General features: G+C 38.0%; 48 protein-coding genes, 59 tRNA genes, 2 rRNA genes and 1 other annotated feature (1 of these 110 running past the window's edge). Of the genes, 4 read left to right on the top strand and 105 right to left on the bottom strand.

Annotation, left to right across the window (positions count from 1 at the left end):
* From AC6I0I_RS03655 to AC6I0I_RS03625, 7 genes are all read right to left on the bottom strand, one after another.
* A protein-coding gene (locus tag AC6I0I_RS03655) for a hypothetical protein (protein WP_262953527.1) crosses the window boundary here: on the bottom strand, positions 1-378 show its start. The gene continues 708 nt to the left of window position 1, outside the view; only the first 378 of its 1,086 coding nucleotides appear in the window; its start codon is at positions 376-378; the stop codon falls past the left edge of the window.
* A gap of 18 nt (positions 379-396) precedes the next feature.
* Positions 397-687 carry a hypothetical protein gene (locus tag AC6I0I_RS03650; RefSeq protein ID WP_161830775.1) on the bottom strand — a complete coding sequence of 97 codons (291 nt, stop codon included), beginning with the start codon at positions 685-687 and terminating at the stop codon, positions 397-399.
* A 167-nt stretch (positions 688-854) separates the two neighbouring features.
* A complete protein-coding gene (locus AC6I0I_RS03645) occupies positions 855-1,802 on the bottom strand; it encodes a carbohydrate kinase family protein (protein ID WP_161830774.1) in 948 nt (315 codons plus the stop codon).
* Between the two features lie 14 nt (positions 1,803-1,816).
* Entirely contained in the window at positions 1,817-3,289 is a 1,473-nt protein-coding gene (locus AC6I0I_RS03640) for a glycoside hydrolase family 32 protein (protein ID WP_262953528.1), read from the bottom strand.
* A gap of 20 nt (positions 3,290-3,309) precedes the next feature.
* On the bottom strand, positions 3,310-4,749 hold the full coding sequence (locus AC6I0I_RS03635; protein WP_262953529.1) for a sucrose-specific PTS transporter subunit IIBC: 1,440 nt from the start codon (positions 4,747-4,749) through the stop codon (positions 3,310-3,312).
* 178 nt (positions 4,750-4,927) lie between these two features.
* Positions 4,928-5,908, bottom strand: a complete 981-nt coding sequence (locus AC6I0I_RS03630) for a LacI family DNA-binding transcriptional regulator (RefSeq protein ID WP_161830771.1) — start codon at positions 5,906-5,908, stop codon at positions 4,928-4,930.
* A 126-nt stretch (positions 5,909-6,034) separates the two neighbouring features.
* A complete protein-coding gene (locus AC6I0I_RS03625; RefSeq protein WP_161830770.1) occupies positions 6,035-7,186 on the bottom strand; it encodes a YecA family protein in 1,152 nt (383 codons plus the stop codon).
* Positions 7,187-7,768: 582 nt separating this feature from the next.
* On the opposite strand from AC6I0I_RS03625, the gene AC6I0I_RS03620 reads away from it, so the two are divergent.
* Positions 7,769-8,593, top strand: a complete 825-nt coding sequence (locus tag AC6I0I_RS03620; protein WP_161830769.1) for a site-2 protease family protein — start codon at positions 7,769-7,771, stop codon at positions 8,591-8,593.
* A gap of 9 nt (positions 8,594-8,602) precedes the next feature.
* Here AC6I0I_RS03620 and AC6I0I_RS03615 read toward each other — a convergent pair whose 3' ends face one another.
* The 7 genes from AC6I0I_RS03615 to AC6I0I_RS03585 form a co-directional block, all read right to left on the bottom strand.
* Positions 8,603-9,091: a hypothetical protein gene (locus AC6I0I_RS03615; RefSeq protein WP_161830768.1), complete on the bottom strand. Its 489-nt coding sequence runs from the start codon at positions 9,089-9,091 to the stop codon at positions 8,603-8,605.
* Complete coding sequence (locus AC6I0I_RS03610) at positions 9,081-9,530, bottom strand: DUF4430 domain-containing protein (RefSeq protein ID WP_161830767.1); 450 nt, start codon at positions 9,528-9,530, stop codon at positions 9,081-9,083. The genes AC6I0I_RS03615 and AC6I0I_RS03610 overlap by 11 nt, the downstream gene beginning before the upstream one ends.
* Before the next feature lie 245 nt (positions 9,531-9,775).
* Positions 9,776-10,579, bottom strand: a complete 804-nt coding sequence (locus tag AC6I0I_RS03605) for a hypothetical protein (RefSeq protein WP_161830766.1) — start codon at positions 10,577-10,579, stop codon at positions 9,776-9,778.
* A 102-nt stretch (positions 10,580-10,681) separates the two neighbouring features.
* Complete coding sequence (locus AC6I0I_RS03600) at positions 10,682-11,656, bottom strand: aldo/keto reductase (protein ID WP_161830765.1); 975 nt, start codon at positions 11,654-11,656, stop codon at positions 10,682-10,684.
* Between the two features lie 49 nt (positions 11,657-11,705).
* On the bottom strand, positions 11,706-12,686 hold the full coding sequence (locus tag AC6I0I_RS03595; RefSeq protein WP_161830764.1) for a 5'-nucleotidase: 981 nt from the start codon (positions 12,684-12,686) through the stop codon (positions 11,706-11,708).
* Positions 12,687-12,766: 80 nt separating this feature from the next.
* Positions 12,767-13,465 carry a 5'-nucleotidase gene (locus AC6I0I_RS03590; protein WP_161830763.1) on the bottom strand — a complete coding sequence of 233 codons (699 nt, stop codon included), beginning with the start codon at positions 13,463-13,465 and terminating at the stop codon, positions 12,767-12,769.
* A 240-nt stretch (positions 13,466-13,705) separates the two neighbouring features.
* Positions 13,706-14,017, bottom strand: coding sequence for a DUF1540 domain-containing protein (locus tag AC6I0I_RS03585; protein WP_161830762.1), 312 nt, complete (start codon positions 14,015-14,017; stop codon positions 13,706-13,708).
* A gap of 276 nt (positions 14,018-14,293) precedes the next feature.
* On the opposite strand from AC6I0I_RS03585, the gene AC6I0I_RS03580 reads away from it, so the two are divergent.
* Positions 14,294-15,652, top strand: coding sequence for a sodium-dependent transporter (locus tag AC6I0I_RS03580; RefSeq protein ID WP_161830761.1), 1,359 nt, complete (start codon positions 14,294-14,296; stop codon positions 15,650-15,652).
* 220 nt (positions 15,653-15,872) lie between these two features.
* On the opposite strand, the gene AC6I0I_RS03575 is transcribed toward AC6I0I_RS03580, so the two are convergent.
* The 73 genes from AC6I0I_RS03575 to AC6I0I_RS03215 form a co-directional block, all read right to left on the bottom strand.
* Complete coding sequence (locus tag AC6I0I_RS03575) at positions 15,873-16,058, bottom strand: hypothetical protein (protein ID WP_161830760.1); 186 nt, start codon at positions 16,056-16,058, stop codon at positions 15,873-15,875.
* 500 nt (positions 16,059-16,558) lie between these two features.
* Positions 16,559-17,596: a patatin-like phospholipase family protein gene (locus tag AC6I0I_RS03570; RefSeq protein ID WP_161830759.1), complete on the bottom strand. Its 1,038-nt coding sequence runs from the start codon at positions 17,594-17,596 to the stop codon at positions 16,559-16,561.
* Between the two features lie 249 nt (positions 17,597-17,845).
* Entirely contained in the window at positions 17,846-18,745 is a 900-nt protein-coding gene (locus tag AC6I0I_RS03565; RefSeq protein ID WP_161830902.1) for a cation diffusion facilitator family transporter, read from the bottom strand.
* Between the two features lie 234 nt (positions 18,746-18,979).
* Positions 18,980-19,063 (bottom strand) — tRNA-Leu (locus tag AC6I0I_RS03560).
* Between the two features lie 104 nt (positions 19,064-19,167).
* Positions 19,168-23,568, bottom strand: a complete 4,401-nt coding sequence (locus tag AC6I0I_RS03555; RefSeq protein WP_262953530.1) for a PDDEXK-like endonuclease domain-containing protein — start codon at positions 23,566-23,568, stop codon at positions 19,168-19,170.
* 114 nt (positions 23,569-23,682) lie between these two features.
* Positions 23,683-23,970, bottom strand: a complete 288-nt coding sequence (locus AC6I0I_RS03550; RefSeq protein ID WP_161830757.1) for a hypothetical protein — start codon at positions 23,968-23,970, stop codon at positions 23,683-23,685.
* A 113-nt stretch (positions 23,971-24,083) separates the two neighbouring features.
* Positions 24,084-25,418 (bottom strand): CoA-disulfide reductase, encoded by a 1,335-nt coding sequence (locus tag AC6I0I_RS03545; protein WP_202618671.1) that lies wholly within the window; start codon positions 25,416-25,418, stop codon positions 24,084-24,086.
* A 92-nt stretch (positions 25,419-25,510) separates the two neighbouring features.
* Positions 25,511-25,584 (bottom strand) — tRNA-Gly (locus AC6I0I_RS03540).
* 4 nt (positions 25,585-25,588) lie between these two features.
* A tRNA-His gene (locus AC6I0I_RS03535) sits at positions 25,589-25,664 on the bottom strand.
* Between the two features lie 2 nt (positions 25,665-25,666).
* A tRNA-Trp gene (locus tag AC6I0I_RS03530) sits at positions 25,667-25,740 on the bottom strand.
* Positions 25,741-25,752: 12 nt separating this feature from the next.
* Positions 25,753-25,828, bottom strand: a tRNA-Thr gene (locus AC6I0I_RS03525).
* Between the two features lie 6 nt (positions 25,829-25,834).
* A tRNA-Asn gene (locus tag AC6I0I_RS03520) sits at positions 25,835-25,911 on the bottom strand.
* A 9-nt stretch (positions 25,912-25,920) separates the two neighbouring features.
* A 5S ribosomal RNA gene (gene rrf / locus AC6I0I_RS03515) occupies positions 25,921-26,029 on the bottom strand.
* Positions 26,030-26,036: 7 nt separating this feature from the next.
* Positions 26,037-26,125, bottom strand: a tRNA-Leu gene (locus AC6I0I_RS03510).
* Positions 26,126-26,160: 35 nt separating this feature from the next.
* Positions 26,161-26,236, bottom strand: a tRNA-Lys gene (locus AC6I0I_RS03505).
* A 5-nt stretch (positions 26,237-26,241) separates the two neighbouring features.
* Positions 26,242-26,316: transfer RNA gene (locus tag AC6I0I_RS03500), tRNA-Gln, on the bottom strand.
* 8 nt (positions 26,317-26,324) lie between these two features.
* A tRNA-Phe gene (locus AC6I0I_RS03495) sits at positions 26,325-26,400 on the bottom strand.
* A gap of 11 nt (positions 26,401-26,411) precedes the next feature.
* Positions 26,412-26,487, bottom strand: a tRNA-Asp gene (locus AC6I0I_RS03490).
* A 3-nt stretch (positions 26,488-26,490) separates the two neighbouring features.
* Positions 26,491-26,566 (bottom strand) — tRNA-Met (locus AC6I0I_RS03485).
* A 19-nt stretch (positions 26,567-26,585) separates the two neighbouring features.
* A tRNA-Ser gene (locus AC6I0I_RS03480) sits at positions 26,586-26,678 on the bottom strand.
* A gap of 18 nt (positions 26,679-26,696) precedes the next feature.
* Positions 26,697-26,773: transfer RNA gene (locus AC6I0I_RS03475), tRNA-Met, on the bottom strand.
* A gap of 52 nt (positions 26,774-26,825) precedes the next feature.
* Positions 26,826-26,902 (bottom strand) — tRNA-Asn (locus AC6I0I_RS03470).
* A 10-nt stretch (positions 26,903-26,912) separates the two neighbouring features.
* Positions 26,913-27,021 (bottom strand): 5S ribosomal RNA (rrf, locus tag AC6I0I_RS03465).
* A 6-nt stretch (positions 27,022-27,027) separates the two neighbouring features.
* Positions 27,028-27,116: transfer RNA gene (locus AC6I0I_RS03460), tRNA-Leu, on the bottom strand.
* 35 nt (positions 27,117-27,151) lie between these two features.
* Positions 27,152-27,227 (bottom strand) — tRNA-Lys (locus AC6I0I_RS03455).
* Between the two features lie 5 nt (positions 27,228-27,232).
* Positions 27,233-27,307 (bottom strand) — tRNA-Gln (locus AC6I0I_RS03450).
* 8 nt (positions 27,308-27,315) lie between these two features.
* Positions 27,316-27,400, bottom strand: a tRNA-Tyr gene (locus AC6I0I_RS03445).
* Between the two features lie 16 nt (positions 27,401-27,416).
* Positions 27,417-27,492, bottom strand: a tRNA-Thr gene (locus AC6I0I_RS03440).
* Between the two features lie 6 nt (positions 27,493-27,498).
* A tRNA-Val gene (locus tag AC6I0I_RS03435) sits at positions 27,499-27,574 on the bottom strand.
* Positions 27,575-27,588: 14 nt separating this feature from the next.
* Positions 27,589-27,665, bottom strand: a tRNA-Glu gene (locus AC6I0I_RS03430).
* Positions 27,666-28,561: 896 nt separating this feature from the next.
* Positions 28,562-28,635 (bottom strand) — tRNA-Gly (locus AC6I0I_RS03425).
* A gap of 4 nt (positions 28,636-28,639) precedes the next feature.
* Positions 28,640-28,715 (bottom strand) — tRNA-His (locus AC6I0I_RS03420).
* Between the two features lie 4 nt (positions 28,716-28,719).
* Positions 28,720-28,795 (bottom strand) — tRNA-Thr (locus AC6I0I_RS03415).
* Between the two features lie 6 nt (positions 28,796-28,801).
* Positions 28,802-28,877, bottom strand: a tRNA-Val gene (locus AC6I0I_RS03410).
* A 14-nt stretch (positions 28,878-28,891) separates the two neighbouring features.
* Positions 28,892-28,968, bottom strand: a tRNA-Glu gene (locus AC6I0I_RS03405).
* Between the two features lie 16 nt (positions 28,969-28,984).
* A tRNA-Arg gene (locus tag AC6I0I_RS03400) sits at positions 28,985-29,061 on the bottom strand.
* Between the two features lie 8 nt (positions 29,062-29,069).
* Positions 29,070-29,158 (bottom strand) — tRNA-Leu (locus tag AC6I0I_RS03395).
* Positions 29,159-29,193: 35 nt separating this feature from the next.
* Positions 29,194-29,269: transfer RNA gene (locus AC6I0I_RS03390), tRNA-Lys, on the bottom strand.
* Positions 29,270-29,274: 5 nt separating this feature from the next.
* Positions 29,275-29,349: transfer RNA gene (locus AC6I0I_RS03385), tRNA-Gln, on the bottom strand.
* Positions 29,350-29,357: 8 nt separating this feature from the next.
* Positions 29,358-29,433 (bottom strand) — tRNA-Val (locus AC6I0I_RS03380).
* Positions 29,434-29,447: 14 nt separating this feature from the next.
* Positions 29,448-29,524, bottom strand: a tRNA-Glu gene (locus tag AC6I0I_RS03375).
* 15 nt (positions 29,525-29,539) lie between these two features.
* Positions 29,540-29,616 (bottom strand) — tRNA-Arg (locus AC6I0I_RS03370).
* Between the two features lie 7 nt (positions 29,617-29,623).
* Positions 29,624-29,699: transfer RNA gene (locus AC6I0I_RS03365), tRNA-Lys, on the bottom strand.
* An 18-nt stretch (positions 29,700-29,717) separates the two neighbouring features.
* Positions 29,718-29,793, bottom strand: a tRNA-Asp gene (locus AC6I0I_RS03360).
* 3 nt (positions 29,794-29,796) lie between these two features.
* A tRNA-Met gene (locus AC6I0I_RS03355) sits at positions 29,797-29,872 on the bottom strand.
* A gap of 19 nt (positions 29,873-29,891) precedes the next feature.
* Positions 29,892-29,984 (bottom strand) — tRNA-Ser (locus tag AC6I0I_RS03350).
* An 18-nt stretch (positions 29,985-30,002) separates the two neighbouring features.
* Positions 30,003-30,079 (bottom strand) — tRNA-Met (locus tag AC6I0I_RS03345).
* A gap of 9 nt (positions 30,080-30,088) precedes the next feature.
* A tRNA-Pro gene (locus AC6I0I_RS03340) sits at positions 30,089-30,165 on the bottom strand.
* Positions 30,166-30,179: 14 nt separating this feature from the next.
* Positions 30,180-30,256, bottom strand: a tRNA-Glu gene (locus AC6I0I_RS03335).
* Between the two features lie 320 nt (positions 30,257-30,576).
* Positions 30,577-31,683 carry a DegT/DnrJ/EryC1/StrS aminotransferase family protein gene (locus AC6I0I_RS03330; RefSeq protein WP_262953962.1) on the bottom strand — a complete coding sequence of 369 codons (1,107 nt, stop codon included), beginning with the start codon at positions 31,681-31,683 and terminating at the stop codon, positions 30,577-30,579.
* Between the two features lie 133 nt (positions 31,684-31,816).
* Positions 31,817-31,890 (bottom strand) — tRNA-Gly (locus tag AC6I0I_RS03325).
* Between the two features lie 4 nt (positions 31,891-31,894).
* Positions 31,895-31,970, bottom strand: a tRNA-His gene (locus tag AC6I0I_RS03320).
* 4 nt (positions 31,971-31,974) lie between these two features.
* A tRNA-Thr gene (locus AC6I0I_RS03315) sits at positions 31,975-32,050 on the bottom strand.
* Between the two features lie 6 nt (positions 32,051-32,056).
* A tRNA-Val gene (locus AC6I0I_RS03310) sits at positions 32,057-32,132 on the bottom strand.
* Between the two features lie 14 nt (positions 32,133-32,146).
* A tRNA-Glu gene (locus AC6I0I_RS03305) sits at positions 32,147-32,223 on the bottom strand.
* Positions 32,224-32,239: 16 nt separating this feature from the next.
* Positions 32,240-32,316: transfer RNA gene (locus tag AC6I0I_RS03300), tRNA-Arg, on the bottom strand.
* Positions 32,317-32,324: 8 nt separating this feature from the next.
* A tRNA-Leu gene (locus AC6I0I_RS03295) sits at positions 32,325-32,413 on the bottom strand.
* A 35-nt stretch (positions 32,414-32,448) separates the two neighbouring features.
* Positions 32,449-32,524: transfer RNA gene (locus AC6I0I_RS03290), tRNA-Lys, on the bottom strand.
* A gap of 18 nt (positions 32,525-32,542) precedes the next feature.
* A tRNA-Asp gene (locus AC6I0I_RS03285) sits at positions 32,543-32,618 on the bottom strand.
* Positions 32,619-32,623: 5 nt separating this feature from the next.
* Positions 32,624-32,699: transfer RNA gene (locus AC6I0I_RS03280), tRNA-Phe, on the bottom strand.
* 11 nt (positions 32,700-32,710) lie between these two features.
* A tRNA-Asp gene (locus AC6I0I_RS03275) sits at positions 32,711-32,786 on the bottom strand.
* A 5-nt stretch (positions 32,787-32,791) separates the two neighbouring features.
* Positions 32,792-32,867, bottom strand: a tRNA-Phe gene (locus AC6I0I_RS03270).
* Between the two features lie 11 nt (positions 32,868-32,878).
* Positions 32,879-32,954: transfer RNA gene (locus AC6I0I_RS03265), tRNA-Asp, on the bottom strand.
* Positions 32,955-32,957: 3 nt separating this feature from the next.
* Positions 32,958-33,033, bottom strand: a tRNA-Met gene (locus AC6I0I_RS03260).
* A 19-nt stretch (positions 33,034-33,052) separates the two neighbouring features.
* Positions 33,053-33,145: transfer RNA gene (locus AC6I0I_RS03255), tRNA-Ser, on the bottom strand.
* A gap of 18 nt (positions 33,146-33,163) precedes the next feature.
* Positions 33,164-33,240 (bottom strand) — tRNA-Met (locus tag AC6I0I_RS03250).
* Positions 33,241-33,249: 9 nt separating this feature from the next.
* Positions 33,250-33,326: transfer RNA gene (locus AC6I0I_RS03245), tRNA-Pro, on the bottom strand.
* Positions 33,327-33,341: 15 nt separating this feature from the next.
* A tRNA-Glu gene (locus tag AC6I0I_RS03240) sits at positions 33,342-33,418 on the bottom strand.
* 166 nt (positions 33,419-33,584) lie between these two features.
* Entirely contained in the window at positions 33,585-34,421 is an 837-nt protein-coding gene (locus tag AC6I0I_RS03235) for a phosphatase PAP2 family protein (protein ID WP_262953455.1), read from the bottom strand.
* A 210-nt stretch (positions 34,422-34,631) separates the two neighbouring features.
* Positions 34,632-34,928 (bottom strand): rhodanese-like domain-containing protein, encoded by a 297-nt coding sequence (locus tag AC6I0I_RS03230; protein ID WP_161831601.1) that lies wholly within the window; start codon positions 34,926-34,928, stop codon positions 34,632-34,634.
* Between the two features lie 183 nt (positions 34,929-35,111).
* Positions 35,112-35,312 (bottom strand): cold-shock protein, encoded by a 201-nt coding sequence (locus AC6I0I_RS03225; protein WP_161831600.1) that lies wholly within the window; start codon positions 35,310-35,312, stop codon positions 35,112-35,114.
* Positions 35,313-35,637: 325 nt separating this feature from the next.
* Positions 35,638-36,807 (bottom strand): THUMP domain-containing class I SAM-dependent RNA methyltransferase, encoded by a 1,170-nt coding sequence (locus AC6I0I_RS03220; RefSeq protein ID WP_161831599.1) that lies wholly within the window; start codon positions 36,805-36,807, stop codon positions 35,638-35,640.
* Between the two features lie 606 nt (positions 36,808-37,413).
* Positions 37,414-38,220, bottom strand: coding sequence for a hypothetical protein (locus AC6I0I_RS03215; protein WP_161831598.1), 807 nt, complete (start codon positions 38,218-38,220; stop codon positions 37,414-37,416).
* A gap of 248 nt (positions 38,221-38,468) precedes the next feature.
* Between AC6I0I_RS03215 and AC6I0I_RS03210 the strand changes: the two genes are divergently transcribed.
* Positions 38,469-39,638: an MFS transporter gene (locus tag AC6I0I_RS03210; protein ID WP_161831597.1), complete on the top strand. Its 1,170-nt coding sequence runs from the start codon at positions 38,469-38,471 to the stop codon at positions 39,636-39,638.
* Between the two features lie 5 nt (positions 39,639-39,643).
* Here AC6I0I_RS03210 and AC6I0I_RS03205 read toward each other — a convergent pair whose 3' ends face one another.
* The 13 genes from AC6I0I_RS03205 to AC6I0I_RS03145 form a co-directional block, all read right to left on the bottom strand.
* Positions 39,644-40,111: a hypothetical protein gene (locus tag AC6I0I_RS03205; RefSeq protein WP_161831596.1), complete on the bottom strand. Its 468-nt coding sequence runs from the start codon at positions 40,109-40,111 to the stop codon at positions 39,644-39,646.
* 213 nt (positions 40,112-40,324) lie between these two features.
* Positions 40,325-41,089 carry a hypothetical protein gene (locus tag AC6I0I_RS03200; protein WP_161831595.1) on the bottom strand — a complete coding sequence of 255 codons (765 nt, stop codon included), beginning with the start codon at positions 41,087-41,089 and terminating at the stop codon, positions 40,325-40,327.
* A 176-nt stretch (positions 41,090-41,265) separates the two neighbouring features.
* Positions 41,266-42,081, bottom strand: a complete 816-nt coding sequence (locus tag AC6I0I_RS03195) for a LysM peptidoglycan-binding domain-containing protein (RefSeq protein WP_161831594.1) — start codon at positions 42,079-42,081, stop codon at positions 41,266-41,268.
* A gap of 717 nt (positions 42,082-42,798) precedes the next feature.
* The gene (gene obgE / locus AC6I0I_RS03190) at positions 42,799-44,082 is read right to left on the bottom strand and encodes a GTPase ObgE (protein ID WP_161831593.1); all 1,284 of its coding nucleotides are present in this window, start codon (positions 44,080-44,082) and stop codon (positions 42,799-42,801) included.
* Between the two features lie 572 nt (positions 44,083-44,654).
* On the bottom strand, positions 44,655-44,939 hold the full coding sequence (gene rpmA / locus AC6I0I_RS03185; RefSeq protein WP_161831592.1) for a 50S ribosomal protein L27: 285 nt from the start codon (positions 44,937-44,939) through the stop codon (positions 44,655-44,657).
* A gap of 11 nt (positions 44,940-44,950) precedes the next feature.
* The gene (locus AC6I0I_RS03180; RefSeq protein WP_161831591.1) at positions 44,951-45,262 is read right to left on the bottom strand and encodes a ribosomal-processing cysteine protease Prp; all 312 of its coding nucleotides are present in this window, start codon (positions 45,260-45,262) and stop codon (positions 44,951-44,953) included.
* Positions 45,263-45,273: 11 nt separating this feature from the next.
* Positions 45,274-45,582, bottom strand: coding sequence for a 50S ribosomal protein L21 (gene rplU / locus AC6I0I_RS03175; RefSeq protein WP_161831590.1), 309 nt, complete (start codon positions 45,580-45,582; stop codon positions 45,274-45,276).
* A 17-nt stretch (positions 45,583-45,599) separates the two neighbouring features.
* Positions 45,600-45,671 (bottom strand) — a sequence feature (ribosomal protein L21 leader region).
* Between the two features lie 246 nt (positions 45,672-45,917).
* On the bottom strand, positions 45,918-46,313 hold the full coding sequence (locus tag AC6I0I_RS03170; RefSeq protein ID WP_161831589.1) for a response regulator: 396 nt from the start codon (positions 46,311-46,313) through the stop codon (positions 45,918-45,920).
* Positions 46,314-46,333: 20 nt separating this feature from the next.
* The gene (locus AC6I0I_RS03165) at positions 46,334-47,152 is read right to left on the bottom strand and encodes a site-2 protease family protein (protein WP_262953456.1); all 819 of its coding nucleotides are present in this window, start codon (positions 47,150-47,152) and stop codon (positions 46,334-46,336) included.
* A gap of 16 nt (positions 47,153-47,168) precedes the next feature.
* Positions 47,169-47,960: a peptidoglycan DD-metalloendopeptidase family protein gene (locus AC6I0I_RS03160; protein WP_262953457.1), complete on the bottom strand. Its 792-nt coding sequence runs from the start codon at positions 47,958-47,960 to the stop codon at positions 47,169-47,171.
* 188 nt (positions 47,961-48,148) lie between these two features.
* Complete coding sequence (mreD, locus tag AC6I0I_RS03155; protein ID WP_262953458.1) at positions 48,149-48,667, bottom strand: rod shape-determining protein MreD; 519 nt, start codon at positions 48,665-48,667, stop codon at positions 48,149-48,151.
* Entirely contained in the window at positions 48,660-49,511 is an 852-nt protein-coding gene (gene mreC / locus AC6I0I_RS03150) for a rod shape-determining protein MreC (protein ID WP_262953459.1), read from the bottom strand. The genes mreD and mreC overlap by 8 nt, the downstream gene beginning before the upstream one ends.
* Positions 49,512-49,674: 163 nt before the next feature.
* The gene (locus tag AC6I0I_RS03145; protein ID WP_161831584.1) at positions 49,675-50,235 is read right to left on the bottom strand and encodes a GNAT family N-acetyltransferase; all 561 of its coding nucleotides are present in this window, start codon (positions 50,233-50,235) and stop codon (positions 49,675-49,677) included.
* A 315-nt stretch (positions 50,236-50,550) separates the two neighbouring features.
* Between AC6I0I_RS03145 and AC6I0I_RS03140 the strand changes: the two genes are divergently transcribed.
* Entirely contained in the window at positions 50,551-50,904 is a 354-nt protein-coding gene (locus tag AC6I0I_RS03140; protein WP_161831583.1) for a DUF1622 domain-containing protein, read from the top strand.
* Between the two features lie 58 nt (positions 50,905-50,962).
* On the opposite strand, the gene radC is transcribed toward AC6I0I_RS03140, so the two are convergent.
* The 5 genes from radC to AC6I0I_RS03115 all read right to left on the bottom strand — a co-directional run bounded on the left by radC (position 50,963) and on the right by AC6I0I_RS03115 (position 57,242).
* Complete coding sequence (gene radC / locus AC6I0I_RS03135) at positions 50,963-51,646, bottom strand: RadC family protein (RefSeq protein WP_304940773.1); 684 nt, start codon at positions 51,644-51,646, stop codon at positions 50,963-50,965.
* Positions 51,647-51,669: 23 nt separating this feature from the next.
* Positions 51,670-52,362: a sporulation protein gene (locus tag AC6I0I_RS03130; RefSeq protein WP_202618720.1), complete on the bottom strand. Its 693-nt coding sequence runs from the start codon at positions 52,360-52,362 to the stop codon at positions 51,670-51,672.
* A gap of 100 nt (positions 52,363-52,462) precedes the next feature.
* On the bottom strand, positions 52,463-53,743 hold the full coding sequence (locus AC6I0I_RS03125; protein WP_161831582.1) for a bifunctional folylpolyglutamate synthase/dihydrofolate synthase: 1,281 nt from the start codon (positions 53,741-53,743) through the stop codon (positions 52,463-52,465).
* A 144-nt stretch (positions 53,744-53,887) separates the two neighbouring features.
* Complete coding sequence (locus AC6I0I_RS03120; protein WP_161831581.1) at positions 53,888-54,370, bottom strand: PASTA domain-containing protein; 483 nt, start codon at positions 54,368-54,370, stop codon at positions 53,888-53,890.
* Between the two features lie 235 nt (positions 54,371-54,605).
* A complete protein-coding gene (locus tag AC6I0I_RS03115; RefSeq protein ID WP_262953460.1) occupies positions 54,606-57,242 on the bottom strand; it encodes a valine--tRNA ligase in 2,637 nt (878 codons plus the stop codon).
* Between the last annotated feature and the right edge of the window lie 429 nt (positions 57,243-57,671).

Raw genomic sequence — 57,671 nt, 5'->3', positions numbered from 1 at the left:
ATTAGTTTGGCTTTGAAGGGCATCCTCATTTCCTTCAACAGAAAAAATATGAATCGTTTTACCTTTAAAATATTTTTCAAAGGCATGAATCAAGCCGAATACATCGCCCCCAGACCCGGTGGCCATCGCTAAAACATTGATTGTGTCTAACGAATGATAAACCGAAAAAATTTCAGATTGATTAAAGAGGTCACTATAAACTTCGTAAGATTGACGATAACTCATCGGAAACTGTTCGATGAGACAAGCTACAATTTTTTCCTTTGAATTATGTAAATTGTCTCGTGTATTCCCTTCTCTTTGCACCTCGTAATCAATCGGCAAATCATTTGCCCATTCTTGAATCACTTCATATAACGTCGGATTTAAATGTCTCATGGTTCCTCATCCAATCTCTTATTCAGCCGCTCTTAAACGGTCGACTTCAAAATACATCGAAACTTGAACAAACCCTGATTGATTCGATGGATTAATTTCATTATAAGGAAAATAAGCCGTCATTTCATTATACAGAGCTGTTCGCTCCATCGCAAACTCAATCTGTTGCGGATAATTAATTTTTGCTAATTTACAAAAATAATTAAATTTATCCATGGCACCTAATGGATCCGTATAATAACGATCAAAATATACTTGTTCATCGGGTTGCACAACAACAACGCGAACACGTTTAAAACTTCTCTCCATAATTTACCCTCCTTCTTTTAACCTGACTGTATTATTATCCTATTGTTTAAAAAGAAGAAATATGCCCCAAAAACAACGAGCTTTTTCTTACACCCTCACCCTGCATCAAATGAACGGCATAAAAAAAGGCGAAGAAATTCTTCGCCTTCTACCTATACCAATTTTTATTACATCGCAATTTCATCCCATGATGGAATAGAGTCTAACGCTCCCAATTTTGTTGTTGTTAACGCACCTACTTTATTCGCATTTTGGGTAAACTCGACTAACATTGCTTCATCCGTTAAAATTTCTTTCGGATTGTTTAAGTTCGCAATTTGGGATAATAGTGCTCCGATAAAAGCATCACCTGCTCCTGTTGAATCAATCATGTTAACTGGGACACTCTCAACTTTATAAATTTTATTAATTGAGATGAGGGACCCCTCTTTTCCAAGTGTTAACGTTACAATTTTAGCCCCTAACTCATGCAATGCTAAAATCATTTTCTGATGATCCGTTTCCCCCGTAATAATCTGTCCTTCTTCCTCTGATACTTTAATCAAATCAACCGATTTAATTACTTCCTTACAATGTTTAATAAACAATTCCTTTTTATCATGATAAAGTGCCTCGCGATAATTTGGATCAAATGAAATAAACTTATGATTCTCGATAGCAAATGAAATAAATGACTTATAAACCTCATAAAGTTTATCTCCTAATAAGGCCGTTGCACTCCCTAAATGAACAATTTTACAATCCTTAAATGCTTCAAAGTCAATTTGATCAGGTGATAGATTTCCATCTGCCCCTCGCATGAACTCAAAATCGCGTTCCCCTTGCTCATCGATTGAAACATAGGCAATTGTCGTTCCAAGCGTTTCATCCTTAATCACGTGTTTTGTTCCTACTTGATAACGCTCAAGTGTATCCATTAAAAACTTACCGAACGAATCCTTTCCAACCGCACCCACAAATTCAGCCGATGCACCTAATTTAACAAGCGCTGTTGCTACATTTGCAGGAGCCCCTCCTGCCTTCTTTTGAAAACGTTCTACGTCTACTAACTTCTTACCATTTTCAAGCGAAATAAAATCAATTAACACTTCACCTGGACAAATTACCTTTGCCATTATTACACCTCTTTCTAAACATTTAATCCCCATTTGGTTGTCTTCAATTGTACCATTCCATCCGTAAAGAATTCAATGCCTGCGCTTTCAATTTTTGTAAAAATTCGTGTAGAAAATACTTCAAGCCCATCATTTACAAAAATTTCAATAGAGGAAACATCAACAAAAATTTGTAGTTTCAATTGTTTTTCATCAAAGTGACATTTTCTCACCGTTCCATATTCATCCCCACATGTACGTCCTGATTTTGAACGATCTAACACAAGTTTTCGATTGATTAAATCGTAATAAAAGACCGTTTCTTCGTTATCACCTTTACGAAGTTTAATCCCGACAACTTGAGCTTTAATCTCGGTAAACTCAGCCGTTAGTTCATAAACAATTCCGTTAATTTTTTCAAAAGAGATTGATTCCTGTTGCAAAAGGTGCGTGACGGTATGCGCTTCTTTTCGCAATTGCTCTAGTTCTTTTATCGGACGTTGCCATAATCTATTCTCCTCCACGATTAATTCACGTGGAATCGTCAAACAATGTGCCCAACCATTTTCATCACTCACACAATCAACACCTGGTAGACCAAACCAACCAACTAAAATCCTTCTTCCACTTGGATCTTGCATCGTTTGAGGAGCGTAAAATTCAAATCCACGATCTAACTCAACAAAACTCCCATGTTTAAATACACCATTCTGCCAATCAATTTCTTCCCCAATCAAATACCCCGATTGAAAAATATTATTATAAAGATCTCCCTGTGATTCCATTCCCTGCGGTGAAAGAATCATGACCCCCTTCCCGTTTTGGGTGAAATAGTCTGGACATTCCCACATAAATCCATTTCCTTTAAATGAGGTTTTCACCTCACCCTTGTAGGTCCATTCCACTAAGTCTTTTGACTGATAATAAACAACAGTTCCTTGATTTCCTTCTAGCTCAGCACCAATAAGACAATAATACATGTCTCCTACTTGAAAAACTTTTGGATCCCTAAAATGCTCGGTTACCTGATAAGGCCTATTTTTAATTACCGGTTCCTCATATTTCATTATCTTCCCTTCTTTGTTCATCACTGCCAAACATTGCGTTGGATACCTAACCCAATCTTTATCACGCGCATTTCCCGTATACATTAAATACAACTGGTGGTCCTTTTCAATGGCCGTTCCTGAAAAGACGCCATGACTATCAAAAGGACGATCAGGTTCTAAGGCGATTCCTTCGTTTCTCCAATGAACTAAATCCTTCGATACTGTATGATACCAGTACTTCACCCCATGAACGGGTCCTAGTGGAAACCATTGATAAAACAAATGGTACTCCCCATTGAAATAACTAAATCCATTTGGATCATTTAATAACCCTGTGACGGGCTGAATATGATACATTTGTCGATACGGGCAATGTTTCACCTGATCAATTAATTTCCCATATTCTTCTTTCGAGACTTCTTCAATTCGTCGATAACGTTGCTCTGTTGTCCACTCCATCTGACACACTCCTTTGCAATCTAACCTTTGACTTTTTTATTAAACATTCGCGCTAACATGAGCGTTGCGATAAATCCAACGACAAATGCGATACCTAAAGTCACCATATATTGAAACATTGATTCTGGACGAATAACGATCACACCAGGTAACCCAGCAGGCCCTGGTGAAACAGATAAGACCTTCATAAAAGTTCCATAAGCCGCTGCTACTGCTGAACCAACTAATGCCCCAATAAACGGATATTTTAACTTCAGATTAACCCCAAAGACTGCCGGCTCAGTAATACCAAGTAACGCCGACACTCCCGATGCCGAAGCTAATCCTTTCATTTTAGTATCGTTTTTCATCAAATACATCACGGCTAACGCCGCTGCTCCTTGGGCGACATTCGAGGCAGCAACGACAGCGAAAGTAGGTGATCCACCTAGTGTCCCAATATTCGCTAAAATCTGAGTTTCTGCTGTAACTAATGAGTGATGCATTCCCGTAATCACTAATAACGGATAAGCTACCCCATAAATAGCCCCTCCAACAGGACCTAAAGAGAAAAATAACCACATGACTGCCTCAGTTAATCCGTCCCCGACGATTCGCATGATAGGACCTATGACGATAAACGTAAGAACAGCCGTTACTAGCACAGCAACTAACGGGGTAATAATATTATCAAACATAGCTGGAACGATTTTTCGTGTTTTACGTTCGACTTTTGCTAACACAAATGCCGACACAATAATTGGTAAAACTGTTCCCTGATACCCCACCTTTGCGATTTCAAATCCAAAAACATTCCAAACAGGTATCGTCTGATCTAATAAAGCCTGTCCATAGCTATAGCCATTTAATAAATCCGGATGAATCATAATTGCCCCAATGACGGCACCTAATACGGGCGTTCCTCCAAAAATCTTTGCCGCTGAAAAACCAATTAAAACAGGTAAAAAAGTAAACGCTGCATTTGAAAATAAATTAATCATCTCTGCCAAGTCTGCCATTTGCGGATACGACTCAATTAAAGACTTCCCTTCGATAAACAAACCTTGTGCAGTTAAGACATTATTTAATCCCATAAGTAATCCCGCCGCAACTAAGGCAGGTAAAATAGGGACAAACACATCGGCTAATGACTTAAGCATTCTCTGAAATACGTTCATTTTTGTCCCTGCTACCTCTTTTAACTCCTCTTTTCCCATCTCTTGAATCCCACTCTGCTTCAGAAACTCTTGATAAACTTGATCTACGATTCCAGTCCCAAGTATTATTTGAAACTGTCCCCCATTATTAAAGGTTCCTTTCACTAAGTCTAACGATTCAATCCGCTCAACATCTATTTTTTGATCCTCACAAACCACAATGCGTAAACGTGTGGCACAACTCGCAACGCGAACAACATTATCTTTCCCCCCGACAAGGAAAAGGATTTGACTCGCCGTTTCTTGATATTTTTGTTGTTTCACATGATTCCCTCCTCTAACTCTCCAAAAGTGAAACGTTTCATTTCAAAATCAAAAAAATAATGAAACGTTTCACTTTTTATATTTTCAGTATACTATGGGAAAAGTCCCCCTGTCAACAACAAAAAACAAAACGCTTCCCGTTTTTTTAAAAAAAGAAAAGGATACCCTGATTAACAAGCTATCCTTTCGTTGTCTTTCCTTGGAAAAGCTGAACAGGCAATAATACCTCATGGGAAACCTCTCGTTTATTAATTAAGGCGATCACCCCATTAACGCTCATTTTAGCGATTTCTTCAATCGGCTGACAAATCGTTGTAATTTTAATTTCATCCGTTGCTGAAGATTTAATTCCATCAAAACCAATAATCTGAACATCTTCTGGAATCCTCTTCCCATTTTTTGTTACGTAGTCTATCACCTGAAAGGCGTAATCATCCGTTACTGCAAATATTCCATCAATCGTTGATGTTTCGATGACCTCTTTTTTTAAAAATAATTCTAAATTTCTCTGAAAGGTTTCATGATGCCCCTGATCATCAAATATCAGATAGGATTTTTGATGTCTTTCGCAATAGTCAACAAAACCTTTTCTCCGATTTCTTGTGGCATTATCTTTCTTTGATCCGTGCCCAATAAAACAAACGGATTGACAACCTACATCGTCTAAATGCTTGGCCGCCAAAGCTCCTCCCGAAAAGTTATCACTACTCACATAGGGAATGTTATCATTAAAAAAACGATCAATACTAATTAATGGTATACTGTTAGAAATATAAGACTCAATATCACTATAAGTAACCGTAATAATTCCATCCACCTGATTTTGTTTCGCCATTGTAAAATAAGCAAGTTCTGTTACGTAATCTCCCTCTGAATTACAAAGAATCATTTTATATTGTTTTTCCCTTAAATAACGTTCAATATGAAAAGCTAATTCCCCATAAAATGGATTCCATACTGTTGGAATAATAAGTGCAACAGTATGAGTACGGTTAACTTTTAAACCACGTGCATAAATATTAGGTTCATAATTTAATTCTTTAATAGCTAGCTCAACAGCCTGTTTTGTTTTCGGCTTCACCGCGATATTATTAATTACCTTTGACACTGTTCCAACAGAAACTCCTGCTCGCTTTGCTACCTCTTTAATCGTTGACACGTTAAACTCACCTTTTTCTGACTTTATTATTAATTAGATTATACCATTCCTCACGGACAAACATTCAGAATATGTCATAAAAAAACACCAATCGCTTATAAAAAACGAATTGGTGTCTTAACTATTTTATCGTCCACAACATTTTTTGTATTTTTTACCACTCTCGCATGGGCATGGTTCATTGCGACCTACTTTTGTCGATTTAACTGGATTAATCATCGGTACAATCATTGGTGCACTCTCTGATTGTTGACTATCTTTTAAGTCGATTTGACGGAATCCTTTGTTTTCCCACGTACGGGCGTGGTTATAGGCATCCGTTAATAATACCATTAATTGTTGACTTGTCCCATATGCACCAATTTCAACCCCACGGTCCTCTAGTAACATAAAGGCGTATTTAGGTTGATACTCGTAGGCAAAAGATACGCCAATTGCATCTGTAATCTCATGTGCCTCCTGATCATTATGAACAATATGCTCAAAAATAAACGCTTCTACTTTTTCAAGCTCCTCTGTCCAATCTCCTTGATCCGTTCCGAATTTTAAAACTTCCTCTTTGGTCGGCATATAGTATGGCTTATCTTGATGAAGATCGTATAACTTAACCGCCTCCATCTCTGAATCCATGAGTAATGCGTCGCTCACAAATAAAGGCCCAAACGACTGAACATCCCCTTTAAAGGTTAATTTACAAAACAGCACATTTAAGGCTTCCTCAGGGGTTAACTCTCCCTCTTCGTATTGATTAAAGACAGTTACTAATTGATTAAACTCACACACACCATATAAATTAACAAGAGCCTTCATATAAAGATAAATTAAATCTGCACGGGCTTTAGTCGCCTCTAACGTTGTTAAATCAATGGCTTTGTATGCCTCTTTAACCACTTCAGGCATGACATAGACAACTTCCTTATCTTTCATCACCGGCAAAACGTAACCTAAACGATATAACACAAGGACACATCCACTTAATGTCGCATCTTGTGTTACATACGCTTCGTTTGCTAACATGACAAAATCACTCATCATTAATTCATCAAATCCGCAAAGAATATACTCAAGTCGGTTAGCATCACTAATCGTCTCTTTAATACGCTCGATGAGTCCACCTTTCGCTAAAGCCGAACACCCCTTTAAACCATGGGCATCCACAATTGACTTTAACTGTGTTTTCTTTAATTTATTTAAAATCGTCTCGAAACTTTCTGTATACTCACATTTAATGACATTCGAAACCATTGATTCTTTCACCATATCATTGATATTTTGCATCAGTAATCCCACCTTACAAAAGAAAAGTCAACTCAACCTAGCGAACGTTAAACATCCGCCCTTTTGAGTCGCAAGATTCGTTAGCAATCGCCAACCTCAATCACCATGATTAATGCATAGCACGACTCAACCCAAACGATTCCATTTTTAAAATAAGACATTGACGTCTTAATCATTTCCCGGATTCTTTTGGTTTTGATGGCGCACACCTTACTTCATGACCTTATTTCTTTATACAACTCCAAAACCAAAACATCGACTTGTATTTCTTCATCTATGTTCTGATGATTCATGCCGTGTACAACACTTGATAAACGTGCCAATTATCCATTAAAAAATGAAAACTAATCGTATTATACAAAAAAAAAGACGTTAAATAAATGATTTTGTTGTATTTTTTTGAAATCTTATATCACTTTTTGTAGAATAGCGAACAGATTTTCCATTTATTTCATCATCCCAACGAACATTTATCCAAATAATCTAAAATATAGGAATATCCCCCCTCCCCTAAACGTCATGATTACTAAAATACATGCATATAGTATAGTAATATCACCATAAAAAAAGGGGGGGAATTTTATGGCCGTTTTTTGGTATGTTTTAGTTGCTTATCTGAGCATTTTTATTCATGAACTTGGACACTATACATCAGCCTATCTTTTCGGTATTAAGGCCACAGACGTTATTACGGGAATGGGATTTAAATTCTTCACGTTTAAAACAAAATCCACGACATTCCGATTCAACATTATTCCTGGTGGAGGCGTGACCATCTATCCGCAAAATCAGGAATTAACTCTTTCACGTTTAAAACAGTTTATCGTCCTAGGTTCTGGAGTCACCTTTAACTATATAGCCGCTGTTTGTGCGACTACACTCTACCTTAAAACATCACCGATTGCTGGATTTTTGGCTTTTAATCAAATGATTATTAATTTTATAAAGACACTCTTTACCCTCTTTTCTATCGATCATTTTTTGGCACCCCATGTTGGAATGGCAGAATCAATTGGAATGATCGCCAATCAATTTACAACGGGACAATTTGTTCTCTTCATTTTTATTTTTATGAATCTTCTTCTGTTTCTCTTTAACTTACTTCCTATTCCTTACTTTGACGGAGGACAGATGATTTCCCTTTATACGGATCCGATTCTTCAAAGGATAGGACTTTCAGAAGCAGTGTTAGAACAAATTAAAATTTTAATTAATCAATTAATCGGAATACTACTTCTCATCGCTGCCTGCTTACCTTTAATCAACGAGGCCTACCACCGTATCATTAAAACATATTTATCAGAACATGACATGATAAAGTGGGCCCTGATCGTCGTTGGGTTCTTATTGATTAAACGACTCGTTTCACCACTTATCTCATCACATAAAAAGAAAAAAAGAGTCTGAGTTTTTTACTCAGACTCTTTTCATGACCTTAGATAAAATTGGAAGTAAAAAGATTGTAGCCAGAAAAGTGCTCACACCGTTTCCAACAGACGTCTGAAATCCCAATAATAAGTGTATCCCTAATGCCCTACCTGTCATACCACTTAAGAAAATAAAGGGAAGGTCAATCAGAGTCCCCGATAAAAAGGCACCTAAAAACCCTAAACACGCAACAACATATTCTGACCTTAGACGCCGGCCAATCAAATGATAGATAATCGCGTAGGTTGGAAAAATAAGCACATACATCAGCGTCCATGGTTGGGCTCCATAAACAAGAACAATGAGTAAACACGCGATTAAGACAGATAAAATAGCTTGTCGTTTAGGTAAAGATATCCCATAAAGTAAAACGGTAAAGTTAAACAGTTCGACATAGAGGACCAGTGAGCCACAATGATAAATGATAAATAGCAAGGAAGCCAAAGCGGAAATCCTCGCAAGCTCTCTAACCTTCATTTTCGCCCCCTAGCAGGGAACTATAGTGGAAAGTCACCTCATCTTTATCAAAAAGGGGAAGTTGATCAGCACTAGGGGCCTGACCAAGAGGCATGACGATTCCCTGCTCTTTTGACTCATATTGATAAAGCCAAAAAGGACCCGAGGGACCATTGTCTTTCGCACTCAAACCTAAAATTCCTGTAATGTATAGTCCGTATTTAGATTCCTCAGCCTCTAACTGTAATGCTTCATGATTTTCTCTTAAAAATTCACCCAAGGAACTTGCATTTGTCTTAAACACTTGATGATCAAGTAAAACCGATGAGGTTTGTTCATCAATTACCGTGAGAACAAGCTCCTTTTCTTCTCGTTCACCATCAGTTGGCGAGAAGGTATAAGTCAACGTAACCCCGATCACGATAACCGCGAAAGCGATAAGTATCTTTTTGAAGTTCAACACAGTCACATCCTCTCCTAAAATAAAACATTTGACCCTAAACTCCCTTATTATAGCGGAACAACGAAATATACACAATAATAAATACTTTTTTCAATCAAACTGTATGTTTATTGAAAAAGTGAACCATACTAAAGTTGGTACACTTTCATATTTTTCAATGTGTCACCGGGCGATGAGGCGCTTGTGTTGACGATGAAATGCTTCCTTCAAAAAAACACTGATGGGATTTTCAGTGTTTTTTTCTATTCCTCTTTAAAGTATTGATCAAGACGAACATCATAGACAACACGCACCCATTGTCCTTTATCCTGATACGTGTAACTCACCCGTTTAAATTGATAATCCTTCCATTTTTTCTTTGATAAATTTGACGTTGTTAATAGGGAGCTTTGTTGATTCCCCCCAATTTCTAATGGGTGATAAAGGGTATGGGTCTCACCTAAATCGTCCTCAAATGTATACATTATATTTTGAATCGCATGTGAAGAATTGTTCTTTAAATACGTTTGAAGCTTAACCCCTGCCCCTTCCGGTGCAAACGTTGGATTAACAAATTCAATATCGTCAACTTTTACCTTAGGGTTAATCGTCTCGCGTTCAGTAGATTCACTATACGTATAAAAATCGCGTCCGACATCATACATCACCACGGTCTCTTGATTCTCCTCATCAATCATTTTAATAGTAAAGCGAGTCTTTTTTAAATCTTTCAATTTTAGACTCTGTGGCCCAACGCAGCGAATCCATCCGCTCGTATCCCCAGGTTTTAACGTATCCTGGGTCACAATGGTCGTATGTTGCCCATCTTTTAGTTCAACCTCAATGGTCACACCTTGAACCGTGTGTTTTGAACGATTTTTTATTTTTGCTTGATAAACGGCTACCTCGCTTCCTTCTTCTCGTTCAAGTGATACATCAACTAGTTCAATTTCTTCAATCTGAATATAATGACGATTCGCCTTCCCGTCCTCTGCCTCCATCTCACATCCAAACAAAACCAAGATTAACATACATGCGAACGTAAGATATATCCATTTGAGTTTCATCCCTTTTCACCCCTTTTTAGCCTTTACTATTAAAATGACCCTAAATCTTTTTTTTATACTCACCACAAATATAAAAAGGTAGGAACATCGGTTCCTACCTTTTTATAACAAATGCTTTCCTAATCCACTATTATATAAATGATACCACTGCTCTTTAGTTAACGAGATACGTGTTGCCTCACAAGCAGCCTTTATACGCGATGGGGTCTTTGTTCCCACAATCGGCTGAATATGAGCCGGATGGCGAAGTAACCAGGCAATCATAATAGCCTCAAAACTAACCTCGTATTCCTTTGCATAACGTTCAATCGTTTGAACTAATGTAGGATACACTTCTCTCCCTTCCTTCGTTGCTAATTGCCCACCTGCAAGGGGAGACCAAGCTTGAATCGTTAATTGATTCAAACGGCAATATTCAAAGGTTCCATCATTTCGATAATTTCCGGGATTCACTGCACAATTTACGTTTAATCCCTCATCAATAAGTTGAGACTGAACTAACGAAAGCTCTAATTGATTCGTCACAAGCGGATCACTTAAATACGATTGTAATAAAGCTATCTGGGCTGCATTATGGTTACTCACCCCAAAATAACGGACCTTTTGTTGTTCCTTTAAATCACGAAATGCTCTCGCTACCTCCTCAGGTTCAACTAAGGCGTCGGGACGATGAAGTAATAACGTATCTAAATAATCCGTTTTCAAACGTTTTAAAATACCATCAACCGACTTCATAATATAAGCATAACTTAAATCATAGTGGGGAGCAGAGCCCATAAATAAGTCATCCGCCAATCGAATCCCACACTTAGATTGAATATAAATTGACTCTCGGTCCACAAGATTAGCCTCCCAAATCGCAGAAAAGGCGCTTTCCGATTTGCCATTTTTATAAATATCCGCATGGTCAAAAAAATTAATTCCTTGCTCAAGTGCTGCCTCTACCGCTTTAACAGCTGTTATTTCGTCTTCTTTTGTCATCCCTTCACTCTTATTCCAAGATCCCCCTAGTCCCATACAACCGAGGGCAATTTGAGATACCATTTGGTCACTCATTCCTAGTTTAAATTTTTCCACGTCTCATTCCCCAATTCTTTCTCTATTTTTATTTCATCTGCTCTCCTCATCATTCACCATGATATGATTCTTCTGTCGCCCCTTCATGATGTTCCTGAACGGATGGTTCCTGTTGTTCCTGATTTTGATTCAATTGATTTAGCATAGAATCTGATTTATACGGAACACGTCCCGACGGAATCAATTGAGAAGCTGGTCCCACGTGATGATCTTGATCATCAAAAAAGATATGAGCATTAAAGGCCTTCAATACTTTATCCTTTGCAACCCCTCCTAGGAAGAACATCTCATCAACCTTACATCCCCATTTACGTAACGTTAAAATAACGCGTTTATGCGCTGGAGAATTTCTAGCCGTAACAATCGCGATTTTGACAAGCGTATCTTCTTTTTCTTTTATTTTCGATAATGTTTTTAAAAGTTTGGCGAATGGCCCTTCATTCATTGCATTTTCCGCATTTTCATTTTCATTTTCATAAAAGGCCTCCAATCCCTTTTGCTTATAAATTAACTCCGATTCATCCGAGAAAACAACAGCATCTGCATCGAATGCAATACGGATTTCTTTTTGATTAGGGTGGTAATCTCTTGGAGTATCATAAACAAGTGCTGCTGCAACCCCCTGATCAATGGCATCTTGAACTTCCTTTTCATTTCGTGATAAAAACAGATCAATATTAAAAGCTCCTAAATAAGGATGTTTTGCCTCACCCCCAGTAAATGCCCCACGTACAATATCTAACTTATACTCTGCAATACTATTAAATACTCTTAAGGCAGTTTCCGGACTATTACTTGATAAAATAATCACCTCAACGATAGGCTCTTCGAATTTCTCATTTAAACCTAGTAACGCCTCCACCAATGGAAAGGCCGTTCCTTTAGCTAAAACAGTATTCTCATTCTCTATTTGATAACGCGTATAGGCCTCAATTCCTTCTTTTTCAAAAATCGTATTTTCATATTCTAAATCAAATAATGCTCGACTTGAAATTGCCACAACTAACTTGTCACTTAAATCATACGCCATCTCAATCACCTCTTTTTACATTTTATGGGATAACCACTTAACCTTATTATAGCGATTTCTTTTTACTTTATCAACTCATGCTAAAAGGCAATATTTAAAATACACTCTGCATTAGGGAGAGGTTTGAGCGCCTCTTGAGAGCAGGCGGAAAAATAAACCGTCGGCGAATAGAGTTCAATTAAATCCTCTCCCTTTCCTGATGCGATAAAACACATCGCATTAATCTTACAATTTGATTCTTTAAAAAGTTCTAGCACCAGTCGGTCAACACTACACGTGCGTGTCGTCATTAATTCAACCGATATCGGATACTTTTGTTGCTGTAAATATCCAATGAGAGGCAACCACTTTCCAAGGCCCGGATACGTTATCTCATCTAAAAATAACCGATGATCAAAAATAAAACTTAAGGTTTCCTTATATCCCTGTCTCGTCAAAAGTCCAGAAAGAATTCCGCTTTCTTTCATCTGCCTAATACCTTTTTCATCAAATGACAAATAAACCTCAACTTCAAGCGCGTGTAAATATGAAACCGTCGACTCCCCCCCGGTAAAAATAAGCTGATTAATATTTAACCCGTAATAAGATAAACTGTCAAAAACGATAGAGGAAATGGATGGATCGTGCATGGAGAAGACAAACAATTCAACAACTTGATGATTTAAACCCATCAACCGCTGACAAAAAGGCAATAAAAGGCCTGGATTATAACAATTGTGTTCATTAATCTGCATCTCAAAAATAGCATCTAAATCTACGCCAATATTCAATCTCTCCATCTATTTTCGCTCCTCTAAACTATGTATCATAGTATATGATAGCCCCTCTCTCCTTTAGAACATCCATTTAAAAATATCTGTCATGGCTAAGCATTTAACCTTACTTTCGCGAGTGACTAGCAGTTTTGTGAAAAAAACTCATGACGGCTACTACAATATAAAAAAGCCTAAGACGTTTTATAACTCTAGAATAAATCGCCTTAGACTCATGAAAAATTTTAATGACGTTTACAATCTCTATTATTGTTCAAATGTTTCACAACTTGCTGTTACTTCGTTAATTTGAACATCATGCGCATGACATTTATGCTTTTCATTATGTTTGCATTGGCATGCTCCGCATTTAATATTAGTTACGCCTGCTTTTTTAGGTGCTGCATTAAATTCCATTGCAAATTCAGCGTCTGCTCTTAAATCTTGATCGGCAAAACTTTTACACATGGTTTCATCTGTTGTCACCGCGTGTGCACCACGTACATTTACCACACCCGCATAACAGTTTCCGTGATTATCATTATGTACACAATTATGTGCTCCACATTTAATTGCCATGTTAAAACCTCCTATTTAAATAAATAACCTCACGTACATTATCTTCCCTTTTTTTTTACTTTTTATTCTTTGAACTCTCTATATATTCGACAAAAAAACGTTTTATTTTCAAAAGCATCGCCCTTTTCAAACCTTTTATGAAATGCTAAAATAGACTCACTTTTATGAATTTAAACCATGAAGTAGGTACTGTAGGTGGGTAGGTTTAAAGAAGTATAAAAGGAAAGAGGAGTGACATGAAAAAAGATGTCAAGTAGAATGGTAGGAGGTTTTTTTATGAGTCAAGAAACAATAACACAAAAGCGTGATGGATTTAGTTCACGGTTTGGATTAATTGCCGCCGCTGCAGGATCCGCAGTTGGTTTAGGTAACATTTGGAAGTTCCCTTATATTGTTGGAGAAAATGGGGGATCTGCTTTTATTCTCATTTATTTAATTTCTATTCTCGGAGTAGGGCTTCCTGTACTATTAGCAGAATTTATTATTGGACGACGCGGTGGAGCAAACGCCGTGCGATCATTTAAAAAATTAGCACCAAATACGAAATGGCCTGTTATTGGATGGTTGGGTATCATTGCCGCTTTTATGATTCTTGGATTTTACACCGTTATTGCAGGATATACGATTCACTACTTTTTATTAAGCTTAACAAACGCTTTTTCGGGCATGTCTTCTGAGCAAATTACCCAAACTTTTCATCATTTTTCATCGGGACATACGCCTATTATTTATACGATTATATTCACTCTCTTAGCAGTTGTCGTTCTATTCGGTGGAATTAAGGATGGTATTGAAAAATATACTAAAATTTTAATGCCAGGACTAGTTGGAATCATTATCTTACTTGTGGTGAGAGCTATTACACTTCCTGGTGCAGCTGAAGGGTTAAAATTTTTATTTAAACCTGACTTTAGTGAAGTGTCGATAAATTCTATTTTAGACGCACTCGGTCATTCATTCTTCTCTTTAAGCGTCGGGATGGGAACGATGTTAACTTATGGATCTTACATTAGTAAGAAGGAAAACTTATCAACGGTGACTTGCTCCATAGCCGTGGCCGATACGATGATTGCTCTACTCGCAGGGGTAGCTATTTTTCCGGCTGTCTTCGCATTCGGAATTGATCCAACGGCCGGACCAGGTCTTGTATTCATTACATTACCAAATGTCTTCTTACAAATGCCAGGTGGAAATATCTTTGGGGCCCTCTTCTTCTTACTCTTATTTATCGCCGCTTTAACCTCTGTTATTTCGATCTTTGAGGTTATTATTACGTATGTGACCGAAGAGCTAAATGTTAATCGCCAGAAGGCCTTAAAATTAACCAGTATTGCCGTCATCATTATCGCAATCTTCTGCTCTTTATCACAGACACCAAATACAACCCTTTCTTTTAATGGGAATACATTATTTGATTGGATGGATTTATTATCGGCTAATGTGATTCTGCCGATTGGAGGGTTGCTTATCATTAGTTTCCTCGGATTTATCATGAAAAAAGATGAAGTAGCCGATGAATTACAGCAAGGGGCCTGCTCCATTAAAACAACGATGATTTATTTAACAATCACTAAATTTATTGCACCGCTTGCGATTGCTATTGTCTTCTTAACAGGAATCCAAGCCCTCTTTTAATAAAAAGCGAATTTATACGGTATGAAGTCTCTATTCAACGGGACTCATACCGTATTTTTTTGAATGCGTTTGGTATTATAAGAGGTTATGGGCGATGCTTGAACTTAGGCTTAGGTAAAACACAGGCTAAGGGATAGTTACGCCTAATACGACGACTGCATTTATGATTAACAATCCATCCGTATTTGTTAAGTAATGCCTGTTTAATTCTTCTTACACCCTAGATCCCATTCGAATCATTAAACACGTCTAAAATTAAACGATAAAACTCCTCGTCACGATCAACACGGGGTGTAGCATATCTTTTTAAGCAAGTATAATAGCCTGATGACGAAACAAAGGTTAAGCTAAATAAGACGGCTAAGGGAAAGTTCTTTGGCATGCTCATGAATAAATTCAAATTCATCTTGTGTCCTTAGCCCCCCTTTTTTTTCTCTTGATTGACTTTTTTAATAATAAATGGTGTTCACGTAAATATTCCACTTCTTTTTCAAAGATCCTCAGTTTTGTTTTAGGACGCCCTGTGGCCTTTTTGCCTCGTTAGTCAATGAAAGCCAGTTCACCTTGATCCTAATAAACTTTCGCCCAAACATAAATACGCTTTGGATCTTGGATTTTCAATTGTTCACAAATAAAGTTTAACGGCATGAAGTTTTAATTCCTTGGAATAAGTAAAGTGGCGATTAATCTTGTTGGCTTGCATAAGAAAAAGTACCTCCGTAGTAGACCCAAAAGCGATTCTATCATCATTGATAGTGTCGCTTTTATTTTTTTGTCTACGATGAAGGTACTAGACCCTATCTCTTCTTCATTCCTTTTAAAAGTGCCCCTTTTTTGAGGTGTTTGACTACCTATAAAAAGAAGAAGGTGGTGTAAAACTAGCCCCCAATTCTTCTTTACCATTGATTATTTTGAGACTTTTAAGTCGTGATTCAGACAAAGTTGACGAACAAAACTTTTCAATTGTTCATCATACTCTTCAACCATCCGCTCTCCTACTGCCTCTAGCGCCAAGATATTTTTTATACTTACATCATCCATGGCATGGCTCACTCCAAAACTTCCTAAATTCGGTTCAATTCGAACATATTGACTTCGAATATGATGGCGTTGATAAAGTTGTACCAATTGATGATCGACCGTTTGTGACCCTACTGAGCCATAAATATGAATTAGCGGAACAATCCAGCCGACTTTTCCCCATCTTTTAGAATGCTGATACTGATAAGTTTGATCCCTTGCCCCTGTTCCAAGAGATAGAATCATAATATCATCTGTATCGGAATATCCTTCAAATTTACACGCCTCAATATACGCACATAATGTTGGGTTATTCGCAACCAATCCCCCATCTATAAACGTGTGTGAATGATGATGGACAGGGTTTAAGACATTTTTTACCGGAAAATAAGTTGGAGCAGCTGTTGAGGCCCGAATGACATCTTTAACAAGTAAATCACGGCTCTTATCTTTAATAGCCGTTACTTGATTGAAAAATACCGCCTTCCCGCTTTCAATATCATAACTCGGGATTAAACACGGTTTTAATAGCTCCGATAGCCTTAAATCACCTATATATTCGGTAAGGATGTCCTCTAACCGATTCTCTTTATATAACGGATTTAGCAGCCCAAAGTAGTCAAAAAACTTTGTTTTCCAAGAACGTTGAAATAATTTGGCCCCTTCATTTAAATATAAATCTAACGCTTGCTGGGCTGTATATTTGGCCATCTTCCTCTCACCATCACTTGGGCATAAATAGAGCCCTGTTAAAATACTCCCTGTACTTGTTCCCGCGATTAAATCGAAATAATCACTAATTCTTGCTTGAGGATTTCGACTGTACTCCTGCAACAACTTCTCCAATCTTACTAAAATTTTTGCAGGAATGATTCCGCGGATTCCTCCCCCATCAATCGATAAAATACAGATTTTCTTTTTCACGTAAACTCCCCCTTTTCACATCAGATTTAGCCTACTATTAACTATATGCATTAAAACAAAAAAATACAGTTTTCTCCGTCTATATATACAAAATTGCCATTTGCATCTTATTCAGATACCTAAAAACCACGTTTTTCCCGCTTAAATCATAAAAATCAAACCCATAGAAGCCACACCACTATGCGTGTCGTTCCTATGGGTTTGATAAGACTCCCCTCCTAAATAGACGAGATGAATGATCGGGTTCATTTATAAAATATCTGGCAATAACTCAATATAAAAATCGTTGAACTCTTCCGCCAATGAAACCTCCAACAAATCTTGGACTTTTGAATAGAGTGTAACAGATATAAATTCATCCATCGGTAAAATATAAATTGAAATCCACACTTTTCTTCCCGTACGAACTACATCATAGGTTGCTTCTTCTAATCCATAATACGTTAAAATAGGTTCACATTTTTCCTTGATAATCCTCATTGTTTCCTCTTCCGGGGCCATTAAGAAAATATCTCTCATAGCTGTTACAACGGCACGGATAGGTAGGGGTAATACAAAAAATGATAAAAAAATGGCAATCACCTGATCTAAATAGGGAAGCATGCGCTCAAGCCATGGATGATGAATTAACGCTGGCAAGAAAAAAGCAAGGGCCATTCCAAAACTAGCCACCGCATCAATCGTCCACTCCATAATTTCTGTTCTTAAAATTGGCGAATTCGCCAAACGATTCATCCTTCTTAAAATTAACATCACGGCTCCTCCAAGAACCGTCGCAAATAGCTCAAAGTAGGCAATCGGTAAAAATTGAACATCTCGTCCGCCGTGAAACATAATCTGAACATTATTTACGATTAATGCAACGGTTACCGAAACAAGAACAAATCCCTTAATCGCAATAAATAATGACTCAACTTGAGAATAACCATACGGCTGTTTTTCACTCACTGGTTTATAAAGAAGCGGAACTAATTTTAATGAAAATAAAATCATAACAAGCTCCGACGTATCATAAACCGAATCCATTAAAACAGCCTGAGACTTTGATAAAATAGCGACTAAGAGCTCAACTAGTACAAATAAAATACCCGCTCCTAAAGAAATCTTTAATGCAACCTGTTCTTTTTTCTCTTCTAGGCGTCTATTCATTTCTTTCACAACTTTCCTTTTCTACAATCTATATTGAATTATACTCGCCTCATCAAGAAAATTTGATTTTTTCTTTTTTCTATTTTAAAACAAAAATAGACAATACGACCTCTAAGTTATCCTCGATTTCTATGGTTATGATTGAACCGCTTAGAGATCTTCAATTTAAAGCTATTTCCGTGAATATGAAAACGCAAAAAAAGCGTCCCTGAGGACACCTTTCATGATATAAATTGGTGCGGGTAACAGGAGTCGAACCTGCACACCGAAGGTACTAGAGCCTAAATCTAGCGCGTCTGCCAATTCCGCCATACCCGCCATTCACTTACATTTTTATTATACCAAATTTGAGGTAAAAATCAACCCTGAAACTGCTATTTTTTCTTTAAATTTTCTTTTAAATAACTTAGGGGAAATAGCCCCTAAGTTATTAACCCCCGATCTAGTTTTTCAATTTGATCTAAAATAGGTTGTAACGCCTTTTCCTGATTGCGATAAAAAACACTTCCGCGAAGGTGTATAAATGTCCATCCGGCTCTTTCAAGAACACGTTGACGTTCCATCTCCTGTTCAATCTTTTCAACACCATAGAACGTATCGCCATCACACTCAATCGCTAATCTGTAACGCCCACTCTCAATCACAAGGTCCATCTGATATTTTCCAATAGATACTTTAGATTTAACAGCATAACCATAAGACTCTAACGCCTTTTTCACATCACACTCTAACATCGTCTCGCACTCGCGACTCACTAGTTCATACATAGGTTTCGGATGTTGACAATACGCTAATAATTCATATCTTAAATCCTCAGATGACAACTGGCTCAATGTTACCGAATGATACAGTCGCATTTGAGAACGGGCTCGACTTGCCGCAACATTGAATCGTTGCGTATACATTTTCTTATTTAATGCGTTATATCTCATATTGGGTGCGATAACAAGCGATAAAAACATCACGTCACGCTCATCCCCCTGAAATGAATAAGAATCACCACAAATAATTTGACGTTCAACCATTACCTTCTCGCCAATTGCGTCTAACAGTAACCGCTGAATTAACTTAGCCTGTTCCCCTCCTAATAACGAAATAACCCCGATACTCTTACCTTCATAATTCTTATTTTCAACACAAGACTTAATATCTTCAACAATACGGATGGCCTCGTTAAGATTCGTCTTTCGCTCATCACGCGCACCATTCTCAACGTAAATAGACATGACAGGTTGCCCGATCCGCTCTGATAACTCAGGTAACTTTAATGGAATCATCTCATTAAAATAGGCGAGCTTATTTGAAAAACCTATGATTTCAGGAACACAACGAAAATGTTCCTTTAACATCAACTTCCCTTTACTTGAAAAAACTCGACATGCAATATCATAAAGTGATGTTTTCAAATCATATGTATTGCCATTTTCAATATTATATAAATAACGATCCATTAAACTTTTAACTGAGGCATCCGAAATTCCAGGCATCACTGGACTAATCTGTTGATCGTCTCCGACAATAACCACACGCTTCCCACGCATTAATAGCGGTAAGCTCAACACATTACATTGGCTACTTTCATCAATAATTACGACATCAAATAACTCCGGATTCACCTTGAAGTTTTCAATGGCCTCCTTAGCGGGCATGATCCAAACCGGAATTGCACTTTGACACTTTTCCATTTCAAGCCTTGCCTCTCTCCTAAACTTTTGAGCTTGGCGCCCCGTTCCCTTTCCAATACGATTCATGACTTGCATCCATGTTTGCAGAGCACGATCTTCCTCTGGGGTAACCCGATTTAAAAGATTATTCCACGTCATCTTAAAAATTAATTGCTTTATAAGGGATGTTTCCTCTTTTTCAAGCATCCTAAGTTTTGTTTCTAACTCACCGCTTTTCCAATCCTCTAGTGAGTCTAAAAAGGTAACCAATTTAGCATAATCAATCATTTCTTGAAGGGTTCCAGGTAGCGGTTCTTTCACCCCTATTTTCATCGTAATTTCCGTTGCAAAAAGAGGCATTGTCCCTTTTAATACATTCAACAACTCATAAAAGTGTTGGTATTGTTCTTTCATCTGATTCAAAAATTGAATCGTTGCAATTTTCTCCGAAAATAAGGCCAAATCTTTATTAACAAGTGCATCATAAATTTCCTGACCAATCGAGTGAATCTGTTCACCGATTAAAAGTGGCTTATATTTATTTAATAATACTTGATACACATCCTGCCATCCCTTTTGTCTCATTTTATTTTTGGTCAGTTCAATAGAGTAGGAAAGCGCCTTTAAATCAGATAAATTATCATAACCAATATCCTTATATCCCGAAATAATAGGGCTTAAAAAAGCATTTAATTGCTTAATTTCCGCTAGACATTCCATAATAATCCCAAACTGTTTCATTTTTTGATTATGCGCGAAAAGGACCTGGGTTTCATTCCCCTCGATATAATCACCGCCATTTGGGGCCATATTTTTATTCCATATTTTCGAGAATTTGAGTAATAACTCACTTTTTTGTCGCCAAGCCTCTATCCGGTTTAATTCATCTAAGGTTGAAATTTTATGTCCATTAATGCGCGTATTCTCATAAAAAGCACGAACATCTGAATTAAATGTTAAATAAAGGCCGCCAATTCCTTTACCTGACTGAAGTCTTTCCTTCAATGACGTCATCATTTGATCATATTTAGGATGATCATAATAATTACACTCAATAATATCACTAACTAAAAGCACCTCAATCTCATTTAACCGATTCATAATATCCTTTAATCGATTAAAAACGGTCTCCCAAATAAGTGAACGTTCCTCATTGAGTAAACATTCTTCTAAAATCCTTTGTTCTAGCGGATCCCTTAATTTATCAATCTTTTGACACAGTGGTTCGAGTTGCTGACTCAATGCTTCAATAAATGTTCGATTTTCTTCAAGTTCGTACAGCTTCGGCATGAGTTTTAGCTCTTCAATCCGTGTCAAATATCCCCTTTCCTCGTTTAATAGTTTACGATACTCCTCTAGACTCATTAAACGATTGAGGGCGGGTAACTTGAGATGGGCCACGTCTTGATGATGCTTAGGCAATGATCCCTTTAATTCCCATAAAGTGATAAACTGGTCCTCACTTAAAGGGACGGGCGCCTCCATGTCAACCTTATCCTTAATCCAGCCTAAACGTTCGTAGTGAGCCGCAACCATTTGGGCAAATTCATACGGTTGACAGAGCTTATCCTTCCACATCTGACCTTTAGCATCTAACTCTTTAAAACGAACCAGATTACCTTTAGTCAAACTCATTTGACGACGAACCATGTCTAATTGGCGACTTAAAACTTGAATCTCTTTTTCCAATAATTTGGTATCATAGGTAGCTAATCCATCAGAAATTGTTCGTATAGATTGTTCAATTTGGGCTAATGATTGCCGATCTCCCCCTAAAAAAGACACGCATAAAGGTTGAATTTCCTCCGGTAACTTTTCAAGAAGAACACGAAGCGCCTTATCCTTTTCACTCGTTACTAACACACGTTTTCCATGCGCTAACAAATGAGAAATTAAATTAACAATCGTATGGCTTTTCCCCGTACCCGGTGGTCCCTGTACAGTCAAGGCAATATTATTAGCGAGCCTTCTTGCCACATCCTTTTGCTCCTCATTCGCAGGTAAGGGAAATAATAATTGCTCACACGTTTTCTTCCACTCCCGCGCCTCAGAATCAGTCTGCTTCAATCCATCTACATCGATAATCGCTTGAAGCGGCTTTGGAATCATCCCGCCCTCACTGATATACTCAATCGTTGACTGTAAATCTTCCTTGAGCAACACCTCTGACCGCTTTCTTACAACTATCATGCTCTGTTGCCTAATCATCGGAAACTTACTTACCAATGGCGCTTCATCAGCTGACAAATAAGCACCACTTGGATGCATATAATGAACCAATTGCCTCAAAATTCCCTCCGTTGTCTCCGAATCAAAGGGAGAAATAAACTGATCCAAAATACTTTCCTTTAATTGCATAATCTCCTGTTGGTTAGAAAACTCAACCCCTGCTAAAACTTCTAAATCCAATTGATAACCGCGGGTACCTGGCAATAATTTAGCGACACCATTTTCAGCATCAAAATCAAGTTCTAGCCTCATTACAAGCATCGGGTGATGAATCGGCTGCTTTAACTGATAAGTTAACATCCCAATTCCCATCATTATTTCAAAAGAATGCTCCTCTGACTTCATCATTTGTCTTAATTGAAAAAAGTAGTCATAAAGCTTTTGTACCTGACGTTTTTTCTTCTGAACAAGTGACCATTGACTCCATTTACTAATCCAAGCCTCATAATCACTTAGCAACTGTCTCATCGTCGACTCCGCTCCCTCAAGGCGTAAAAAAAGCTCATTTTTTTCAATTGTCGGCGCAAAAAAATCTAGCAATAAACGTTCCCAATCTGTTAAATTTACAAAATTTAAATCAATTTTTTTTGCCTTTTCTTCTAATTGATTAAGTTGCTGCATCATAATTATATTAAGTTCATTAACCTCACAAACAGAACTTCCATCTTTAGTGTAATCAAATTTTAATAACGATAATACCTGTCCTATTTTATCGTCAAAAGAAGGATAATCATTTTTAAAAACTTGTTGGTGCACCTCTAGATAGGCCCGAGAATCAACACCAGCTCCTCCTAGAAAGCATCCTTCACCAACAGGCAACTCTTCTAACATCCATGTTTTTTCATACATTTTAATCTCACGAATCGGTTGATTCGTTAAATGACGGAGTGCTAATAAATACTCAAATAACTGCTTTACCTTCTTGTTCAAACCCTTCACTCCCTTAATTCACACTTTTTTTCATTATATCACATAAACTAACAATCTCCGTCCTATTATAGGATTACATATTCCGACAAAATAAACAAAAGATGTCTATAAACACTAGACATCTCCTAAAATAATCGGAATTTCTACCAATTCCGTATTTAATTTTTCCTCCCCTGTTAAAGAAAGACGACTGCCTCCGATTAGAACCACAATTAAGAAAAAGAAGATTAAAATTAAAAACATCAAAAAATGTAATCGGCGATGCATCGGATGGTCTATAGGTGGAGTTTCCTTTGGTAAATAACCCGTTGTAACTCCTGCCTCTTTTAACACTTCTTTACTGAATCCCTGATCATGATGACATTCATCACAGTTAATAGGAGCACTATCATTTTCATTCATAATAATCCCTCCTTTACTAGTTATTATATTGACTTTTTTTCTATTTGACACAAAAAAAGAACTTATGTCTTAAACAGTTTTCATGTTTGACATAAGTTCTTTCATTCAAAACTTTACTTTGCAACACTTCCTGCTATATTTAAAACATCCCAAGTTCTTGAAAATGGTGGTGCATAGCATAAATCTAACATTGCCAATTGGTCTGTCGTTAAACGTGCAAAAATAGCCGTTGCCAAAACATTAACACGTTGAACAGCATCTTTGCGTCCAACAACCTGTCCCCCTAAAATAACTTTCGTATGAGCATCATAAATTAACTTAACAGATATTTTAGATTGTCCGGGATAGTATGAGGTTTGGTTCATATCAGTAATAAAGACAGAGCGATAATCAATTCCTAAATCTTGCACTTCTTTTTCGGATAATCCTGTGCGTCCCGCCTCTAAACTTAAGACCTTCAAACAAGCAGAGGCCAAAGATCCGTTAAACTTCTTATGAGCCCCGGCTAAATTTTCACCAATAATACGTCCCATCTTATTAGCACCAGTTGCTAAAGGAATATATGCAGGGTCCTTCTTTAAACGATGAGAAATAGTTGCACAATCTCCTGCGGCATAAATGCCCTGTACTGAAGTACGCCCTTCCTCATCAATAATAATTGCTCCATTTGCCGTCATCTCAAGGCCACTATCCTTTAAAAAGGTTGTATTAGGACGAACACCCGTTGTTAAAACAACTAAATCAATATCAAATATTCCATCAGTTGACACAACTTTTTGCACCTGAGTGTCGCCGATTAACTCAGTAACCGTATTATTCAAGTGTAAGTGAACGCCTTGCTGTCTTAATTCTTCTTCTAAAATATCTGTAACTTCCTTATCAAATGTATCAACAAGTACGCGGTCATTTAATTGAAATACGTGTATCTCTTTCCCGTATTGCTTAGCTGCCTCAACAACCTCTAAACCAATAAATCCTGCTCCAACAATCGCAATACGTTTTAAAGCCTCATTAGTCATCATATTTTTTAAAGCTAGACCATCTTCCATACTTTTTAAGGTGAAAACATTCCCTACATGAACATTTTTTATCGGAGGAATAATAGCGCTCGCACCTGTTGCAATCATCAATTGATCATAATGATCTGTAAAGATCTCTTCAGTTAATAAATTTTTAACCGATACCGTTTGATTCATCGTATTAATAGACAAAACCTCATGTTCTGTATTAACCGAAATACCTGAAGCATTAAACTGTTCTGCTGTTCGAGCAATCATCTTATTTGAATCCTCAAAAAAGTTTCCAACAAAATAAGGTAATCCGCAAGCCCCAAACGAAACATGCTTAGATTTTTCATACACAACAACGTCGGCTTCCTTATTCGCACGTTTTAACTTTGCAGCCGCGCTCATCCCAGCAGCAACACCACCGATTATAATCACTTTCATAATAAACCTCCCTGAATCAATATCACTGGCAGTTCAACTATTATATATGATTTTTAATAAAAAAAACACCCCGAAGGATGTTAAAATCATATTGGAGCGGGTGAAGAGAATCGAACTCTCACAGTCAGCTTGGAAGGCTGAAGTTCTACCATTAAACTACACCCGCATACTGGGGCGACTGATGGGAATCGAACCCACGAATGTCGGAGCCACAATCCGATGCGTTAACCACTTCGCCACAATCGCCATGGCAGGGGTGACAGGAATCGAACCCACACTAACGGTTTTGGAGACCGCTGTTCTACCGTTAAACTACACCCCTATTATTTAAATATGGTGCCGGAAGCAGGACTTGAACCCGCAACCTACTGATTACAAGTCAGTTGCTCTACCAATTGAGCTATTCCGGCTTTTTATGGCGCCCCAACTAGGACTCGAACCTAGGACCCCTTGATTAACAGTCAAGTGCTCTAACCAACTGAGCTATTGAGGCTTTTTTGTTGCCCAGCAACGTCCTACTCTCGCACTTTCGTACTACCATCGGCGCTAAGAAGCTTAACTTCTGTGTTCGGTATGGGAACAGGTGTGACCTTCTTGCTATCATTACTGGACCTTTTTTGGTGCCTAGGGCCGGAATCGAACCGGCACGGGTGTCACCACCCGCAGGATTTTAAGTCCTGTGCGTCTACCAGTTCCGCCACCCAGGCATTTCATTATTTCAGGCACGCGCCTTTTTTCAAAATGGTGTCCTGCAGAGGACTCGAACCTCTGACCCTCTGATTAAAAGTCAGATGCTCTACCAACTGAGCTAGCAGGACATCATTGGCTGGGCTAGCTGGATTCGAACCAGCGCATGACGGAGTCAAAGTCCGTTGCCTTACCGCTTGGCTATAGCCCATTCTTAAATGGTGGCTTGGGACGGAATCGAACCGCCGACACAAGGATTTTCAGTCCTTTGCTCTACCGACTGAGCTACCAAGCCTTTTATTTAAATGGCGGTCCAGACGGGAATCGAACCCGCGATCTCCTGCGTGACAGGCAGGCATGTTAACCGCTACACCACTGGACCTTTTGGTTGCGGGGACAGGACTTGAACCTGCGACCTTCGGGTTATGAGCCCGACGAGCTACCAACTGCTCCACCCCGCGATGTTTATTTATTTTAATATGGCGGAGGAAGAGGGATTCGAACCCCCGCGACGCTTTCACGCCCTGTCGGTTTTCAAGACCGATCCCTTCAGCCGGACTTGGGTATTCCTCCATTTTTCCATATTTATTTTGGTAGCGGAGGAGGGACTCGAACCCACAACCTCACGGGTATGAACCGTACGCTCTAGCCAGTTGAGCTACTCCGCCTTCATTTTATATTAATTTTTCAAATATAATCTTTCTAAAAGATAATATTTTATGGCGCCCCAACTAGGACTCGAACCTAGGACCCCTTGATTAACAGTCAAGTGCTCTAACCAACTGAGCTATTGAGGCTTTTTTTATTGCCCAGCAACGTCCTACTCTCGCACTTTCGTACTACAATCGGCGCTAAGAAGCTTAACTTCTGTGTTCGGTATGGGAACAGGTGTGACCTTCTTGCTATCATTACTGGACCTTTTTGGTGCCTAGGGCCGGAATCGAACCGGCACGGGTGTCACCACCCGCAGGATTTTAAGTCCTGTGCGTCTACCAGTTCCGCCACCCAGGCATTTCATTATTTCAGGCACGCGCCTTTTTTTAAAATGGTGTCCTGCAGAGGACTCGAACCTCTGACCCTCTGATTAAAAGTCAGATGCTCTACCAACTGAGCTAGCAGGACATCATTGGCTGGGCTAGCTGGATTTGAACCAGCGCATGACGGAGTCAAAGTCCGTTGCCTTACCGCTTGGCTATAGCCCATTCTTAAGTGGTGGTGGGGGACGGATTCGAACCGCCGAACTCTCAGAGAGCGGATTTACAGTCCGCCGCGTTTAGCCACTTCGCTACCCCACCGTATTCTTTTGTTATATGGTGCCGGAAGCAGGACTTGAACCCGCAACCTACTGATTACAAGTCAGTTGCTCTACCAATTGAGCTATTCCGGCTCTTTATGGTGGAGGATGACGGGCTCGAACCGCCGACCCTCTGCTTGTAAGGCAGATGCTCTCCCAGCTGAGCTAATCCTCCACTTTTATTTTTAATGGTGACCCGTACGGGATTCGAACCCGTGTATGCATGCGTGAAAGGCATGTGTGTTAAACCGCTTCACCAACGGGCCTTTTCGACTTTTTTATTTTATCACGATTCAAACCCTATGTCAAAAAGTTTTTTTGTTTTTTTTATTTTTTCAGTCTCTTTTACTCTATCCAACCTTCCTTTCCTATTAAAGCCTCAATGGAATGTTTCACGTGATAAATAGGTTGAGCATAAAAAGTCTATAATCTGATTTCACAAGATCCCTGAGTTTTATTTAAATGGGATTCATTAAGCGTAAATATCGTATCCATGCTATTGAACAAGTATCCTTAACAGATAATCAATCATTAATAGTCTTCTCACGTTATCCTCGATTGGAAAACCTTATAACCGTTCACTTCAATAATATAACGTCTTCTCCCCTTCTAAATAATAAGTACCACGTATAAAAAAAATCTATAACCATCCTAAAACGAAAATTTCTAATATCCTTCATCTATTCTACTCTCCTTAAGTGAAATATGACCTATCCATTTCAGAAACCTAAAGTTAATAGCGCATCATTTGAAGTAATGATAACCGCTTAATAAGTCTATTCTTGTCTATTAAACCAACCTATCCCCCACTTCTCTTTAATAAATGTGCCTCTTTCCGTCATCCGCTTTTACATGTGGGTACCAAAACATATGACACACATTTAATAAAAAACATGGACCTTTTTTAAAAGTTCAAAAATTACTTTTCGCACCAAGCTTATTTAATCTAGATATATCTACTAAACCTATTACTTTCTTTTTATTACGATTTACACTCAAATTGGCGTATTTAATTTTAAACTAGTCTTCAATAAGCATTCAGAAAGTTTTTTTACCCTCATTGACTATATTTAAATAGAAACCTTAATTTAATGATACATATAGGGCGAAAGAATAAGATAGATGCAAAAAAAAACACCCCGAAGGATGTTAAAATTCATATTGGAGCGGGTGAAGAGAATCGAACTCTCACAGTCAGCTTGGAAGGCTGAAGTTCTACCATTAAACTACACCCGCATACTGGGGCGACTGATGGGAATCGAACCCACGAATGTCGGAGCCACAATCCGATGCGTTAACCACTTCGCCACAATCGCCATATGGTGCCGGAAGCAGGACTTGAACCCGCAACCTACTGATTACAAGTCAGTTGCTCTACCAATTGAGCTATTCCGGCTCTTTATGGTGGAGGATGACGGGCTCGAACCGCCGACCCTCTGCTTGTAAGGCAGATGCTCTCCCAGCTGAGCTAATCCTCCACTTTTATTTTTAATGGTGACCCGTACGGGATTCGAACCCGTGTATGCATGCGTGAAAGGCATGTGTGTTAAACCGCTTCACCAACGGGCCTTTTTAACGCTTTTTATGGCGCGCCCAAGAGGAGTCGAACCCCTAACCTTTTGATCCGTAGTCAAACGCTCTATCCAATTGAGCTATGGGCGCTTTTAAGTTGGTGCCTAGGGCCGGAATCGAACCGGCACGGGTGTCACCACCCGCAGGATTTTAAGTCCTGTGCGTCTACCAGTTCCGCCACCCAGGCATTTCATTATTTCAGGCACGCGCCTTTTTTCAAAATGGTGTCCTGCAGAGGACTCGAACCTCTGACCCTCTGATTAAAAGTCAGATGCTCTACCAACTGAGCTAGCAGGACATCATTGGCTGGGCTAGCTGGATTCGAACCAGCGCATGACGGAGTCAAAGTCCGTTGCCTTACCGCTTGGCTATAGCCCATTCTTATATGGTGGAGGATGACGGGCTCGAACCGCCGACCCTCTGCTTGTAAGGCAGATGCTCTCCCAGCTGAGCTAATCCTCCACTTTTATTTTTAATGGTGACCCGTACGGGATTCGAACCCGTGTATGCATGCGTGAAAGGCATGTGTGTTAAACCGCTTCACCAACGGGCCTCTTAACACTTTTTATGGCGCGCCCAAGAGGAGTCGAACCCCTAACCTTTTGATCCGTAGTCAAACGCTCTATCCAATTGAGCTATGGGCGCTTTAAAATGGTGTCCTGCAGAGGACTCGAACCTCTGACCCTCTGATTAAAAGTCAGATGCTCTACCAACTGAGCTAGCAGGACTTTTATTTATTATTTAAATGGCGGTCCAGACGGGAATCGAACCCGCGATCTCCTGCGTGACAGGCAGGCATGTTAACCGCTACACCACTGGACCTTTTGGTTGCGGGGACAGGACTTGAACCTGCGACCTTCGGGTTATGAGCCCGACGAGCTACCAACTGCTCCACCCCGCGATGTTTATTTATTTTAATATGGCGGAGGAAGAGGGATTCGAACCCCCGCGACGCTTTCACGCCCTGTCGGTTTTCAAGACCGATCCCTTCAGCCGGACTTGGGTATTCCTCCATTTTTCCATATTCGTTTTGGTAGCGGAGGAGGGACTCGAACCCCCAACCTCACGGGTATGAACCGTACGCTCTAGCCAGTTGAGCTACTCCGCCTTCTTATTATGGTCGGGAAGACAGGATTCGAACCTGCGACCCCCTGGTCCCAAACCAGGTGCTCTACCAAGCTGAGCCACTTCCCGATCTTTATTTTTAATGGTGACCCGTACGGGATTCGAACCCGTGTATGCATGCGTGAAAGGCATGTGTGTTAAACCGCTTCACCAACGGGCCTTCTCTCAAGACGACTTTTTTTATCTTAACACATCCAACAAGATTTGTCAAATACTTTTTTTTATTTGTTTTTGTCGTTTTTTAGGACTTTTTTATAATATCATCATTCTTTTTATTTGTCAAAGTTTTTTTCTGAAAAAATTATTACTTTTTTAATATTACCTATTTTAAATTTTTTAAACTTAAATAATTAATAACTTTTTCTGCACACTCCCCTAATCCAATCCCCGATCTCTTTTTAAGATAAGTCAAATCTTTAAAACGATAAAAAAGAAAGTACCCGTAATATCTTATCCGGTTACTTTCAATCTTTTAGTTCATTACTTACTATTTATAAACAATTGTTTAACAATATTTACCACTCGCTCTTGTTCCCCTTGTGTCATTTGGGTATCAGAAGGCAAGCAAATCCCTCTATTTGCATAATCCTCTGCAATAGAAGTCCCCTCCTGTATTGTAAAAAAAGGAAAGTCGGAAAAATCCGGTTGAAAATGCATTGGCTTCCAAACAAGTCGTGATTCAATATGATGAGATTTCAATTTTTCCATAATTTCCTTACTGGTTACTACAGAACCCCTCTTAACCGTCATAACAGATAACCAGTAATTCGAATGTCCATAATCGCAAATATTCATCATTTCTATTTCACCTATCTCTTTAAAAGCGCGCCTATACGTTTCATAAATTTCTTTTTTTCTTTCAAGACGTTTAGCCAACACCTCAAGTTGCCTACGCCCTATACTTGCCGCGATAGGTGACATTAAATCATTTCTATTCTCAGATAAACAATCTCTAGCTTTATCAACGTATGAGGGGTCATTTGATATTAATGCTCCCCCTCCAAATAAAGTCGTAATTATCTTATTTTTATTAAAGGAATAAATCCCTACTGCGCCTAGGGTACCACTCATACGTCCTTTATAAGTCGCACCTAATGACTCAGCTGCCTCTTCTAAAACAGGCACTCCATACTCATGACAAATCTCTAAAATAGGATCCATATCCGCACTTTGGCCATACAAATTAACAACGACAACGGCACGTGGTCGTTGCCCTTTCTCTTTTAATTGTTGAAAGGCTAGCCTTAAAGATTGTGGGCACATCCCCCAAGTTAAAGGATCAATATCGATAAATACTGGCGTTGCTCCTAAAGAAAGTATAGCTTGACAAGATGGAGGATACGTAATTGATGACCAGAAAACGACATCCCCACTTTTCACACCAAGCGACTTCAAGGCAAGACGGATAGCCACCGTACCACTCGAAAGAACCAAAGCTTTTCTAGTACCAACGTATGATGAAAGTTCCTTTTCAAACTTTACAATCTCTAAGTCACCCGCTTGCTCACCATTTAAAAACCGATCAAGAGTTATCTTTTCATTCCTCTCCTCATATAAATGCGGAGCTGCCAAACAAACTTTCTTCACTTAGTTACCCCCTCTTTCATCCATAATTCTACGACGCCTATTGCTTAGCGTTCTAAAAATATTATACCATCCTCGATTTCCACCCCGTACATGAAAATAAAAAAAACATCCCGAAGGATGTTAAAATTCATATTGGAGCGGGTGAAGAGAATCGAACTCTCACAGTCAGCTTGGAAGGCTGAAGTTCTACCATTAAACTACACCCGCATACTGGGGCGACTGATGGGAATCGAACCCACGAATGTCGGAGCCACAATCCGATGCGTTAACCACTTCGCCACAATCGCCATATGGTGCCGGAAGCAGGACTTGAACCCGCAACCTACTGATTACAAGTCAGTTGCTCTACCAATTGAGCTATTCCGGCTCTTTATGGTGGAGGATGACGGGCTCGAACCGCCGACCCTCTGCTTGTAAGGCAGATGCTCTCCCAGCTGAGCTAATCCTCCACTTTTATTTTTAATGGTGACCCGTACGGGATTCGAACCCGTGTATGCATGCGTGAAAGGCATGTGTGTTAAACCGCTTCACCAACGGGCCTTTTTAACACTTTTTATGGCGCGCCCAAGAGGAGTCGAACCCCTAACCTTTTGATCCGTAGTCAAACGCTCTATCCAATTGAGCTATAGGCGCTTTTAAGTTGGTGCCTAGGGCCGGAATCGAACCGGCACGGGTGTCACCACCCGCAGGATTTTAAGTCCTGTGCGTCTACCAGTTCCGCCACCCAGGCATTTCATTATTTCAGGCACGCACCTTTTTTTAAAATGGTGTCCTGCAGAGGACTCGAACCTCTGACCCTCTGATTAAAAGTCAGATGCTCTACCAACTGAGCTAGCAGGACTTTTATTTATTATTTAAATGGCGGTCCAGACGGGAATCGAACCCGCGATCTCCTGCGTGACAGGCAGGCATGTTAACCGCTACACCACTGGACCCTGTATGGTGGCTTGGGACGGAATCGAACCGCCGACACAAGGATTTTCAGTCCTTTGCTCTACCGACTGAGCTACCAAGCCTTTTATTTAAATGGCGGTCCAGACGGGAATCGAACCCGCGATCTCCTGCGTGACAGGCAGGCATGTTAACCGCTACACCACTGGACCTTATATGGTGGCTTGGGACGGAATCGAACCGCCGACACAAGGATTTTCAGTCCTTTGCTCTACCGACTGAGCTACCAAGCCTTTTATTTAAATGGCGGTCCAGACGGGAATCGAACCCGCGATCTCCTGCGTGACAGGCAGGCATGTTAACCGCTACACCACTGGACCTTTTGGTTGCGGGGACAGGACTTGAACCTGCGACCTTCGGGTTATGAGCCCGACGAGCTACCAACTGCTCCACCCCGCGATGTTTATTTATTTTAATATGGCGGAGGAAGAGGGATTCGAACCCCCGCGACGCTTTCACGCCCTGTCGGTTTTCAAGACCGATCCCTTCAGCCGGACTTGGGTATTCCTCCATTTTTCCATATTTATTTTGGTAGCGGAGGAGGGACTCGAACCCCCAACCTCACGGGTATGAACCGTACGCTCTAGCCAGTTGAGCTACTCCGCCTTTTTATTATGGTCGGGAAGACAGGATTCGAACCTGCGACCCCCTGGTCCCAAACCAGGTGCTCTACCAAGCTGAGCCACTTCCCGATCTATTATTTTTAATGGTGACCCGTACGGGATTCGAACCCGTGTATGCATGCGTGAAAGGCATGTGTGTTAAACCGCTTCACCAACGGGCCTTCTCTCAAGACGACTTTCTTATCTTAACACATTCAACAACTTATGTCAAAAGTTTTTTTATTTTCTCGTTCTTTGTCGCTTTTTGGAACTTCTTAATAATATCATCCTTTAACGGGTTTGTCAAAACAATTTTCGCATTTTTTTCAAAAAAATAAAGGTAAGTCATCAATGCTTACCTTTATTTAGCCATCTAAATAGATAGGGATAACCTGCAAAGCTATAAAAAGCTAGCAATCCTCCGTATAAAAATTGATAAACCATGCCTTTAAAGGGCAAGGTTATGAGGAACCATTTTAAAATAAATAAAGATACGATTCCTATCATAAAACGAAATAACCGCATCGCAATTCGTCCCTTAACTTTGAAATTTACATATTTTTTTTCAAAGGCTACACCGACTATAAACCCTAAATATTCACCTACCATATGAGCAGGATGATGTGGTAATACTAAAAGAAAGGGAAGGAATAAAACAAGCGTAGCTAAATAGAGTTTACTTTTATCCTCAGACCTTAAAAACAACCTGTATGTACAGTAACTAATCGTTAAACCAAACAAAATTCCGCACACCACATCTTTTGGGTAATGAACCCCTAGGTAAAGCCGTGACAACCCAACAAGTAAAACCAGTATCAATAAAATGATGGCTGATTTATACCTTCTTAAAATCAAATAGGCGGCACCATAGGTAGAAGCAGCACCCTGTGAATGTCCACTTGGGAAAGAACTACCTGTCGCAGTTGAAACCCTTAGCGAGCGAACTCCTTCTTCTCCTATAGGTCTTTTTGCATTAACAATGTTTTTTACCGTATGATTAAACATTAAATTTGTATAAAACGAATAACTTAAATATTCACCCATCCTTTTATCAATGCACCAGTATATTCCTAAGACAAACATAATCTTAAAAGGCGCCTCTCCAAATTGGGTAATAAACTGAAATAATTGATCTAAAAGCGGGGTATGAAAGCTTTGTATAAAACGAATAATTTCTAACTCCACATTTCCTCTCCTAACCGATTCATCATCTATTTATAAATTCCTACCATCATCTTATTTATAAAATCGGCCCTTTAGAACTACCTCTTTCATCAATAAAAGATACGCTAATCGCTTCATTTTCGTTCGAACATTCTTTTTGTTAGATTGCTCGTTGCTGCCTAGGATAGTAATGGCATTACCTTTAAAAATTCAATACAAAAGATTACTTCATTAAGCTTTCCGCTCGTTATAATATTCCAACATTCCTCCGGTTACATTGATAACGTTATATCCAAGGCTATCTAAATACTGAGTAACATTTGCAGTTCTCGCTCCTGACCGACAAATTAAATAATAACATTCCTGCTTATTTAAATAAGACTCTGGTTTTTGAATCAACTGATTCATTGGAATATGTTTGGCTTGTTTAAGTTTAGGTAATGCATTAAACTCCTCAACCTCCCGAATATCAATGATATCAATTGAATCTAACTTTTCCTTTAAAGACTGAATAGTCACAGATTTCATTATTACTTCCCCCTTGATTATAAATAATTTTTTCGTCCTTTAAGTAAATATAAATGAATGAATCCTAATAAGTTCATATGTTTAATAAAAGGTCTTCCCTTATTATAAGTCTTATTTAAATAATAGGCGAGTATTTTAAATATAAAAGAGTCGAATAAAATCGACTCTTTTATATTTAAATTTTTATAATTTTTGTACGCCTGAAGCCTGTGGTCCACGATCACCTTGTGTAACCTCGAATTCAACTTTTTGTCCCTCTTCTAGAGTTCTGAATCCGTCTCCTTGAATTTCAGAAAAGTGAACAAACACTTCGTCACCACTATCTGCAGTAATAAATCCATATCCTTTATCGGCGTTAAACCATTTTACTGTTCCTGTTGCCATTTTGAAAAACCTCCAAAATATAAGTATAAAATATATTAACTAGTTACCTTCATTTAAAAGCAATATCTTAATTTCATTTTGCTTGAGATATGTTTTAAGTGTAATGGAACTATCGTTTATAGAATACCTCCTTTTAAAATTTATATACTCTCCTTTTACTATTTTTTATAATTTTATATAACACTGTTAATTCAGAGAGTAAATAAAAAAGGATGTCTTCTTAATAAGAAGAACATCCTTTTTTATTTACTAATGGGATACGGGCCTACTTCATCTATTTGTTATAAACGTTCGAAAGAAGAATTTTCCTGAACAACACTTTATTCTACTCCGATTTTTCTTCAACTACCGGCACAACTGATCCATATTTTTGTTTTAAATTATTATCAAAATATTGATAATAACGCGTTAAAATACGCCCATTATATAACTTTCTATTCTTATCTGCCTGGCGACCAAACGCTTTTTCGAATTTAGAGAACGACGTTAGAATATTGAAATCCCATGTCGATAATTTTCGTTTCATCATTCCAATTTTTTTATTTAATTTAAATACTTCATCCTCTTCACCAAGGCGCTCCCCATAAGGAGGGTTTGTAATCATATAAGCATATTTATAATTTGAAGAGAATTTATGGAAATCTAACTGATGGAATTCTATCGCTTTTGAAACTCCAGCTTTTTCAGCATTTTGACGTGCAGTGCGTAACACTTGAGGATCGATATCATAACCAAACATACGTAATGAGTTATTTTTTATCGCCTTTCGGGCACTATCACGAACCTGTTCAAAAATTTCTTTGTCCATTGATGGCCATTCTTCACAAACAAACGTACGATTTAATCCCGGTGCAATGTTGTTTCCAATCATAGCAGCTTCAATTAAAATGGTCCCTGACCCACAAAATGGATCAACTAAAAGTCGTTCCGGTTTCCAACGAGATAAGAGAATTAGTGAAGCTGCTAATGTTTCTTTTAACGGCGCTTCCCCCGCGAACTCACGATAGCCACGTTTATGCAACCCCGGACCTGTTGTATCAATCGTTAACGTTACCATATCTTTTAGAAGGGCTACCTCTATCTTATAAACTGGCCCGTCCTCAGAAAACCAATCCTGATTATAGGCGCGTTGCATACTCTTTACTACCGCTTTTTTTACAATCGCTTGACAGTCAGGAACGCTATGTAATGTAGATTTAATTGACTTTCCGACAACGTGCATTTTTCCATTAACAGGGATGTATTGACTCCAATCAATCGCTTCGGTTTGATTAAATAAATCTTCGAATGTTGTTGCCTCAAATTCTGCAATATTAATTAAAACACGGTCAGCCGTTCTTAACCACGTATTAGTAATTGCAATATCCATTTCATCACCCTCGAAATGAACCTTTCCATTTTCTAAGCGTAAATCTTCATAACCTAGTTGTCGTAACTCCTTCGCCGTAACGGCTTCGATTCCAAACGTCGTTGTTGCAATTAGTTTATAATCCATATATCTATTTCTCCTTATCTTAAAGTAACGAATCATTCAAGCCTTGCGTTACTGTGATAGCATTATATTTACTTATATCCTACGTTTATATTAAAATTTCTAGCTATTAATTTTTAATACCTATATTAAAATACCATTTTTAAGTTTATCATTAATCTTCCCACATGGCAATAATTATCTTTTTCTGTCTAATTATGAAAAATATTATTATATCATATATTTTTCTATAAAAATAGAAGTTTTACTCCTTCGTTTTAATCATTCCCTCCCTTCAGATCTATATTCGCCATTTTTAATTTATTAACCCTATACTTTTAAAGTATCTATGAAACCTAGCTATTCTTTACTCCGTAAAGAACTTTAACTGAACACGCCTGTGTCTTATACGACCTTAATCCTTGCATTCCATTTTTCTATACAAAACGTAGAACACGTTTCTGTTTACATATTATATTAGGCTATTTTAAGCCGATTCATTCGTTTGGGTGGCTTTTTTCATCATTTAATCCTCATTTACCCAAAACAAATCCTATCCCGCTACCTTAAAGACGTTTTTCAAGTAATTCTTTATAAAAAAAGTCATTCAAACGCGTTGAATGACTTTTTTTATTTAATTTGAATGGCTCCATTTACTTCTTTCGTATATGGAATCTTATTGGCATCTAAAAGGTTAGTCAATGCTAGGACAATTTGGTTTCCTACCTCATTTTGATCACTTACAAACTGATTGTAGGCCTGTTTCACTTCCTCAGTTAGAGATTCGCTACCTTCAAGTTTACCCATTAACTGATTAAGGCTAGTTAGTTTAAGATTCAATAGGCGTCCCATCTCAGAAAAGTTATCCCCTTCTGTAGCCATGATTTCCTGAGTTTTAACCGCTATCTGATTTTGTTTCTCTTTTAATTCCTGAAGATAAACACTAGAAAAATTACCCGTACTCATATGATCAGACAAACTTTTATTAATTTCATTATGTAGTAGCATCAGCTCATCATACTTGCCGATATAATCAGTTACTACTTTGTTAGTCGAAAGACCTAAAAATTGATTTACCTGATTCTGAGGAATAACCCCACCGACATAAAGAACCGTAAGTAATACAACAACCAACGGGATTCCAACTAAAATTCCACGTAATATATCCGCAAATGAGTTTTGAGTAGATAGCGTAATGTCTGCCATCTGATTTCCATTTCTAGTTTTTTGATACGGGGACTGCGATTTACGATGATTATTTCGTGTATAACCAACATTTTTTCTACCTAAATCATGATTGGCTCGGTATTGGGTTGTATCGACATTATATTGATACGTTCTTAGTTCATTCGTCGATTGTTTTTCTAACCTTATTTGTTCTTCTTCTCTCCATTGTTGATACCAGTTTCTATAATAAGTTTTATTTTTTATACCCATCCTTTTTGTTGCAAGATTTAATGGCTTGCAACTTCCCCCCTTTCAGTGTTATATCCTATCGTTGCAAAACATCGTCGTGTTACTAGAAACATACGCTTTTTTTAGCTCCTATATGATAAGGAGGAGGTAACTTTCGTTCGACTTTTAACACTTAACATTTGTAGTTGAATGTTAAATTTTATATAATGATAGTGTTTGTTTAGACTTATTAATCCTGTCATTAGTCAAACATTTTATAAGGAGGCTTTATGGAACAAAAAACATTACGGAAATTCTTATTTTTTAACTTTTTAATTATGACCGTCTTTAACTTCGCACACCCCGTGACTCCGCGGCTCATTAATGAATTAGAGTTACCCTCTTATATGTTCGGACTCTTCTTCGCCCTTATGTCAATTGGAAGCTATATCTTTTCTCCCATCTGGGGAAGCCTTTCAGATTATAAGGGACGAAAAAAGTTCCTAATGCTCGGGGTTTTAGGCTACGGCATGACGCAATTAGGATTTGGGCTGAGTCAATCGGCCATTACAATTTCTATCTTTCGTGTTCTTGGGGGAATCCTAAGTGTTAGTTACGTAGCGGTCATCATGGCCTGCATCAGCGATTTGTCGTCGGCAAAAGGTCGCGCAAAATCACTCGCCTATCTTGCAGCAACTACTTCAATGGGGGCAGCTGCCGGTTCAAATATTGGAGGATGGCTTGGAGCGACACATTACCAAAACAGTTTCATTGTACAGTTCATTTGTTGTATTTTATTAACAATCTGTCTCTTTTTCTTAACAGAGGATACCCTAGTCAATAAAAAAGAAGGAAAAACAACCCTCTCATTAAGCCACCTTACTTTTAAAAAATCTCAGATTGAATTTGGTCCACTATTGACCTCACTCATTCTAACCGTTGCATTAATGAACATTACAACAACAGCCTATAACTCAACCATCGGATACTTTGTTGAGTCAGATTTAAAGCTACCTACTCAATTAAACGGTCTTATCCTCAGTGTAGTTCCTATCTGCGCAGTTTTAGGAAATTTTCTTATTAGTCCTCGGCTTGCCAAAAAATACGATGAGTTTAAAACGCTAATCGTGATCATTGGATTAACAGCTACTTCGCTACTTGTATGGTCAGGCACAACAAACCTATTATTAACGTGCATTTGTTTGATGACCTTCTTTATCGTCATGCCCTTGGCACAACCTATTTATCAAAGTATGATTTCTAAGCAGGCCAAAAACAATGCAGGAGAAATCATGGGTATTCAAAACTCATCACGTTCTGTCGGAATGGTTATCGGATCATTAAGTGCCGGATTTCTATACGATTTAGGAAGTAAACTACCTTTCCTCATGGGAGGAATCACCGCTTTAATTGCCTGCTTGGTTTTAATCTTTCAACATCATCAACAAAAAAGACATTAGGAACTCTAATGTCTTTTTTTATATTCAAATCGGGATACAATTTCTTCCTCACTAAGGCCTAGCTCTAACACCCGATTAAGCTTTTTAACACAGTATGTATTGGGTGAATATTTGGGTGATTCAAAAATCCAGCGATCATCAAGTCCGAGGAGGCGACAAACAGCGAAGGCGATAGCCGCTGATCTGGATTCTCCCGTTGAACAATGAATAACAATCGTTTCCACCTGATCAAAATGATTTAAAATAAACTCGCCAATTCTTAGACAATCCTCCTCTGATAGTAATGTCTGGTCACCGTGCACCTCATGGATATCATCAAAACTTACTGAAATCATATCAATAATTCGAGGATTTCTATAAAAATTGGGCGTAGGCGCGTGGGTCCCCAAAATTGAAACTAACAATGTAACCTCCATCCACTGGTTATAACTCCATTCCTCTGCCTCTTTCTGACTCATGATTTTAATTTCCACGATAGTCCCCCCTCTTCTTTATCCCCCAGTTTCAAGATATGCCGGTGGCGATTTCTTTTTTATCAAAACCCCTTATGCTTACTAAAAATAGTCGGTCTATCCCGTTCATCACATAACGACGTTTTTATCAAGAATGGGATGCTTTTACTCACGCTATTTTATTATCAATCCCATCGGCGTTAAAAAAATAAACATCTTCTTCTCTTTTTTCCTTTAAACCAATATTCCATGATCCTCATGGTCATTCATATTTTCGAGCTTTAAACGACCTACCTCAATCTTCCGTCCATTAGGAAATTCATAATAAAGGATTCGTTGCTCGCCAGGCATAAAGGGAGATACGCTAAATGTAATAGCAAACTTATGACTTTGAGGAACAAGTTCACTATATTTTCCTAGATAATGAAGGTGATTAATCTCCTCGTCCTTATAAACATCTTTTGAGACCGTCGTTACTGGACTATCATCCCCTAATTTAAAATTATATGCGCTAACTAAGGCTCCCTCCGCACTCGCTTCCAAAACCTTAATGGCGACGACAACCGTCCATTCGTCCTTCTGCTCATAATACCCCCAATCCCAATAACTCGTCTCATCAAATTTTGATAAAACCAACTCAAAATTATTCGATAACTCATCGGTTGTTACTCCACCAACAGGTGAGGGATCAGGTTGCTCCAACCAGCTAATTTCCTTAATCAGTATGCATGAAAATATAATAACCGCGACAACCTTTAAAAGAATGATTAACACTTTTTGACCTCGGTTTTCCTTTACAGAACAAGCTGTAAGATCAATACGACTTTCCACAATACATTCAAATGCCTCCGCCCATTGCAATAACCTTTCATCCTGCGAAGAATCATGATTCTGCTTTAAAAAGTCGTCTACTAAACATTCATAAACATTTTCTATCTCTTCAAGCGACATCGTCGGGGTTACCCCAAGAATTTCATACGCATGCTTCACATCCTCCATCAATCCCCCAACTCCTTCATTTCCCCATTTAACTCATTTCATCATATGTTTTTTTCATAAAATAAATGTTATTTCCTAAAAGAAAATCATCGAAAATCGCACTTAAACACTTAGTTAACGTATTAAAGTAATTAAAAAAGGATGCCAAGGCACCCTCTCTTAATCATGTGTTATATTCATAGGTATGGATAACGGTACCATCCACCGTAATAGGGATATCCTCCCCATCCCCATCCTCCATAATAAGGGTATCCTCCCCATCCCCATCCTCCACCGAAGAATGGATAACCAAAACCACCAATAAAGAATCTTTCATCTTGTACGCCTCTTGCAGCATAAGGATTCACATAAGCACCTGGATAAGGAGGAACCGCACAAGGATTCATATAGTGACTTGGATAAGGGGCCGCTCCCGATAAGCATCCCGCCTGATACGGAGGATACATCATCGATGGCGTTGCTGGAAACGGATATGGTGCCTGTTGGGCAACTTGTGAAGTGTTACTAGTCGCCTCATCTGGCTTTTTATAAACCGTTTCATTAACCGATACTTGACACTGCTCAACCGTTTTTGCTACGCCCCCAACTTCGACTTTAACACCATCATTTGGGGCAGTTGGCGTTTCTTCTTTTAAAGGCTTTAATGGAATCGGTTTTACTTCTTCCTTTTGCGTCACCTCTTGGTGAGCGGGCGACACTTGAACCTGACTCTGTTGAACATTTTGGACCACAACAGCTTCTGCCGCAGGGGCTTGAGTCGGTTTTAGTTCAATCGGATTAGTGTCTAAATTAGGGTAATATTTTTGGATATGTTGTGCGACATTAGATTCTTCTTTACGAACAGGTGAAGGAACTTTGACTTTTAACCCAGGAACAAGGCCAGCTAAGTGATTAATATGGGTATTCATCCCGATTAAATCCTGAACACTGACATTGTATTTTTCAGCAATAGACTGAAATGTATCATTTCTTTGCACAATGTGGATTTTCATAAGCCTGATTCTCCTCTCTACATCATCTCCCTACAATATATGATGACATTTTTATGAATATAACAAACTTATACCAACAGCGTATTTTTCTATTTTCACCCCATTAACTTCTAAATCTAGAATCTTTACTTCGACCCACTTATGTCAGTTCCCCTTTTTAGAAGAAAAAGAAAACTTGATCACACATCATTTCTTTTCCTAATGTCAAACTTCCTTAAAAAGTTGATCCGATAATGAAAAAAGATGATAGACCTTGAATCTTTAGATCCTCATAGATTCCTTGAGATAGAAAAACACTTTCTCAAACGAGAAGCGATTCAAGCGTTCGCATCTAACTCCCTGACATAAAAACAATCCCTTCATATAGGATACTTCCAACACCCCATACATTTTTCATTGGAAAAAGGGAGAACTTAACACCATCATAATTTTCAACGCCTAAAGCATAGCGCTTAAGAGTGAACCTTTAAAATTAAGCTAACATTATCAAGTGACACAGCATCATTTAACTTGAGGACAAAAAGATGAATACTCGATAAGCCTATAACCTTTTAAAATTCCTTTGCTGGCTCGCGGTCCCACCTTTACTCATATTTTAATGGGAAACTTCCCCTTGCCACCCCGATATTTTGCTAAAAGATCCATTCCCTATCTTTTTATTTCCTAACGAAAAAAGGTCCCCTCATTAGGGAACCTAGTATAGAAATAATAAATAAATTAATCTTTAAATTCAAATTCAAAGTTAAGGATACGAACAAGATTTCCATCCTCCACCCCAAGATCACGTAACGCCTGATCGACACCAAGCTGGCGTAACTGACGAGCAAAACGCATAACAGAAGCTTCTCGGTTGAAATCTGTTTGATGGAAAATTCTTTCCACATGCGGTCCAGAAACCACATAAACCCCATCATCTCCAAGAGAAATATGAAACTTCGCTTCTTCAGGTGTGAATTTATATGTAACTGATTGTTCCATTTCTTCCTCATCATATAATGGGAATTGTGGCGTTGTTTCCAATAAATCAGCCGTTTTATAGAGTAACTGATCAATTCCTTGACGTGTTGCAGCCGAAATTTCAATAATCGTCATATCGTCTCCAACTTTTTCCTTGAATGCTTTTAAATTTTCCTCTGCATCCCCAATATCCATTTTATTGGCAACAATAATTTGAGGACGTTCCATCAATTTATAGCGATATTGTGCAAGTTCATTATTAATAGTTACATAGTCTTCGTATGGGTCGCGTCCTTCCATTCCAGACATATCAATAACGTGTAAAATAACACGTGTACGCTCAATATGGCGTAAAAATTGATGTCCAAGCCCTGCCCCAGTTGCAGCACCTTCAATTAATCCCGGTAAATCTGCCATGACAAACGAACGACCATCTGGAACACGAACAACTCCTAAATTAGGAACAAGCGTTGTAAAGTGATAAGCTGCAATTTTAGGTTTACATGCTGATACAACAGAAATCAATGTCGATTTACCAACACTTGGGAACCCAACTAATCCGACATCTGCTAACACTTTTAATTCAACACGAATTTCTCGTTTTTGTCCAAGTTCACCATTTTCAGCAAGCTCAGGAGCCGTATTACGCGGAGTAGCAAAGTGAATATTTCCACGTCCACCGCGTCCTCCCTTAGCAATAATCGCACGCTGACCATTTTCAGTTAAATCAGCGATAATCAGATTCGTACTATTATCATAAACAATAGTCCCAACAGGAACTTTAATAATTAAATCATCAGAATTTTTTCCGTGGCAACTTTTTGCCATTCCGTTCTCACCATTTTTCGCCTGTAAGACACGGTTATAACGTAAATCCAATAGTGTCGACAATCCCTCATCCGCAACGAAGATGACACTACCTCCGTTTCCTCCGTCACCACCTGCAGGACCACCATTGGCAATATATTTTTCACGACGGAAGGCTACGGCACCATTTCCACCATTACCAGCCGCCACTTTTAATTTGACTTGATCGATAAACAAGTGTATCCCTCAATTCTATTCATTGAAATGGTTCTTCATTTCAACGTAGTATTCTTCAACATGTACCTCATAAATATTTTCAACGTAAGAGATCAACGAAGTAAATAACCCCAAACCTTCTGGCACAGACTTAGCATGCGATGAATAGAGTAGACTAAACTACTCTTTAAAAATTTCAAGAACGAAAACAATCCATCACTTTTCCTATATATGAAAATAAGAGTGCTATTTATATAACAAAAAATCAGCTAAAACTCCATGCCATACCCGAAGACACACTCCTGTACCTTAGAATGCGCATCATTGAGTCAAGCAAAAATAACATAGGTTATAAACGTCTTGCTATCCTCTACTAATATCTTCGGAAAACTTTTTAATCGGCATGCCCTATCTAGACTTTAATCTAATCATAAAAATAAACGGTTATAGGCTATTTATACTTCCCTCAAATAGGATTGAAAATAATCTAATTCGGTCTATATATAGTATTAAAATAAACTTATAAACTCATACGAAAAAAAGGCATAAAAAATAATCCCCTAATCGGCTGATCAGGGGATTGATTAAATCGATTACTTAGCTTCTGGGTATACAGAAACTTGTTTTTTGTCACGTCCTAAACGTTCGTATTTAACAACACCATCGATTTTACAGAATAAAGTGTGATCCACACCCATACCTACGTTTGTTCCTGGATAAATTTTAGTTCCGCGTTGACGATAGATAATTGATCCTGCAGAAGCATATTGTCCATCAGCTAATTTAGCTCCTAAACGTTTAGACTCAGAGTCACGACCGTTCTTTGTAGAACCAACACCTTTTTTAGATGCGAAAAATTGTAAATTTAACTTTAACATTGGGCCACCTCCTACTTATTTTCTATAACTGTTAAGTATTTAAATTGTTCTTCTTCAATTGTGTGCAAAGAAGTAATCATTCCATAGATTAGCGTTTGAGCAGCTTCACTAGTTGGAAGATTTTCAACTAATAAATAACCATCTTCCATTTTTATGCTAAGTTCTGATTCATCTAAGTTGATAATGGAATTTGTTAAGCCAAATGTTACTGCACTCACCGCAGCGCAGACTAAATCTTCACCGGGTTCACCTGCAAATGCATGGCCGCTAATTTCATATGACTCAACTTTATTATTTTTATAGTGAAAATTGGCTGTAATCATCGTCGATTTAATTAAGCGTTAATTGCTTCGATAACAACTTTAGTGTATGGTTGACGGTGACCTTGTTTCTTTTTGTAACCTTTTTTAGGTTTGTATTTGAACACAATAATTTTTTCACCTTTACCGTGTTTTTCAACCTTTGCAGTTACAGTTGCACCTTCTACTAATGGAGCACCAACTTTTGCGTTTTCTCCACCAACGAATAATACTTCGTCGAAAGTAACAACATCACCTTCAGCAACATTTAATTTTTCAATGTAGATTGCTTGACCTACTTCAACTTTTAATTGTTTACCACCAGTTTTAATAATAGCGTACATTACCTGCACCTCCTTAAAATTTAACTAAGACTCGCCATTTAAGGTATACAAGTTGTATTTAAACCTTATCCGTGCGGTTGTAGTACCCTAAGGTGCTAACAACATAGTTCATTATAGCAAAGCAAAAATCATTCGTCAACGTTTTATAGCTGGTTATCTCTACCTTTTTCGATTTTTTCTTTGAACATATATACTAAATTTTACAGACTCCTTCAAACTTCCCTATAAAACATAGGCATCTCGTGTCTTTTCATCCCTTCTATGAACGTCTGCGATAAAAAGGTGCTGTAATTTCGCCTTTCTTCTATTAACTAAAAAAAGTATTAAGGTATTCCCTAACACCCTAATACTTTTTTTATCATCATTAGATCAACGGGCTTTAATAGAATATCATCCATCATCGCCTCTTGAAATTTTGAATCATCTTTTGATAACTGATTTGCCGTCAAGGCAATAATACGCCCCTCATATCCAATCTTTCTTAGTTGTTTTGATGCCTCATATCCATCCATAACCGGCATACAAATATCCATCACTACAACATCATAATTTGGGTTGTTCTCAATTTCCTTAATTGCTTCAATCCCACTTTCAAGTGTTTTTACTTTTTTGATGTCCATGACATCTAATATATCTTCCATCAACATTAAGTTAATCTCATTATCATCTACTACTAGTACGGAAATATCATCTGTCAATTGTGCCACCTTATGCTCCGCCTCCAACTTCATCTCATCTTGTCTCTCCTATTTTAGTCAGTTTTATAAGGAGCGTCAACACTTAGGACCGCATTTTCCTCATATTTTAACTTCAACCAGCTCGTCTCATCATGTAATCGGTGGTTAATTTGAAACGTGTTAAAATATCCACGATAAAAATTATCCTCCAAGGAATGATTCCTAAATTTAATAATTTTATTTGGTAAATCCACATTTGTATACATTCTTTTCTGTAATAAAAACCGTTGAAATAGGAAATAAATTTGTTTATTGTACTTAATCGTCGAATAAACAAGAAATGACATAACAAGATAGATTTGTCGAAAATCGTTAAAAAATGTTATGGCCATAAAAAGAACAATTAAGACTATATTTATTATCTTCATTATCTTTAAAACTACCTTATACGGAAAATAACAACACAAAAACGCATTTAATAACCGGCTTCCATCTAAAGGTGGTAATGGTGTCAAATTAAAAAAGATAACAAACAACTGACTTCCTATCGCATAATCATACAGCGTTAAATTAACATATGGACTTATCCTTTCACGGGCTAGAATTAAGAGTAAAAAACAAAGAAAATTAAAAACAATTCCCCCGCTACTTACAACAAAATCTTCCACATTCGATTTATTTAATTCTCCCTGGAATTCCATAATGCCTCCGAAGGCAAAGAATTTTATTCGTTCAAACCTCCAGTTATAAAAAGCGGCCATCATTAGATGACCACACTCATGAACTAAAATAGTTAGAGCAAATATAATATATTCATTTAAATATCCAAGAAAAATTGCGAGTAAGGTCATCGCATAAAAAGAAGGATCAAACTTTATTCGTTTTGGACGCATCATTAAGCCCCCCTATTTATTGCAATGATTTTAAGTAATCCATAATATCTTGGTACTCTCCCTCCTCATTTTTTAATGATAAATAATAAAACGCCTCTTCTTCAAAATCTGTCCCCGGTAGCTCTAAAACCGAACCAACGCCAAGCTCGTCACCCACCTTAATGTGTTGATACTGACTAACTCCCCTATTTTCTAAAAAGCCAATCGTTAGGACCCATTCATCTGGTAGTTGGACATTAACATAATTACCTATCTTCTCATCGACACCTAAGTTCAAAACAATTCCCGATACAAAGCTTCTAATCGATTCTGTCTGTTTAGCCTGAATCACCACTCCATCTTCGTAGTCCTTTAAAGCCACATTATTAGTCGCCTTTTTAATCGCCTTTTTCAAATTAAACTCTGTATCTTTTTCATCGTTAGACGCCACCTGATTTCCTGACTCATCCATGGTTGATGATACGCCACCATTCACTGCCGCTACCTCTTCATCGCTCGGTAATTTAAATTCAAACGGCAACATATTTGACAAGAAGTTCTGATACATTTTTTCGTATTTGGCAAATGGAAAATTTCCCATGACCGAACTCTTTACAGTCTCGTACATCGTTGTGTTTGGAAGCTTTTGAATAACTAAGATTCCCATTAACACACATAAACAAATCATCGATTGACACATAAAACGTCTAATGAACCACGTTCCTTCATCTTCCTTTCTCCTTTGTCTATAATAAGCAGCAGAATGCTGAATCTGCTTATTACCATGAGCCGATCGATAAGATGAATGCTTTTTTTTATAATTGGCCACGATATTTCCCCCTCACTTTTTTCATCTGTGCGACTTGTTCATTGCATCATATGAGTATAGCGTAAAAGTTAGAACATTCGAGAGAGGCTTGCACTCTTTTTACAATCGACAGAAAAAAAACGAACCCTCAACAATTAGTTTTTTTAGTCTAATCGTCGGGGGTCCGCTCAAGATTCGTTTCTTTTTAGTTAAAAATCATTCAAAACCTTTTTTTGATAAATTTTAAATTGAAATTTCAACATGGGGTAGAGAACAATCGTCACTAGCATATTAAAAAAAGCCGTTGGAATTAAAATATATTTGATAAAAGTCCACGTTGACATATTAGTTGCTTTCATCGTATTCACAATAAAATAAACGATGGATTCCTCTCCCATAACCAAGATAGCGACCATCGCCATCATCGACAGCAAATTAATCGGCATGGTTTGAGAAACAAACCTCACCATAATAAACGTTAGAATAGGAAACAAACAAGTATATAAACCAATTAAATCCGCGTAACACACATCATAAAGAAAGCCGAAAATAAAAGCGAAAATAAAAGGTCTAATTCCCTTATCATAAAAAGTAAAAAAAGCTAAACAGATTAAAAAGACATTGGGAATTGCCCAGTAATAGCTAACAATAGGGTCAATGGGCAAAAAACTGACTAATAGATTATCCATGACAAAACAGGTCACAAACGTAATAATTAATCTACTCATGATCTATCGTCACCGCCTCACGCGCTACAACAATTACATAATCCATATTATCGTAATTTTTTTCTCCTTTTAAGTACAACGTTTGGGTTAATCCATCTTTACTAACCTCTATGCGATCCACGTAACCGATTAAAAGTGATTTAGGATATACACCACCTAATCCACTCGTAATTACCTTATCCCCTTTATCCACTTTTACATCTTTTGATACCTGAGTCATCACTAATTCGTCAGTTGTATAATCATAACCTTCCACGGTTCCAATAGAACCCTCTTTCCCATCGATAATAGCCGAAACTTTACTTCCAAAATCTTGATTCTTAATTAACTTAACTTTAGATGAAAAATCAGTAACTGAGATAATTTTACCAATGAGAAATCCCTCTTTTGATAACACGGCCATATTCTCTTTCATCCCCTGTTTACTTCCTTTATTAATAAAAATAAAGTCGTGCCACTGGTCAACATTACGCATCACCGTTGTCGCATTAATCGTTTCATACGCAACTAAAGACGTTCCCGTCTGTTGTAAATCTTCTAATGAAGCCAACTGTTCCTCTAACTGATGCGTATAAACCTCTAATGATTCGTACTGATACATCTGTTGTTTTAACATTTTATTCTCTTCGTATGTATGAAAGAGGTCATTCAAATTGACAAAGAAACGTTTGAAGCCCTCAACTATTCCCGTATAACCGGTTTGAACAACAACCATCCCATCCTTAATCAATCGCTGAGGAATAGACCCACGAGTCTCCTGATGCATCGTATATCCAACCGTAATAAGCGTCATAAATACTAAAACAATAATCAAAAATACCTTTAAATGATTAACACCCTTCATTTAACCACATCCTACGTCTTTACAATAATCTAATCCATATTGCCTATTATATATAATTGATAAGTCTGAAACAAGAGCCTTTCCTCACATAAAACGTCATAAATAATGTTTTTCACACAATTTACATGAGATCGAGGCGAGGTTAAAAAAGAAGTATCTCCTTTTATTTAAAATCCTTTTTTAAAATGAAGTAAGTCTCGCAATCTACCCATCCACGCCTTTCAGTCAACACGGCACGACGAATATATTTATCACGCGTCATTCCAATCTTTTGCATCACTCGCTCAGAAGCTTTATTCAAAACATCATACTTCGCTGTCACTACATCAACTCCCACATCAAAAAAGGCAAAGCTTAATACACAATGGGCGGCTTCAGTAGCTAACCCCTTATTCCAATAATTTTTTGCTAAACAATATCCTAACTCGCAATAAAACTTTCTTCCTCGTCGATGAAATTGAAAAAGTGAGATTGAACCAATCACTTCTTGATTTTCACGATCAACAATCGCCCATTGGTAGGTATCCTTTAATTGATAGGCCCGCTCCCAACTTTCTAAAATGCGTTGCGTCATCTCTACGTTTTCATGCGGCGCCCAAGCCACAAACTTTGCCACCTCTTCATCACTACTCCAATTATTAAATACCATCTGAGCATCACTCACCTCAAAGCGTCTTAAATATAACCTCGGCGTGTGTAATGGACATGTTCCTATATGCTTCATTTAAAACTCTCCCCTCTAAACATGACATCCATGAAAGTTTCTCACTCATCATAAAATTTATGACTATAAACAATCCAAATTCCTATATAAACGTTAAAATGAGATTTCCATCAATCACATCATTTTATATTCTATGCCAAACGTGGGCATTCAACCATCAATATTACCTCTTCCTCTAAATAAATAAGCCCCCCCCTCTTCTTCCGTCCACTAATAGCTACTTTTATTTCTATAACTATAAATTTATCGTATAAACACTTTTTATAATAGGAAAACTATGACTAAGATTCGATTATCTTGGGAAGGAATAACTGTATGTCACCATTGGAACATTTTATTGAACAATTTTTACCTTATATTATTCAAATCCTTGAAGCCATGGGCATTTTCATCATTACGCTCGGCGCATTCCGTGCGTTCTATCATTACATGAAAACACTTATTTTCAAGGACCATTATCCGACAAAACACCAATTTGCTAACTCAATGGCAACCGGTCTTGAGTTTAAATTAGCAGCCGAGATTTTAAAAACAGTACTTATCCAAAGTCTTAATGAACTTATCATTCTCGGATCTATTTTCCTACTTCGTGTCCTGATGACCATTGTTATTGAATGGGAAATTCGTCAGGATGAAAAACAGAAGCACCTTCATGAAAACAAAGAATAAAAAGAAAACTCGTAGCGATTATCTCACTGAATAGTGATTAACCTACGAGTTTCTTTCATTAAAGGTATCCTTTTTCCTTTAAACTTGTAAATTGATTATCTCCAATAATAAGATGATCAAGCAATCTAATTCCTATCAATTCCCCTGCCTCATACAACCGATGGGTTAGCTGAATGTCTTGTTGAGATGGGGTGGCATCCCCACTCGGATGATTATGAGCACAAATAACAGAAGCAGATGATCGCTTAATCGCCTCTTTAAAAACCTCCCTCGGATGAACAATAGCCTTATTTAAAGATCCAATAAAAATCGTCTTCTGACCAATAATATAATTTTTAGTATCCAAAAATAAGACAATAAAATGTTCTTGTGTTAAATGTTTCATATCCGCTGCTAAAAAAGAGACACAATCCTCAGGAGACAAAATAGAATCTTGTTTAATATGACTCGCTTTACTAATTCGTTTTCCAAGTTCGATACTTGCCAAAATCTGAATAGCCTTGCTTTCCCCGATTCCCTGAATACTCATTAACTCTTCAACCGTCATTTCATTTAGAAACTTCAAGCCCTCAGACTGCCTTAAAAGTTTCTGCGCGATAGCTAATGCCGATTGACCTTTACTTCCCGTTCGAAGTAAAATGGCCAACAATTCTGCATTAGATAAATAATGTGCGCCCTCCAATAATAATCGCTCTCTCGGTCGTTCTTCGTAGGGTAAATCACGGATCATAAACGATTCCATTTTGAATTAATCACATCCTATTCTTATCCATTTAACCATTGATAAATTTCTAATAACATCTTTTGTCGCTCAGGCGAGTTTGCTTCAAAAGATGAGGTAGCGAGTGTCACATAGTACCCCCAGATATGCATCTCATCATCTGTAAACGTTTGGATAAACTCTGCATCCATCTCATATGGCCGTTGTTTAACTGCCTGAACAAAGTAATTCCATTTTAAGTCATCTAGAGGAACCTCAACTTCCTTGATAAAGGAGTCAATTTTCTTTTCTGTTAGCTGTTCCTTAACCGGTGCTAGACTATCCTTTGTCCCGCCAATATAAGAAAATACCGAGTATTTTCCATCCACCTTTAAAATTCCATAATTGTAACCAATTTGTTTTAACTCCCCTGCCAGGTTCAACACATTATCATATGTTTCATAAACCCCATGCTGCATAATAAAAATTTTATTTTCAGCAACCTTTTCTTCCTTTTTATCTTTTTTATCGCCGTCCTTACTCGCTTCCTTTTCTTCTTGTGAATCACTTGCAGGATTTGTCTCATCATTCTTAACTTCTACGACTTCTTTTGAATCATCCGTACGAACTAAGAACGTATCAAGTGCCTTCCCAAACGACAATCCTAGCACCGTAAAAATCACTGTTAATAAAATAAACGGCCGTGCCTTTTTAAAATCAATCTTCGAAATAATAGTCTTTAATTTCTTTCCTTTCATCTCATTCCCACCTATCATCTTCACTCATTACTTCTAATATTACTACGTCTATATTGTTGTTTCATCATATCAGATGACAATCAAGAAAATTGTCTAAATCTCAAGCACATACTAATTTTCGCACCTCTGAAATAAAGTACAATGATCCTGTAATGACTAAGCAATCCCCCTCGCCAAGTCTTCCCATTACAGATTCAGTCAACCCTTTAAAATCTTCCTCATAGCTAGCATTTGATCGATTAAACAACTCATATTGCGCACGTGCTGACTGGGCACGCGGATAATCAAAGGTCGTAAAATAGACCTCATCGGCCACATCAGCCAAAAATTTGAACATTTCATGAGCATCCTTATCCTTAAGAATACTTACGATAAAGATCTTTCGTTTCATAGGATAAAGTTTCGAAAGGGTCTCACACAAATTTTTCATCCCTTCTACGTTATGCGCCCCGTCTAAAATAACCGGTGGATGTTGTCTCACCCTCTCAAAACGGCCAGCCCAAAAGGCCAATTTCATCCCCCTATATATATTTACGCTAGAAATATCCCATTTCCTTTTTTCTTTTAAAAATTTAAGGATGGCGTAAGCTAACGTCGCATTTTTAACCTGATGCTCCCCCTTCATAGATAATTGTACCCTGTTTAGAGAGGGCCAATCAAAAGTAACCCCATTTTCACTTAAGGAGATTTCGGTCGGTTGATAAAGTTCTAAAGCCTTAATAAGGGGGGATTGACGTTTAGCAGTTACCTCCTCAAATACTTTTAAAACTTCCTGATCTTCTTCCGTCGTAATAAGTGGCACCCCTTGCTTCACAATCCCTAACTTCTCATAGGCAATTTGAGTCCGTGCAGAGCCCAAGATCTGCTCATGATCCAAACCAATATTTGTAATACCACAAACCATCGGCTTAATCACATTTGTAGCATCTAAACGCCCCCCTAATCCAACTTCATAGATAACCACATCAACGTCGGCCTCTTCAAAATAAACAAAAGCAAGTAAGGTTATGATCTCAAACTCGGTAAACGGACCTAAATCAGATTGATTTATTAAATCAACAACTGAGTAAATTCGATTCGCACATTTAACAAGGTCTTCATCACTAATCGGTCTTCCATTTAATGAAATACGCTCATTAAACGTCTCAATATACGGAGACGTAAAGGTTCCTACACGATACCCTGCTTCCTCTAAAACACATCGCAAATAGGTAACCGTCGACCCTTTTCCATTTGTTCCTGCAATATGAATCGTCGGAACCTTTAAATGCGGCTGATTCAATTGTTTCAACGCTTCTTTCATTCGAGAAAGTCCCGGACGAATACCAAACCTTAACTGGCCATTAATCCAACCAATAACCTCGCTCCCATGTGTAAACATAACCATCACTTCCTTTATTGATATCTAGTTTCGATTAATTTTTATCCGTAAAATCCATTCTACATTCAGACAAGTACACTAAATTTCCTCTTCACTCATCTCGGGTTAGCGATAAAACATGAAAAGTTTTTTGGGCCCTATATCCTATTTTAACGTGACTGAGAGTGTCATTCCCCTTGATAAAACTTCCCCCGCCTTAATCGTCTGGGATGAAATAATCCCCTCTTCTCCCTTAACCTTAAGATTCAATTCATAATGATTAGCAAATTCCTCGACATCCTTTAAGTTCTTTCCAATAAAGTCTTCCATGATAGGCCGACCTTTAGAAACCTTCAATGTTAAAATTAATGGATCATTGCTAATTTTTGTTCGTGGTTTAATCGATTGTTCAATGACACAGTTTTGTATCACATCATAAGAATACTCCAAGTCGTAAATCATTAAAATATTTTCATGATCTTTTTCATACTGCATGACCTTCTTCGTCGACCATCCATGGAAATTTGGAATCGTATTGAGTCGGAGCGTTGCACTCACATTCATAAAAAGTGCAACAATAATACCAAGGCTTAATACGAGACAATAAAACCTTGCATTTAGCCGGTACTTTTTTCTTTTCTTTTTCATACCCTCACATCCTTATTCATTTAATTAGTTATCTTTTTAGTCATAAAGCGAAACTCACTTTCTACATCCTTTTCCTTTAATCATTATTTAAAAGGTTTTTTCTTATAAAAATATAGTCAGACTTATCTATAATTTTATCAACTAATGTAGCATTTTTAAAGGACTTCCCAACCTTTCTACCTGATTCATACAAAAAAAGCCTTCGGTCAATGACCGAAAGCTTTTTTTGTAAAAATTATTTTTGAAGTTGTAATAAACGAGCTTCAACTGTTGCGTATTTTTCCTTATAATCTGAGAGTTTATGACGTTCTTCCTCTACTAAATGGGCAGGTGCTTTCGCCACAAATTTCTCATTTGCCAACTTCGATTCTCCGCGTTTAACCTCTGCAGCTAATTTCTTTAATTCAGCATTTAAACGCTCAATCTCCGCACTAACATCGATTAATCCATCAGTTGGTAAGAAAATATCCGCTCCCGTTACAACGGCAGTCATTGTTTCCTCATCTACCGTTAATCCCTTTTCAATAACTAATTCGCTTGGATTACAGAAACGTTGTAAATAGGCTTGGTTTGTCGTTAAATTTTCTAATGCCTCTTCTGACTTCGCGTTAATGAAAATACGAATTTGTTTACTCATCGGCGCTTCAACTTCCGCACGAATGTTACGAACACCTCGGATAATATCCATTAATAAAGTAAAATCAGTCATGGCTTTTGAATGATTATATTCCTCTTTAACAACTGGCCATGAAGCAACTGCACAAGCTGTATTTTCGCGAGTAATCATTTGGTAAATTTCTTCTGTCACAAATGGCATAAATGGATGTAATAATTTAACAATTGATTCTAATACGTACGTTAATACCATACGCGTTGAATGTTTGGCTTGTTCATCATCACCTTGTAATGGTAACTTAGCCATTTCAATATACCAGTTACAGAAATCTTCCCAGATAAAGTTATAAAGATGACGTCCAACTTCTCCAAACTCAAACTTATCCGCATTATAATTAATTGCTTCAATCGTTTCATTTAAACGTCCTAAAATAAATTGATCAGCAACGTTTAATGTAGCTTTAGATAAATCAACATCCTCGCACGTCATTCCATCTAAGTTCATAATAACGAATCGAGAAGCGTTCCAAATCTTATTAATAAAGTTCCATGTAGACTCTACTTTTTCTTCGATATAACGTAAATCTTGGCCTGGAGCCGAGTTTGTCGTTAAGAAATAGCGTAAACTATCCGCTCCATATTTTTCGATAACATCCATTGGGTCAACCCCGTTACCCAATGATTTACTCATCTTACGTCCTTCAGCATCACGAACTAATCCGTGAATAAGAACATTCTTAAATGGACGCTGGTCAGTGAACTCCAAACTTTGGAAAATCATACGTGATACCCAGAAGAAAATAATATCATACCCTGTAACAAGCGTATCCGTTGGGAAATAGGCTTTAAAGTCTTCTGAAGAAACATCTGGCCACCCAAGTGTTGTAAACGGCCATAATGCTGATGAGAACCATGTATCTAAAACATCTTCGTCTTGTGTCCATTGACTTGAATCAGCAGGTGCTTCCTCACCTACATACATTTCTCCCGTCTCTTTATGATACCAAGCCGGAATTTGATGTCCCCACCATAATTGACGTGAAATACACCAGTCATGAATATTCTCCATCCAACGTAAGAATGTATTTTCAAAGCGGTCCGGAACAAAGTTAACTTTATCGCTCGTTGACTGATTAGCAACTGAACGAGCAGCTAATTCTTCCATCTTAACAAACCATTGCGTTGATAAATACGGTTCAACAATTGCATTTGTACGCTCTGAGTGTCCAACCGAATGCACATGTTTTTCAATCTTAACGACTAATCCCGCTTCTTCTAAATCTTTTACTAACTGACGGCGTGCTTCAAAACGGTCCATTCCGCTATATTTACCAGCAAGCTCATTCATTGTTCCATCTAGATTCATACAAATTGGGCGTGCAAGATCATGACGATTTCCAACTTCAAAGTCGTTTGGATCATGTGCCGGAGTAATTTTAACAGCTCCCGTTCCGAAATCCATCTCAACATACTCATCAGCAATAACCGGAATCGGCTTGTTATTCCCCGGAATTAATACGTTTTTACCTAGTAAGTGCTTATAACGCTCATCTTCTGGATGAACAGCTACCGCAACATCCCCAAACATCGTTTCTGGACGAGTGGTTGCTACTTCTAAGAAATCAGTTGTTCCTTCAATCATATATTTAAAGTGATAGAAAGCTCCTTCGATTTCTTTATGGATAACTTCAATATCTGATAAAGCGGTACGTGCTGCTGGGTCCCAGTTAATAATACGCTCACCACGATAAATTAACCCTTTTTCATATAATTGAACAAAGACTTTACGAACAGCCTTTGATAAACCTTCATCTAAGGTGAAACGCTCACGTGAATAATCTAAAGATAGCCCCATTTTTTCCCACTGTTGGCGAATAAATCCGGCATACTCTTCTTTCCACTCCCATGCTTTCTCCAAAAATGCTTCACGACCAATGTCATAACGTGAAACACCTTGCTCCTTTAAACGCGCATCTACTTTCGCTTGAGTCGCGATTCCAGCATGGTCCATTCCTGGTAACCATAACGCATCGTATCCTTGCATACGTTTCATACGGATAATAATATCTTGTAATGAAGTATCCCAAGCATGCCCTAAATGTAATTTTCCTGTTACATTAGGTGGTGGGATTACAATCGTATACTTAGGTTTATTCGATTGAGGTTGAGCTTTAAAGCAATCTTGCTCATACCAAAATGCATACTTACCATTTTCTACTTCTAAATGATTATACTTAGGTGCCAAGTTTTTTGACATTTTTGGTCCTCCTTATTATAGTGTGACTAGCGTTTTATTTGAAACAACAGGCCTATATAAACAAAGTAGGCTATCCCCACTTCCTCAAGATTCCTCGGCCATCGTCACCCTATCTAAAAAACAATAAAAAATACTCTTTAACTAAACCTCAGCACTAAACAATGACGATTGGAATAATCACCTTGTTCAATAAAACAAGGAGAATGGATGGATTTCTTTTTGATTAGGTTGGAATAATCTGAATTTACACATGGTGAGTGTGCTTATTCTATCAAATGAATGAATTAGATTCCTAATCAAATGGGAATAACCCGTTATGACGCGTGGTGAACGCGCATGACGAATCAAAAAATGGATGATGTCTCATTGTTAAATGCTTGCTTTTAATTAAAAATATTTTTCATATTTTTTGAAATCAATGAAAATGGA

The sequence above is a fragment of the Turicibacter sp. St.80E1 genome (assembly GCF_059728495.1).
This window is presented reverse-complemented; position numbering and strand designations above follow the sequence as displayed.

Bases quoted from the DNA above. Each gene is read 5' to 3' on its own strand.
- AC6I0I_RS03650 (WP_161830775.1), bottom strand. From the start codon at position 687: ATGGAGAGAAGTTTTAAACGTGTTCGCGTTGTTGTTGTGCAACCCGAT.
- AC6I0I_RS03645 (WP_161830774.1), bottom strand. From the start codon at position 1,802: ATGGCAAAGGTAATTTGTCCAGGTGAAGTGTTAATTGATTTTATTTCG.
- AC6I0I_RS03640 (WP_262953528.1), bottom strand. From the start codon at position 3,289: ATGGAGTGGACAACAGAGCAACGTTATCGACGAATTGAAGAAGTCTCG.
- AC6I0I_RS03625 (WP_161830770.1), bottom strand. From the start codon at position 7,186: ATGCAAAATATCAATGATATGGTGAAAGAATCAATGGTTTCGAATGTC.
- AC6I0I_RS03620 (WP_161830769.1), top strand. From the start codon at position 7,769: ATGGCCGTTTTTTGGTATGTTTTAGTTGCTTATCTGAGCATTTTTATT.
- AC6I0I_RS03615 (WP_161830768.1), bottom strand. From the start codon at position 9,091: ATGAAGGTTAGAGAGCTTGCGAGGATTTCCGCTTTGGCTTCCTTGCTA.
- AC6I0I_RS03605 (WP_161830766.1), bottom strand. From the start codon at position 10,579: ATGAAACTCAAATGGATATATCTTACGTTCGCATGTATGTTAATCTTG.
- AC6I0I_RS03595 (WP_161830764.1), bottom strand. From the start codon at position 12,686: ATGGCGTATGATTTAAGTGACAAGTTAGTTGTGGCAATTTCAAGTCGA.
- AC6I0I_RS03590 (WP_161830763.1), bottom strand. From the start codon at position 13,465: ATGGAGAGATTGAATATTGGCGTAGATTTAGATGCTATTTTTGAGATG.
- AC6I0I_RS03585 (WP_161830762.1), bottom strand. From the start codon at position 14,017: ATGGCAATTAAATGTGGAGCACATAATTGTGTACATAATGATAATCAC.
- AC6I0I_RS03580 (WP_161830761.1), top strand. From the start codon at position 14,294: ATGAGTCAAGAAACAATAACACAAAAGCGTGATGGATTTAGTTCACGG.
- AC6I0I_RS03575 (WP_161830760.1), bottom strand. From the start codon at position 16,058: ATGAATTTGAATTTATTCATGAGCATGCCAAAGAACTTTCCCTTAGCC.
- AC6I0I_RS03565 (WP_161830902.1), bottom strand. From the start codon at position 18,745: ATGAATAGACGCCTAGAAGAGAAAAAAGAACAGGTTGCATTAAAGATT.
- AC6I0I_RS03550 (WP_161830757.1), bottom strand. From the start codon at position 23,970: ATGAATGAAAATGATAGTGCTCCTATTAACTGTGATGAATGTCATCAT.
- AC6I0I_RS03545 (WP_202618671.1), bottom strand. From the start codon at position 25,418: ATGAAAGTGATTATAATCGGTGGTGTTGCTGCTGGGATGAGCGCGGCT.
- AC6I0I_RS03230 (WP_161831601.1), bottom strand. From the start codon at position 34,928: ATGAAATCTGTGACTATTCAGTCTTTAAAGGAAAAGTTAGATTCAATT.
- AC6I0I_RS03225 (WP_161831600.1), bottom strand. From the start codon at position 35,312: ATGGCAACAGGAACAGTAAAATGGTTTAACGCCGATAAAGGATATGGA.
- AC6I0I_RS03220 (WP_161831599.1), bottom strand. From the start codon at position 36,807: ATGGATTATAAACTAATTGCAACAACGACGTTTGGAATCGAAGCCGTT.
- AC6I0I_RS03215 (WP_161831598.1), bottom strand. From the start codon at position 38,220: ATGGGTATAAAAAATAAAACTTATTATAGAAACTGGTATCAACAATGG.
- AC6I0I_RS03210 (WP_161831597.1), top strand. From the start codon at position 38,469: ATGGAACAAAAAACATTACGGAAATTCTTATTTTTTAACTTTTTAATT.
- AC6I0I_RS03200 (WP_161831595.1), bottom strand. From the start codon at position 41,089: ATGGAGGATGTGAAGCATGCGTATGAAATTCTTGGGGTAACCCCGACG.
- AC6I0I_RS03195 (WP_161831594.1), bottom strand. From the start codon at position 42,081: ATGAAAATCCACATTGTGCAAAGAAATGATACATTTCAGTCTATTGCT.
- rpmA (WP_161831592.1), bottom strand. From the start codon at position 44,939: ATGTTAAAGTTAAATTTACAATTTTTCGCATCTAAAAAAGGTGTTGGT.
- AC6I0I_RS03180 (WP_161831591.1), bottom strand. From the start codon at position 45,262: ATGATTACAGCCAATTTTCACTATAAAAATAATAAAGTTGAGTCATAT.
- rplU (WP_161831590.1), bottom strand. From the start codon at position 45,582: ATGTACGCTATTATTAAAACTGGTGGTAAACAATTAAAAGTTGAAGTA.
- AC6I0I_RS03170 (WP_161831589.1), bottom strand. From the start codon at position 46,313: ATGAAGTTGGAGGCGGAGCATAAGGTGGCACAATTGACAGATGATATT.
- AC6I0I_RS03165 (WP_262953456.1), bottom strand. From the start codon at position 47,152: ATGCGTCCAAAACGAATAAAGTTTGATCCTTCTTTTTATGCGATGACC.
- mreD (WP_262953458.1), bottom strand. From the start codon at position 48,667: ATGAGTAGATTAATTATTACGTTTGTGACCTGTTTTGTCATGGATAAT.
- mreC (WP_262953459.1), bottom strand. From the start codon at position 49,511: ATGAAGGGTGTTAATCATTTAAAGGTATTTTTGATTATTGTTTTAGTA.
- AC6I0I_RS03145 (WP_161831584.1), bottom strand. From the start codon at position 50,235: ATGAAGCATATAGGAACATGTCCATTACACACGCCGAGGTTATATTTA.
- AC6I0I_RS03140 (WP_161831583.1), top strand. From the start codon at position 50,551: ATGTCACCATTGGAACATTTTATTGAACAATTTTTACCTTATATTATT.
- radC (WP_304940773.1), bottom strand. From the start codon at position 51,646: ATGGAATCGTTTATGATCCGTGATTTACCCTACGAAGAACGACCGAGA.
- AC6I0I_RS03130 (WP_202618720.1), bottom strand. From the start codon at position 52,362: ATGAAAGGAAAGAAATTAAAGACTATTATTTCGAAGATTGATTTTAAA.
- AC6I0I_RS03125 (WP_161831582.1), bottom strand. From the start codon at position 53,743: ATGTTTACACATGGGAGCGAGGTTATTGGTTGGATTAATGGCCAGTTA.
- AC6I0I_RS03120 (WP_161831581.1), bottom strand. From the start codon at position 54,370: ATGAAAAAGAAAAGAAAAAAGTACCGGCTAAATGCAAGGTTTTATTGT.
- AC6I0I_RS03115 (WP_262953460.1), bottom strand. From the start codon at position 57,242: ATGTCAAAAAACTTGGCACCTAAGTATAATCATTTAGAAGTAGAAAAT.